At 27.5% G+C, this 57,671-nt stretch carries 58 protein-coding genes (1 of these 58 running past the window's edge); 31 read left to right on the top strand and 27 right to left on the bottom strand.

What is annotated here, in order from left to right:
* The 4 genes in view from AC5LG6_RS08970 to AC5LG6_RS08955 are tightly spaced (at most 18 nt apart) and all read right to left on the bottom strand, a layout consistent with a single transcriptional unit that may run on beyond the window.
* Window positions 1-751: the 5' portion of an ABC transporter permease gene (locus AC5LG6_RS08970; protein WP_066346138.1), read on the bottom strand. 50 nt of this gene lie to the left of the window's left edge; only the first 751 of its 801 coding nucleotides appear in the window; it begins with the start codon at window positions 749-751; its stop codon lies off the left edge, out of view.
* Complete coding sequence (rsmD, locus tag AC5LG6_RS08965; RefSeq protein WP_498586304.1) at window positions 751-1,356, bottom strand: 16S rRNA (guanine(966)-N(2))-methyltransferase RsmD; 606 nt, start codon at window positions 1,354-1,356, stop codon at window positions 751-753. The genes AC5LG6_RS08970 and rsmD overlap by 1 nt, the downstream gene beginning before the upstream one ends.
* An 18-nt stretch (window positions 1,357-1,374) precedes the next feature.
* Complete coding sequence (gene rny / locus AC5LG6_RS08960) at window positions 1,375-2,919, bottom strand: ribonuclease Y (protein ID WP_066218935.1); 1,545 nt, start codon at window positions 2,917-2,919, stop codon at window positions 1,375-1,377.
* Between the two features lie 6 nt (window positions 2,920-2,925).
* The gene (locus AC5LG6_RS08955) at window positions 2,926-3,462 is read right to left on the bottom strand and encodes a 5-formyltetrahydrofolate cyclo-ligase (protein WP_066153366.1); all 537 of its coding nucleotides are present in this window, start codon (window positions 3,460-3,462) and stop codon (window positions 2,926-2,928) included.
* Window positions 3,463-3,521: 59 nt separating this feature from the next.
* Between AC5LG6_RS08955 and AC5LG6_RS08950 the strand changes: the two genes are divergently transcribed.
* The 3 genes from AC5LG6_RS08950 to AC5LG6_RS08940 are packed head-to-tail and all read left to right on the top strand — an operon-like array spanning window position 3,522 to window position 5,958.
* Window positions 3,522-4,067 carry a TlpA family protein disulfide reductase gene (locus AC5LG6_RS08950; protein WP_141054702.1) on the top strand — a complete coding sequence of 182 codons (546 nt, stop codon included), beginning with the start codon at window positions 3,522-3,524 and terminating at the stop codon, window positions 4,065-4,067.
* Window positions 4,068-4,075: 8 nt separating this feature from the next.
* Window positions 4,076-5,014: a signal recognition particle-docking protein FtsY gene (gene ftsY, locus AC5LG6_RS08945; RefSeq protein WP_066218932.1), complete on the top strand. Its 939-nt coding sequence runs from the start codon at window positions 4,076-4,078 to the stop codon at window positions 5,012-5,014.
* Window positions 5,015-5,028: 14 nt separating this feature from the next.
* On the top strand, window positions 5,029-5,958 hold the full coding sequence (locus AC5LG6_RS08940) for a hypothetical protein (RefSeq protein ID WP_498586303.1): 930 nt from the start codon (window positions 5,029-5,031) through the stop codon (window positions 5,956-5,958).
* 19 nt (window positions 5,959-5,977) lie between these two features.
* On the opposite strand, the gene AC5LG6_RS08935 is transcribed toward AC5LG6_RS08940, so the two are convergent.
* Genes AC5LG6_RS08935 through AC5LG6_RS08925 form a run of 3 tightly spaced genes read right to left on the bottom strand, consistent with a single transcriptional unit; the run spans window position 5,978 to window position 8,055 of the window.
* Window positions 5,978-6,718 carry a thioredoxin fold domain-containing protein gene (locus AC5LG6_RS08935; RefSeq protein ID WP_434239052.1) on the bottom strand — a complete coding sequence of 247 codons (741 nt, stop codon included), beginning with the start codon at window positions 6,716-6,718 and terminating at the stop codon, window positions 5,978-5,980.
* A gap of 57 nt (window positions 6,719-6,775) precedes the next feature.
* Complete coding sequence (locus tag AC5LG6_RS08930) at window positions 6,776-7,678, bottom strand: AEC family transporter (RefSeq protein WP_498586302.1); 903 nt, start codon at window positions 7,676-7,678, stop codon at window positions 6,776-6,778.
* A 5-nt stretch (window positions 7,679-7,683) separates the two neighbouring features.
* Window positions 7,684-8,055: a winged helix-turn-helix transcriptional regulator gene (locus AC5LG6_RS08925; protein WP_498586301.1), complete on the bottom strand. Its 372-nt coding sequence runs from the start codon at window positions 8,053-8,055 to the stop codon at window positions 7,684-7,686.
* 137 nt (window positions 8,056-8,192) lie between these two features.
* Here AC5LG6_RS08925 and AC5LG6_RS08920 point away from each other — a divergent pair, with 137 nt between their 5' ends.
* From AC5LG6_RS08920 to abc-f, 5 genes are all read left to right on the top strand, one after another.
* A complete protein-coding gene (locus AC5LG6_RS08920) occupies window positions 8,193-8,774 on the top strand; it encodes an NAD(P)H-dependent oxidoreductase (RefSeq protein WP_498586300.1) in 582 nt (193 codons plus the stop codon).
* A gap of 17 nt (window positions 8,775-8,791) precedes the next feature.
* Window positions 8,792-9,826: an NADH:flavin oxidoreductase/NADH oxidase gene (locus AC5LG6_RS08915; RefSeq protein ID WP_498586299.1), complete on the top strand. Its 1,035-nt coding sequence runs from the start codon at window positions 8,792-8,794 to the stop codon at window positions 9,824-9,826.
* Window positions 9,827-9,852: 26 nt separating this feature from the next.
* Window positions 9,853-10,482, top strand: coding sequence for an NAD(P)H-dependent oxidoreductase (locus AC5LG6_RS08910; RefSeq protein ID WP_498586298.1), 630 nt, complete (start codon window positions 9,853-9,855; stop codon window positions 10,480-10,482).
* A 56-nt stretch (window positions 10,483-10,538) separates the two neighbouring features.
* Window positions 10,539-12,032, top strand: a complete 1,494-nt coding sequence (locus AC5LG6_RS08905) for a hypothetical protein (protein ID WP_066153342.1) — start codon at window positions 10,539-10,541, stop codon at window positions 12,030-12,032.
* Window positions 12,033-12,137: 105 nt separating this feature from the next.
* Window positions 12,138-13,730, top strand: coding sequence for a ribosomal protection-like ABC-F family protein (abc-f, locus tag AC5LG6_RS08900; RefSeq protein ID WP_066218906.1), 1,593 nt, complete (start codon window positions 12,138-12,140; stop codon window positions 13,728-13,730).
* Window positions 13,731-13,757: 27 nt separating this feature from the next.
* On the opposite strand, the gene AC5LG6_RS08895 is transcribed toward abc-f, so the two are convergent.
* The 4 genes from AC5LG6_RS08895 to AC5LG6_RS08880 all read right to left on the bottom strand — a co-directional run bounded on the left by AC5LG6_RS08895 (window position 13,758) and on the right by AC5LG6_RS08880 (window position 17,454).
* Complete coding sequence (locus AC5LG6_RS08895; RefSeq protein WP_066153336.1) at window positions 13,758-14,231, bottom strand: acyl-CoA thioesterase; 474 nt, start codon at window positions 14,229-14,231, stop codon at window positions 13,758-13,760.
* Between the two features lie 151 nt (window positions 14,232-14,382).
* A complete protein-coding gene (locus AC5LG6_RS08890) occupies window positions 14,383-16,377 on the bottom strand; it encodes a methyl-accepting chemotaxis protein (protein ID WP_498586296.1) in 1,995 nt (664 codons plus the stop codon).
* 112 nt (window positions 16,378-16,489) lie between these two features.
* Window positions 16,490-16,987, bottom strand: a complete 498-nt coding sequence (locus AC5LG6_RS08885) for a type II toxin-antitoxin system antitoxin SocA domain-containing protein (RefSeq protein WP_498586295.1) — start codon at window positions 16,985-16,987, stop codon at window positions 16,490-16,492.
* An 8-nt stretch (window positions 16,988-16,995) separates the two neighbouring features.
* Window positions 16,996-17,454: a J domain-containing protein gene (locus AC5LG6_RS08880; RefSeq protein WP_498586294.1), complete on the bottom strand. Its 459-nt coding sequence runs from the start codon at window positions 17,452-17,454 to the stop codon at window positions 16,996-16,998.
* A 93-nt stretch (window positions 17,455-17,547) separates the two neighbouring features.
* On the opposite strand from AC5LG6_RS08880, the gene AC5LG6_RS08875 reads away from it, so the two are divergent.
* The 3 genes from AC5LG6_RS08875 to AC5LG6_RS08865 are packed head-to-tail and all read left to right on the top strand — an operon-like array spanning window position 17,548 to window position 22,058.
* Complete coding sequence (locus AC5LG6_RS08875) at window positions 17,548-17,814, top strand: DnaJ domain-containing protein (protein WP_066218237.1); 267 nt, start codon at window positions 17,548-17,550, stop codon at window positions 17,812-17,814.
* Between the two features lie 8 nt (window positions 17,815-17,822).
* Window positions 17,823-18,908 (top strand): glycoside hydrolase family 3 N-terminal domain-containing protein, encoded by a 1,086-nt coding sequence (locus AC5LG6_RS08870; RefSeq protein WP_434255177.1) that lies wholly within the window; start codon window positions 17,823-17,825, stop codon window positions 18,906-18,908.
* 3 nt (window positions 18,909-18,911) lie between these two features.
* Complete coding sequence (locus tag AC5LG6_RS08865; protein WP_498586293.1) at window positions 18,912-22,058, top strand: type ISP restriction/modification enzyme; 3,147 nt, start codon at window positions 18,912-18,914, stop codon at window positions 22,056-22,058.
* Here AC5LG6_RS08865 and AC5LG6_RS08860 read toward each other — a convergent pair.
* Window positions 22,055-22,831, bottom strand: a complete 777-nt coding sequence (locus AC5LG6_RS08860; RefSeq protein WP_498586292.1) for a TIGR02757 family protein — start codon at window positions 22,829-22,831, stop codon at window positions 22,055-22,057. The genes AC5LG6_RS08865 and AC5LG6_RS08860 overlap by 4 nt on opposite strands.
* A gap of 54 nt (window positions 22,832-22,885) precedes the next feature.
* Here AC5LG6_RS08860 and AC5LG6_RS08855 point away from each other — a divergent pair, with 54 nt between their 5' ends.
* The 5 genes from AC5LG6_RS08855 to lptB are packed head-to-tail and all read left to right on the top strand — an operon-like array spanning window position 22,886 to window position 26,113.
* Complete coding sequence (locus AC5LG6_RS08855) at window positions 22,886-23,707, top strand: SDR family NAD(P)-dependent oxidoreductase (protein ID WP_498586291.1); 822 nt, start codon at window positions 22,886-22,888, stop codon at window positions 23,705-23,707.
* 39 nt (window positions 23,708-23,746) lie between these two features.
* Window positions 23,747-23,995 carry a S4 domain-containing protein gene (locus AC5LG6_RS08850; RefSeq protein WP_066153450.1) on the top strand — a complete coding sequence of 83 codons (249 nt, stop codon included), beginning with the start codon at window positions 23,747-23,749 and terminating at the stop codon, window positions 23,993-23,995.
* On the top strand, window positions 23,996-24,982 hold the full coding sequence (gene trpD / locus AC5LG6_RS08845) for an anthranilate phosphoribosyltransferase (RefSeq protein ID WP_498586290.1): 987 nt from the start codon (window positions 23,996-23,998) through the stop codon (window positions 24,980-24,982).
* Complete coding sequence (gene tsaE / locus AC5LG6_RS08840; protein WP_066357988.1) at window positions 24,982-25,398, top strand: tRNA (adenosine(37)-N6)-threonylcarbamoyltransferase complex ATPase subunit type 1 TsaE; 417 nt, start codon at window positions 24,982-24,984, stop codon at window positions 25,396-25,398. Before trpD ends, tsaE begins: the two co-directional genes overlap by 1 nt.
* Complete coding sequence (lptB, locus tag AC5LG6_RS08835; protein ID WP_498586289.1) at window positions 25,391-26,113, top strand: LPS export ABC transporter ATP-binding protein; 723 nt, start codon at window positions 25,391-25,393, stop codon at window positions 26,111-26,113. Before tsaE ends, lptB begins: the two co-directional genes overlap by 8 nt.
* A 35-nt stretch (window positions 26,114-26,148) precedes the next feature.
* Here the strand turns inward: lptB and AC5LG6_RS08830 are convergent, their stop codons facing one another.
* Both AC5LG6_RS08830 and AC5LG6_RS08825 read right to left on the bottom strand, forming a co-directional pair.
* Window positions 26,149-27,825, bottom strand: a complete 1,677-nt coding sequence (locus AC5LG6_RS08830; protein ID WP_498586288.1) for a ShlB/FhaC/HecB family hemolysin secretion/activation protein — start codon at window positions 27,823-27,825, stop codon at window positions 26,149-26,151.
* Window positions 27,825-30,485 (bottom strand): two-partner secretion domain-containing protein, encoded by a 2,661-nt coding sequence (locus AC5LG6_RS08825; RefSeq protein WP_498586287.1) that lies wholly within the window; start codon window positions 30,483-30,485, stop codon window positions 27,825-27,827. The genes AC5LG6_RS08830 and AC5LG6_RS08825 overlap by 1 nt, the downstream gene beginning before the upstream one ends.
* Before the next feature lie 115 nt (window positions 30,486-30,600).
* Between AC5LG6_RS08825 and AC5LG6_RS08820 the strand changes: the two genes are divergently transcribed.
* Window positions 30,601-32,445, top strand: coding sequence for a 7TM diverse intracellular signaling domain-containing protein (locus AC5LG6_RS08820; protein WP_498586286.1), 1,845 nt, complete (start codon window positions 30,601-30,603; stop codon window positions 32,443-32,445).
* Window positions 32,435-33,145, top strand: a complete 711-nt coding sequence (locus tag AC5LG6_RS08815; protein ID WP_498586285.1) for a response regulator — start codon at window positions 32,435-32,437, stop codon at window positions 33,143-33,145. The genes AC5LG6_RS08820 and AC5LG6_RS08815 overlap by 11 nt, the downstream gene beginning before the upstream one ends.
* Before the next feature lie 75 nt (window positions 33,146-33,220).
* Here the strand turns inward: AC5LG6_RS08815 and kdsB are convergent, their stop codons facing one another.
* Window positions 33,221-33,943 carry a 3-deoxy-manno-octulosonate cytidylyltransferase gene (gene kdsB / locus AC5LG6_RS08810; RefSeq protein WP_498586283.1) on the bottom strand — a complete coding sequence of 241 codons (723 nt, stop codon included), beginning with the start codon at window positions 33,941-33,943 and terminating at the stop codon, window positions 33,221-33,223.
* Between the two features lie 57 nt (window positions 33,944-34,000).
* Window positions 34,001-34,876 (bottom strand): DUF234 domain-containing protein, encoded by an 876-nt coding sequence (locus AC5LG6_RS08805; RefSeq protein WP_498586282.1) that lies wholly within the window; start codon window positions 34,874-34,876, stop codon window positions 34,001-34,003.
* 137 nt (window positions 34,877-35,013) lie between these two features.
* On the opposite strand from AC5LG6_RS08805, the gene AC5LG6_RS08800 reads away from it, so the two are divergent.
* From AC5LG6_RS08800 to AC5LG6_RS08790, 3 genes are all read left to right on the top strand, one after another.
* Window positions 35,014-35,712 (top strand): response regulator transcription factor, encoded by a 699-nt coding sequence (locus tag AC5LG6_RS08800; RefSeq protein ID WP_066222671.1) that lies wholly within the window; start codon window positions 35,014-35,016, stop codon window positions 35,710-35,712.
* An 11-nt stretch (window positions 35,713-35,723) separates the two neighbouring features.
* Window positions 35,724-35,918 (top strand): hypothetical protein, encoded by a 195-nt coding sequence (locus tag AC5LG6_RS08795; protein WP_066166039.1) that lies wholly within the window; start codon window positions 35,724-35,726, stop codon window positions 35,916-35,918.
* Window positions 35,919-36,013: 95 nt separating this feature from the next.
* The gene (locus tag AC5LG6_RS08790; RefSeq protein ID WP_066403498.1) at window positions 36,014-36,517 is read left to right on the top strand and encodes an acyloxyacyl hydrolase; all 504 of its coding nucleotides are present in this window, start codon (window positions 36,014-36,016) and stop codon (window positions 36,515-36,517) included.
* A 22-nt stretch (window positions 36,518-36,539) separates the two neighbouring features.
* On the opposite strand, the gene lgt is transcribed toward AC5LG6_RS08790, so the two are convergent.
* Window positions 36,540-37,355 carry a prolipoprotein diacylglyceryl transferase gene (lgt, locus tag AC5LG6_RS08785; RefSeq protein ID WP_066222676.1) on the bottom strand — a complete coding sequence of 272 codons (816 nt, stop codon included), beginning with the start codon at window positions 37,353-37,355 and terminating at the stop codon, window positions 36,540-36,542.
* 3 nt (window positions 37,356-37,358) lie between these two features.
* Window positions 37,359-38,648 (bottom strand): (Fe-S)-binding protein, encoded by a 1,290-nt coding sequence (locus AC5LG6_RS08780; protein ID WP_260957571.1) that lies wholly within the window; start codon window positions 38,646-38,648, stop codon window positions 37,359-37,361.
* Between the two features lie 135 nt (window positions 38,649-38,783).
* Here AC5LG6_RS08780 and AC5LG6_RS08775 point away from each other — a divergent pair, with 135 nt between their 5' ends.
* The 3 genes from AC5LG6_RS08775 to AC5LG6_RS08765 all read left to right on the top strand — a co-directional run bounded on the left by AC5LG6_RS08775 (window position 38,784) and on the right by AC5LG6_RS08765 (window position 42,867).
* Window positions 38,784-39,347, top strand: coding sequence for a hypothetical protein (locus tag AC5LG6_RS08775; RefSeq protein WP_498586280.1), 564 nt, complete (start codon window positions 38,784-38,786; stop codon window positions 39,345-39,347).
* The gene (locus AC5LG6_RS08770; RefSeq protein WP_498586279.1) at window positions 39,347-41,557 is read left to right on the top strand and encodes a tetratricopeptide repeat protein; all 2,211 of its coding nucleotides are present in this window, start codon (window positions 39,347-39,349) and stop codon (window positions 41,555-41,557) included. Before AC5LG6_RS08775 ends, AC5LG6_RS08770 begins: the two co-directional genes overlap by 1 nt.
* Before the next feature lie 68 nt (window positions 41,558-41,625).
* Window positions 41,626-42,867 (top strand): ComEC/Rec2 family competence protein, encoded by a 1,242-nt coding sequence (locus AC5LG6_RS08765; RefSeq protein ID WP_498586278.1) that lies wholly within the window; start codon window positions 41,626-41,628, stop codon window positions 42,865-42,867.
* A 12-nt stretch (window positions 42,868-42,879) separates the two neighbouring features.
* Here AC5LG6_RS08765 and AC5LG6_RS08760 read toward each other — a convergent pair whose 3' ends face one another.
* The 3 genes from AC5LG6_RS08760 to AC5LG6_RS08750 all read right to left on the bottom strand — a co-directional run bounded on the left by AC5LG6_RS08760 (window position 42,880) and on the right by AC5LG6_RS08750 (window position 45,574).
* Entirely contained in the window at window positions 42,880-43,209 is a 330-nt protein-coding gene (locus tag AC5LG6_RS08760) for a hypothetical protein (protein WP_066166060.1), read from the bottom strand.
* Between the two features lie 12 nt (window positions 43,210-43,221).
* Window positions 43,222-44,502 (bottom strand): sulfite oxidase, encoded by a 1,281-nt coding sequence (locus tag AC5LG6_RS08755; protein WP_081560249.1) that lies wholly within the window; start codon window positions 44,500-44,502, stop codon window positions 43,222-43,224.
* Between the two features lie 190 nt (window positions 44,503-44,692).
* A complete protein-coding gene (locus tag AC5LG6_RS08750) occupies window positions 44,693-45,574 on the bottom strand; it encodes a DMT family transporter (protein WP_498586277.1) in 882 nt (293 codons plus the stop codon).
* 129 nt (window positions 45,575-45,703) lie between these two features.
* On the opposite strand from AC5LG6_RS08750, the gene sugE reads away from it, so the two are divergent.
* Window positions 45,704-46,021: a quaternary ammonium compound efflux SMR transporter SugE gene (sugE, locus tag AC5LG6_RS08745; protein WP_066159382.1), complete on the top strand. Its 318-nt coding sequence runs from the start codon at window positions 45,704-45,706 to the stop codon at window positions 46,019-46,021.
* Here sugE and AC5LG6_RS08740 read toward each other — a convergent pair.
* From AC5LG6_RS08740 to AC5LG6_RS08720, 5 genes are all read right to left on the bottom strand, one after another.
* On the bottom strand, window positions 46,011-47,153 hold the full coding sequence (locus AC5LG6_RS08740) for a sensor histidine kinase (RefSeq protein WP_498586276.1): 1,143 nt from the start codon (window positions 47,151-47,153) through the stop codon (window positions 46,011-46,013). The genes sugE and AC5LG6_RS08740 overlap by 11 nt on opposite strands.
* Window positions 47,143-47,802 carry a response regulator transcription factor gene (locus AC5LG6_RS08735; RefSeq protein WP_066403477.1) on the bottom strand — a complete coding sequence of 220 codons (660 nt, stop codon included), beginning with the start codon at window positions 47,800-47,802 and terminating at the stop codon, window positions 47,143-47,145. The genes AC5LG6_RS08740 and AC5LG6_RS08735 overlap by 11 nt, the downstream gene beginning before the upstream one ends.
* Complete coding sequence (locus AC5LG6_RS08730; protein ID WP_319059282.1) at window positions 47,799-48,617, bottom strand: cache domain-containing protein; 819 nt, start codon at window positions 48,615-48,617, stop codon at window positions 47,799-47,801. Before AC5LG6_RS08730 ends, AC5LG6_RS08735 begins: the two co-directional genes overlap by 4 nt.
* A 141-nt stretch (window positions 48,618-48,758) precedes the next feature.
* Window positions 48,759-49,757 (bottom strand): c-type cytochrome, encoded by a 999-nt coding sequence (locus tag AC5LG6_RS08725; RefSeq protein WP_066222710.1) that lies wholly within the window; start codon window positions 49,755-49,757, stop codon window positions 48,759-48,761.
* A 93-nt stretch (window positions 49,758-49,850) separates the two neighbouring features.
* The gene (locus AC5LG6_RS08720; RefSeq protein WP_260875463.1) at window positions 49,851-50,615 is read right to left on the bottom strand and encodes a M48 family metallopeptidase; all 765 of its coding nucleotides are present in this window, start codon (window positions 50,613-50,615) and stop codon (window positions 49,851-49,853) included.
* 249 nt (window positions 50,616-50,864) lie between these two features.
* Here AC5LG6_RS08720 and AC5LG6_RS08715 point away from each other — a divergent pair, with 249 nt between their 5' ends.
* Entirely contained in the window at window positions 50,865-53,441 is a 2,577-nt protein-coding gene (locus AC5LG6_RS08715) for a bifunctional aconitate hydratase 2/2-methylisocitrate dehydratase (protein ID WP_390870781.1), read from the top strand.
* Between the two features lie 54 nt (window positions 53,442-53,495).
* On the opposite strand, the gene AC5LG6_RS08710 is transcribed toward AC5LG6_RS08715, so the two are convergent.
* Window positions 53,496-53,957, bottom strand: coding sequence for a hypothetical protein (locus AC5LG6_RS08710; protein WP_498586273.1), 462 nt, complete (start codon window positions 53,955-53,957; stop codon window positions 53,496-53,498).
* A 150-nt stretch (window positions 53,958-54,107) separates the two neighbouring features.
* Here AC5LG6_RS08710 and AC5LG6_RS08705 point away from each other — a divergent pair, with 150 nt between their 5' ends.
* The 5 genes from AC5LG6_RS08705 to AC5LG6_RS08685 are packed head-to-tail and all read left to right on the top strand — an operon-like array spanning window position 54,108 to window position 57,564.
* Entirely contained in the window at window positions 54,108-54,968 is an 861-nt protein-coding gene (locus tag AC5LG6_RS08705; protein ID WP_498586272.1) for a decaprenyl-phosphate phosphoribosyltransferase, read from the top strand.
* Complete coding sequence (locus tag AC5LG6_RS08700) at window positions 54,968-55,372, top strand: GtrA family protein (protein WP_434228979.1); 405 nt, start codon at window positions 54,968-54,970, stop codon at window positions 55,370-55,372. Before AC5LG6_RS08705 ends, AC5LG6_RS08700 begins: the two co-directional genes overlap by 1 nt.
* Window positions 55,363-56,655 (top strand): FAD-binding protein, encoded by a 1,293-nt coding sequence (locus AC5LG6_RS08695; RefSeq protein WP_498586271.1) that lies wholly within the window; start codon window positions 55,363-55,365, stop codon window positions 56,653-56,655. Before AC5LG6_RS08700 ends, AC5LG6_RS08695 begins: the two co-directional genes overlap by 10 nt.
* Window position 56,656: 1 nt before the next feature.
* Window positions 56,657-57,388 carry an SDR family oxidoreductase gene (locus AC5LG6_RS08690; RefSeq protein WP_498586269.1) on the top strand — a complete coding sequence of 244 codons (732 nt, stop codon included), beginning with the start codon at window positions 56,657-56,659 and terminating at the stop codon, window positions 57,386-57,388.
* Window positions 57,385-57,564, top strand: a complete 180-nt coding sequence (locus AC5LG6_RS08685; protein ID WP_498586268.1) for a hypothetical protein — start codon at window positions 57,385-57,387, stop codon at window positions 57,562-57,564. The genes AC5LG6_RS08690 and AC5LG6_RS08685 overlap by 4 nt, the downstream gene beginning before the upstream one ends.
* Window positions 57,565-57,671: the final 107 nt, after the last annotated feature.

Genomic DNA, 57,671 nt, shown 5'->3' with positions numbered 1-57,671 from the left:
TTATTTGGATTAGACAAAAAGTTATTATAAATATCATAAGTCCTGGAAAAAAGCTTAAATGCCAAGCAATATCAATTACAGCTTTTCCATCACTTAAAAGGCTTCCCCAACTCATTTGTGGTGGATTTACTCCAAGACCCAAAAATGAAAGACCAGATTCTGCCAATATCGCACCTGCAACTCCAAATGAAAAAGAGATAAGGAAAATAGGAGCTAAAAGTGGAGCAAAATATTTTAAAATAATTTTTGTTTTACTTACATTTGCTATTTTTAATATTTTTATAAATGGCTTATTGCTAAGTGCAAAACTTTCACTTCTTATCATTCTTGACATTCCCATCCAACCAGTTATTGATATTACAAGTATCAAAACAAGACTATTTGCTTCAATATATGAAACTAAAGCTAAAAGAAGAAAAAATGTTGGAAAAGTTAAAAATAGGTCAATTACAATAGTAATAGTTTTATCAATATTTCCTTTAAAATAACCTGCAGTTATTCCAATAATAAGTCCTAAAAAAGATGAAAAAGATGCCGCTAAAAATCCTATTATAAGTGAAGTTTGACCACCTTCCAAAACTCTAGCAAAAACATCTCTTCCTAATCTATCTGTGCCCATGATATGTTCCAAAGATGGAGATAGAAGGATTTTATTTGGATTTAATTCATATGGAGAAACCGTATAAAAAATTGGAGCTATAAACATACCTAAAGCTACAACTATTAATAAAATTAAAGAAAATCTAAACATTAATCTTTATAACTAAAGTAAGATAGTGAACTTTTACCAAACTTTCTAGTTTTTTCTAAATTAAATTTTCCTAAAATTTTTGGAACTTCAAGTTTTGACTCATGTTCAATTATGATTTTGAAAATATTATTATTTTCAATATTTTCAATCATTCTAAAAGATTTATCATAAATATCTTCCATTCCTTCTCTAAAATCAAAAGGAGGGTCAACATATAAGATAACTTCTTCTTTAGAATTCTTTAAAAATTCTAAAATAAGAGGAGTTTGAACAAAAGCATTTCCTTGAATAGTTTGACACTTTTCAATATTTATACTTTTACAATTTTTAACTAAAATAGAGTAAGATTTTTTGTCAAGCTCAATAAAATAAGCTCTTTTTGCACCTCTACTAATAGCTTCAAGTCCAATAGAACCACTACCAGCAAACGATTCTATAAATATTTTATCAATAATATCAAATTGTAAAACATTAAATACAGACTCTTTTAAAACTGCTTTTGAACTTCTTGTTACATCCAAAGATGGTAGGCTTAAAACTTTACCTTTGTATGCACCTGCAATTATTTTTGTTGTTGGTTTTGTTATTGGTTTTATTTCGTTCATTTTTTGCCTTTTTCTAGATTATCTAGCATAACTTTCAGCTCTTAACTCTCTTATTACATTTATTTTTATCTCACCTGGATATTGAACTTTTTCTTCAATCTCTTTTGCTATCTCTGTTGCCAATAAAACTGCTTCATCATCATTTACAAGTTTAGCATTTACTATAACTCTTACTTCTCTTCCAGCATTTATAGCATAAGCATTTGTAACTCCAATTTTACTTGTAGTTATATTTTCAATCTCTTCAACTCGTTTTAAGAAGCTCTCTAAAACTTCCCTTCGTGCACCTGGTCTTGCAGCACTTAAAGCATCTGCTGCACAAACAGCTGCACTTTCAACATTTATTGGTTCTTCATGACCATGATGAGCATAAATTGCATTTATTACAGTTTCGCACTCTCCATATCTTTTACAAATATCAGCTCCTAAATCAACATGGCTTCCAGGTGCTTCATGAGTTAAAGCTTTTCCAATATCATGCATAAGACCAGCACGACGTGCAAGTATTGCATCTCCACCCATTTGAGCAGCAATAAGACCTGCAAGATGAGCAACTTCTAAAGTATGTGCTAAAGCATTTTGTCCATAACTTGCTCTATATCTTAATCTTCCAACAAGTTTAATTAGTTCAGGATGCATAGATTTAATTCCAAGCTCCATAACAACATCTTCACCCTCTTTTTGTATTTTTTTATCAAATTCAGTTTTTACTTTGTTATAAATCTCTTCAATTCTTGCAGGTTGAATTCTTCCATCTTCAAGTAGTTCTTGAATTGTTCTTGTAGCAATGGCACGTCTATATAAATTAAAAGATGAAACAGTGATAGTATTTGGAGTATCATCTATTATAATATCAACTCCTAAAAGCATCTCAAGAGCTTTTATATTACGTCCTTCTTTACCAATAATCTTTCCTTTTGTCTCTTCATCATTTAAAGGAATATTGTTTATAAGTCGCTCCGCTGCAAACTCTCCTGCATATCTTGTAACTGCTTGAGATAAAATATTATTTACCTCTTGTTTTGAATTTTGTTCTGCTAATTTATATTTTTTTCTAAAGATTGAAGCAATTTCAGCTCTTGAATCCTCTTCAACTTTTTTTAGCATTAGCTCTTTTGCTTCACTTTTTGTAAGTCCACTAGCATTTTCCAAGATTTTTATAGCTTCAAGAGTTTTTTGCTCATAAGTTCTTTTTTGCTCTTCAATACCATCTTTTAAGATAGCAATTTTTCTATTATTTTCGCTAATTTCTTCTTTTTGTGCTTTAATAAGTCTTAATTCATTTTCAAGATGCTCATTTAGCTCTTTTTCTTTCTTCTCAATCTTAAAAAGCATATTTTCATACTCTTTTCTAGCATTTTTAAACTCTCTATCACACTCAAATTTAGCTTTTAATTGTGCATCTTTTAATGCAACTTCTGCTTCGTGTTCTATAACTCTTGCTTTTGCCTTTGCTTGTTCTATGAAAACTTCAAACTTAGCTTTATTTATCTTCTTTGAAATAAAAACTGTAACAAGTGAACTAAAAGCCCCAAATGCAACAGATATTAATAAAATCTCCATTTTAACCTATCCCGTAATTATATAATCTGCTTCAATATCGTAATTATCACTTAAAATTTCTTTACTTTTACAAAGTTCAAGTTGTATAAAAACTATTTTTGGTCTGTATTTTAATCTATAAAAAAATCTATCATACATACCTTTACCAAATCCTATTCTTTTATTTAAAGCATCAATTCCAACAATAGGAACTACTGCTAAGTCAATCTTATTTGGTTTTAAAAAAGAGTTTGTAGGCTCTTTAATATTAAACTTTTTTTTATGAAGAGGTAGTCTATACTTTACTATTTTAAAACTATCATCTTCCATAAATGGTACATAAACTATTTTTTTTTCTCTTCTTAACTCATTTATTAAAAGTGTTGTATCTACTTCTATATCAAGTGGAAGATACAATAAAATATTTTTTGCATCACTAATTTGTATAATACTCTTTAATTTTTTAATAACTCTCTTATTTCTTGAGTATTTTGAAAAAAGTGCCACAAATTTTAATCTTTTAATACACGATTGTCGAAAATCACTTTTGTGATTTGTGTTCATTTAAGCCTCACTTAGGTAAAATCTCTACCTAAAAAACAATTTTATCTAAAGGAATTAAAATGAAGTTTAAAACTTTAGCAATTTTAACTATTTTACCAATTTTATTTTTTACTGCTTGTGATTCAAAAAGTGATAAAAATCAAAAACCTACAATAAATAGCGCTGAAAAGCTATTTAATTTAAATACAATTAATAACTCACAAATAAATATATCTTTAAATCAAGATAAGATAATTTTAAAAGATACAAATGATAAAATAGTTTTATTAAACTTCTTTACAACTTGGTGTCCAGCTTGCAAAGTTGAAATTTCAAATTTAGTTCAAATTCAAGAAACTTATAAAAATGATATTGTTGTAGTTGGAATTTTGCTTGAAGAGTTTAAAACAAATGAAGAGATAAATGAGTTGTTAAAATCTTACAATATAAACTATACAGTAACAAACTCAAGTGAAGCTTTTGATTTAGCAAAATCATTGGGTGGAATTAAAGCAATTCCTACTATATTTTTAATAGATAAGCATGGAACATTTTTTCAAAAATATACAGGTTTAGTTCCAAATGAGATGTTAGAAGTTGATATTAAAAAGCTTTTAGAGAGATAGGATAAAAAATGTTTAGTTTTCTTAAAAAAAATAAAGATAAAGATAATCAAGTTGTTGAAAATAGTGAAGTAAGTGAGAACTTTTTTTCAAAAGCTTTTAGTAAAACTTTTGCTTCAATAAAAAGTGTAGTACCTCAAAAAAAAGAGAAAATATCTTTTGAAGAGATTGAAGAGATTTTAATTGAAGCAGATGTTGAATATGAAATTATAGAAAAAGCTATGAATGGTTTACCTTCTATGATTTCAAGAAAAGAGTTAAGACATAGACTTGTAATGCTTTTTGAACATGCTCCAAATGTTGATTTATCAAATATTCCAAAACCTTATGTAAGATTGATAATTGGAGTAAATGGTGCTGGAAAAACTACAACTATAGCAAAGTTAGCAGCTAAATTAAAAAAAGAGGGGCAAAGTGTAATTTTAGGAGCAGGAGATACTTTTAGAGCTGCTGCTATTGAACAACTTACTTCTTGGGCAAATAAACTTGATATTCCAATTATAAAAACAAAACAAGGTCATGATTCAAGTGCTGTTGCATACGATACAATTTGTTCAGCAATTGCTAGAAATATTGATAATGTTATTATTGATACAGCAGGAAGACTTCAAACTCAATCAAACTTAAACAATGAGTTAAAAAAGATAGTAAAGGTTTGTGAGAAGGCTTTAGAAAATAGACCTTATCAAAAACTAATGATTTTAGATGGAACTCAAGGAAATAGTGCAATTGCTCAAGCAAAAGCTTTTAATGAAATTGTAGGAATAGATGGTATTATTGTAACAAAACTAGATGGAACTGCTAAAGGTGGAGCACTATTTTCTATATCAAATCAGCTTGAACTTCCTATTTTTTATATAGGTGTTGGTGAAAAACAAGATGATTTAATAGAATTTAGTCCAGATTATTTTGTAGATAGTCTGCTTGATGAGATTTATATTAAAGATTAACATAAGAGGGAAATATGAAAAGAAGAACTAAAAATTTTGTTGAAGATATATTAATTATTATTGGTGTATTGTTTATTTTATATTTAATCTATTTTTTTGTTTTTTCAAAAGATAATGATTTATCATTTGAAACAGCAACAAAAGAGACTAAAGTAGAAATGGAAACAAAAGATTCAAAAGTATTTGTTTCTGAAAATGGTTTTTTATCTCAAATCTATGAGGATATAAAAAATAAACTCTTTGCAGATAATAATGAACTTTTAACTATAAAAAAAGTTGAAGAGGAAAATAAAGAAGATAATACAAAAAATATCTATCTTTCTCAAAGAGCTGAAATATTATCAAAACAAGAAGAGAGAGTAAAAGAGGATTTAAATACTCAACAAGAACAAACTACTAAAAATGAAGAAAATATCTCTACAGAAAATAGAAATATTGAAGCTTTAAAACAAGAAGATATAAAAGATAAAGTTGTTGAAAATGTAGTTGAGCAAAGAGTTGAAAATAAATTAGCTACAGAGCAAAAAAATGAAGAGCCAGTTCAACAAATTAAAGATAATGATCATAAAAATGAAACTATTTTACTTGAACCAAAAACTACATTAGAAACAAAAACTTTAGAAGATGTAAAAACAGATGAGAACAGTGAAGAAGTTCATCATGAAGTATCAAATATCGATGACTTTTTTGATAGATTTGAGAAAAAAGTTTATAGTAATATAGATAGAAATTTTGATAAAACAACTTTTAAAAGAGGTGAATTTGTAAATATTAGAGTGACTATTTTAAAAGATGGAAGCTATGAACAATTAACTTTTCTAAATGGAAATAGTGATTATTTTAATAAAGTAAAGCCGCAAATAGAAGAAATTTTTCCTCTAAAAATTGAAGAAAATCTAAAAAGTCATTTTCCTAGATATTATAGAATGAAGATAGATTTTTAACTCTATCTTCATTTTTTAATTATTTAAACTCTATTCCATATTTTTCTAAAAGATTAACCCAAACAATACTATTTCCATCTTTATCAAATAGTGCTGGAGTTCCTTGTACATTTAAACTTATTCCTAAATTTATATGCTCTTCAAGCTTTTTCTCTAGTTTTTCTAACTCATTTTTAGAGTATTTTGCATTTTTTACTTTACTTAAATTATCGCCAATATTAAATTCAAACATTGCATTAATTTTTTCATCTCTTGTTTTTTTACTCATAATGTATATACTTAAATCTTTTGCATTTTCATGAAAGTCTAAAGGGAAGAAAAATACTTTTATTTTTACCTTATCTTTTATTTGTGGTAAAAATGATTCAAATTTTTTACAATATGAACACTCTGGGTCTGTAAAAAGAATATATTCATCTTTTCCATTTCCATAAGTAAATGCCTCTTTATCTTTTAATATAGCTAAGTTTACAGGAGCTTTTATTTGCATACCTGTTGTTGTATTTATTACAGCACCTGAGATAAGATAGTTTTTATCTTTTGTTAAGAAAATTTCATCTTTATTTCCTTGAACAACTATTGAAAGAAGATATAAGCTTCCTATATCGTAAGCTTTTTCAACTTTTATACCAGCTTTTTTAAACAGTTCTAAGCTTTCAAACTCTAGCATCTGTTTGTTTGTTAGCTCTTTTTCTTTTGCTTCTAGAGTTAAACCTAGAAATAAAGATAGAAATATTATATTTTTTAATATTCTAAACATTCTTTTCCTTAAAATTTTTTTGCAATTCTTACTAAAATTTGGTTAATAGTTGATGAATTACATTATTAAAATTTTAAATAGATATGTTGTAGCAAAAGAGATTAAAATTCCATAACCAACAATTGCAGAACTAAGTCTTGGAGCAAGTCCAGCCATTGCTGCTATTGCACCTGCTGTTATCATTGGAGCCATAGCAGCTTCTAGTATTGATACAGTTGAAGCAAGATTATTCCATCCAAAAATTTTACAAACAATAATTGCAATAATTGGAGCAAAAATAAGTTTAACAAATAAAGCTACACTAAAAGGTTTTATATCCTCTTTTGGAAGTTTAAGTTGAAGTTGAAGTCCAGCTGCTACAAGTGCAACTGGAACAGTTGTTAGGGCAAAAGCCTCTAATACTTTTGTAATAGTTGGATGAAACTCAACACCTACAAGAAATAGTGCAAAAATAAGAGTTAAAAATGGTGGGAAAGTTAGAACTTTTATAGTGATTAGCTTAAAAGTAACCTTTGTTTTGCTTGTATATATTGATACTATAAATGTTCCATATATTGCAAATGCCAAAAAGGTTCCTAGTTGATCATAAACTAGTAAATATGGCATAAAATTATCATTTGGCAAATAAGTATTTAGTAGTGGAATGCCCAAAAATGAGCTATTTGTCAAAATAGCAACTAGCATTAAACTTCCAGTTACCTCTTTACTAAAATCAAAAATCTTTGATAAAAAAAGAATTAAAAAAGCACTTAAAGTCATAACAAGCCAAGCAACAATTGCTGGAATCATAAGTTCCAAAGAGAAGCTTATTTTTGGTGTTTGTAAAAGTACAATTGCAGGATATGATACATAAAGTACAAATTTATTTAAAGCAATTGAACCATCCCTTTGCATAATATTTAAACGATTTAACATATACCCTAAAAATAGGGCAAATAAAATTAATAATATATTTTCCATCAAGCCTACTTACATATATTTGTTTCACACATATTTTCAGGAGTTATTTTTCCAAACTCATTAACGTAGCCAATTCCCCATTTTGACATATTTTCTAGCACAGGACGAAGTTTTTCACCACTTGAAGTTAAACTATATTCAACTTTAGGAGGAACTTCTGCATATACTTCTCTATGTATTATATTTTTTTCTTCCAGCTCTTTTAATTTTACAGTTAATGTTTTTTGAGTTATCTCACTTATTATCTCATTCAACTCTTTAAATCTTTTTTTACCATCTAATAGATGCCAAATTATTGATAATTTCCATTTATCGTTAAAAATATCAAGTGTAACAGCAACACTACATTTATACTCTTTATCGTTTATATAATACATCATAAAATCCTTAAATCTAAAAAAGAACTTTATTATATCATAAAGAGTATTAAACTCCATTACTTACCTAAAGTAAAGTAAGAGAATTTTAAGTTTAGTGTATATATAATTTGATATATTTAATTTAAGGAGCTATTATGAAAAATATTTTAATTGTAAATGGGCATCAATATTATGATGTTGTAGCTAAGGGTGAATTAACAAATAAAATTATAGAACGTGCAACTGATTTTTTTAAACAAAATGGATTTGATATTAAATATACACATATTGAAAAGGGTTATGATATAAAAGAAGAGTGTGATAAATTTGAGTGGGCTGATGCAGTTTTATTTCAATATCCTACTTATTGGATGGGAGTTCCTTGGATTAGTAAAAAATATTTTGATGAAACTTTTACTCAAGGAAGACACTATACAAGTGATGGAAGAAGTAGAAGTGATGAGAGTAAAACTTATGGAAGTGGAGGACTTTTAAAGGGTAAAAAATATATGTTAAGTATCACATACAACTGTCCAAAGAGTGAATTTAATAATCCAAATGGTTTTTTTGATGGATTATCACTAGATGAAGCAAATGTTGCTACTCATAAGACATTTCAATTTGTTGGATTAGAACCTTTAAAAACTTACTCTGTACATGATATTTTTAAAGGAGATTTGGATTTAAATAAAGAGTTAGCTAAATTTGAAGATACTTTAAGAGAGAATTTTTTATAAAAATAGAGGATTTGACAATGAGTTTATTATTAAACAAAGGTAAAATAGGTAATTTGGAACTAAAAAATAGAGTTGTAATGCCACCTATGTGTATGTATAAAAGTGATAATAGTGGAGAATTAAAAGATTTCCATATGTTTCACTATACTTCAAGAGCAATGGCTGATGTTGGTTTAATTATTGTTGAAGCAACATCAGTTGAGCCAAAAGGAAGAATTTCATCTTTTGATTTAGGACTTTGGGATGATTCTTTAATTGAAAATCATAAAAAAATGAATGAGAAGTTACACTTATTTGGAGCAAAAAGTTCTATACAATTAGCTCATGCAGGAAGAAAATCTGAAGTTGTTGATGATATTTGTGTAGCTCCAAGCTCAATTGCTTTTAGTCAAAAATCACCATATAAAGTTCCAAAAGCGTTAAGTCTTGAAGAGATAACAAAAATAAAAGAGTTGTTTGTAAATGCTGCAATTAGAGCCGAAAAAGCAAATTATGATTCAGTAGAACTTCACGCTGCTCATGGATATTTGTTGTGTGAATTTTTATCACCTTTAACAAATAAAAGAGATGATATTTATGGTGGAAGTTTAGAAAATAGGTGTAGATTAGTAATTGAAACTGCAAAAGAGATAAAAAATAGGGTAAAATTACCCCTTATTGTTAGAATTAGTGCTGATGAATGGATGCAAAATGGATGGAATATAGAAGACTCTATCTATTTATGTAAAGAGTTAGAAAAAGTTGGAGTTGATTGTATTCATGTTTCAAGTGGTGGAAATATAGAAAATCCAGATAAGATACCAAAAATTGAACCATTTTATCAAGCTAATTGGGCAAAAGAGATTAAAAAAAGTGTAGATATTCCTGTTATTGCTGTTGGTTTAATAACAACAGCAAAAGAGGGTGAATATCTTCTTGAAAATAGTTTTTGTGATTTTGTTGCATATGGAAGAGAGTTGCTTAAAAATCCAAATCTTATATTTTATGCTGCAAATGAACTAAACGAAAAAGAGAAAATTAATAGCTCTTATGCAAGAGCATTTTTAAAATAATATTAATAAAAAATAAGGATAAATTTATGGAAAAAACTTTTATGGAAGCAATGGATTTTAGACATGCTTGTAAAATATTTGATGAGACAAAAAAAATAAGTAGTGATGATTTAAAATTTATTTTAGAAGCAGGAAGAAAATCTCCTAGCTCATTTGGACAAGAGCCTTGGAAATTTTTAGTTATTACAAATCCTGAATTAAAAGCAAAAATAAGACCTTTTTGTTGGGATCAACCACAAATTACAACTTGCTCACACTTAGTTGTTCTTTTAGCAGCAATTGAAAGTACAAAACCAACTTCAAGTGAAGTTTTAAGAAAGTTTAATAGAAGAGGATTATCACAAGAGATGGTTGAAGCCTATATTAAAAAATATTCTAGCCATTTAGAAGATACTTTTAGTAGTGATGAAAAAACTCTTGCTTGGACATCAAGACAAACATATATTGCAATGGCAAATATGATGACAGCTGTTGCTGTAAAAGGAATTGACTCTTGTCCAATTGAAGGATTTGAAAAAGAGAATGTTGAAAAAGTTTTAAACTTAAATACAAAAGAGTATCAACTTTCTGTAATTGTTCCTTTTGGATATAGAATAAAAGAGCAAAGCAGACAAATAAGAGAAAGCCTTGAGGATATTGTTGAATTTATAAACTAAGTAATAAAATGTTAATATATATCAAAATTTAAAAAATTATTTAAGGGCTTAAAAAGATGCTAAGTATTAGTGATATTGAAAACTGGCTTAGAGATTATGGTATAAGCAACTATCATATATCAGAAGATTTTTATGTTTCAGTTCAAGGAAATGTAAATCTAAGTGAGAAATTAAAGGGTCAAAAACTCCCTATTAAGTTTGATAGAATAGATGGATATTTTGATATAAGTAATAATGAGTTACCTAGTCTTGAAGGTTGTCCAAAAATTGTAATGAAAGATTTTAACTGTTCATACAATAAATTAACTTCTCTATTTGATTGTCCTGTTGAAGTTGGTGATTTTGATTGTTCTCATAATAATCTAAAAAATTTATCATATGGACCAAAAGAGGTAAAAGGATTTTATGATTGCTCTTTTAATGAACTAATTTCAATAAAAGCAAGTCCTCGTACTGTAAAAGGTCATTTTAAGTGCAACAATAATCGTCTTACTACTTTAGAAGGTGGACCAAAAAGTATTGATACATATTTTGATTGTTCAAATAATATTATTGAAAGATTAATTGGTGGACCAATTTCAGTAAAAGAGGATTATCTTTGTCATACAAATAGATTAACTGATTTAGATGGGGTTGCAGATGAAATAGGAGGAGATTTAGTAACAGATATTAAACTAAATATTACTTCTAAATTTGAAGAAGATGGACAGTTTTATAGATATAAAGGTAGCGAAGCGGTCTCTCATATTTATAGACCAGTAGTTGCATTAACAAATAATGAAGATATTCAAGCATGGCTTGATAAGTTTGATATAAAAGGAACTACAATTTTGCCTGATAACTCTGTTGATGTTCACGGTGATGTAAAGTTATCAAATAGACTTCCAAACCTTTCAAAACTACCAATAAATTTTAACTGTGTAGATGGAGATTTTGATATAAGTGAAAATGAATTAACTTCTTTAGAAGGTAGTCCTACAAGAGTTGGAGGAAGTTTTTTTGCTCATAAAAATGAATTAAACTCTCTTCGTGGAGGTCCAAAAGAGGTTAAAGGAAGTTTTGTAATATTACATAACAATATAACATCTCTTCAAAACTCTCCAACTATTGTAAAAGATGATTATATATGTTCTCATAATCCTTTAAGAACTTTAGAGGGTATAAACTCAGTTCAAGGATATGTTTTTACAGGAGTTTATATTCCAAGACTTAAGTGTCAAAAATATAACTATAAAGGGATTACAACTTATAAATATCCAGGTGATGCTGTTATGAAATATTTAGATGAAGAGTATATTTCATTAACAGATGAAGAAAAAGCATTTGAAAGTACTAAAAAGAATTTAGAAAAAGTTATCAAAAAAATGCTAAATGCAAATACTCTTACAAAAGAGATGATAACAGATAATTTAATTAAAAATCTTACAAAATATCAGCTTGACCAATTAAAAACAAAGGTTTTATGGATTAAAAATCCACCAAACGAAGATAATAGTGATATTATAAGTGAAGATGATATTATGAAATTGGCATTTGAGAAAGAGCTCTAAGCTCTTTTAAGCCATAAAACTTATTTTTTGGATATAATCGCCAAATTAAAATTAAAAAATCACAAAAAAACAGAAATAGTTAAATAAAAATGGAGAAGTTGTAATATGGTTCAAATAGTTAATTTAAAAAAATCTTTCGGAGCAAGAGTTCTTTTTGCTGAGATAAATCTAAAGTTAGATGCAGGGAAAAGATATGGTTTAATTGGTGCAAATGGTGCTGGGAAAACTACATTTCTAAAAATTCTTTCAGGACAAGAAGAGGCTACTGAAGGAGAAGTGCAAATTCAAAATGGTAAAAAAGTAGGTGTTTTATCTCAAAATCAATTTGCTTTTGAAAACTTTACTCTTTTTGATACAGTTTTAATGGGAAATAAAAGACTATATGATGCTATAAAAGAGAAAGAAGAGCTTTATATGAGTCCTGAATTTACAGATGAAGTAAATAATAGATTAGCAGAGCTTGAAATTATTTGTTGTGAAGAAGACCCAACTTATGAGTATGATATTAAAGTTACAAAAATTCTTGAAGATTTAGGATTTCCAGCTTCAACTCAACAAAATTTAATGAGTACTTTAACAGGTGGTGATAAAGTTAAAATACTTTTGGCACAAGTTTTATATCCAAAACCAGATATTTTATTTTTAGATGAGCCTACAAATAACTTAGATATTGATACTATTGGTTGGCTTGAAAATCAACTTCAACACCACGATGGAACAATGGTTGTAATCTCTCATGATAGACACTTTTTAAATGCAGTTTGTACAAATATTTTAGATGTTGATTTCAAAAAAATAAGAGAGTTTAGTGGAACTTATGATGATTGGTATATAGCTTCAACTTTAATTGCAAAACAGCAACAAATAGATGTAAATAAAAAGCAAAAAGAGAAAGAGGAGCTTGAAAAATTTATTGCTAGATTTAGTGCAAATGCATCAAAAGCAAAACAAGCAACTTCAAGACAAAAACAACTTGATAAATTAGATATTCAAGCTATTGAAGTATCAAGTAGAAGGGATCCATCTATTATATTTAGACAAAAAAGAGAGGTTGGAAAAGAGCTTTTAACTGTTAAAAATATCTCAAAATCTTATGGAGATAAAGTAGTATTAAAAGATATTTCATTTACTCTTGAAAAAGGTGATAAAATTGCATTAATTGGACCAAATGGAGTTGGAAAAACAACACTTTGTGAAATCTTAGTAGGTAATTTACAAGCTGATAGTGGAGAGGTTTTATGGGGAGCAACTATTCAAAACTCTTATTTCCCACAAAATACAACTGATATTATAAATGGTGATATGACTTTATATGATTGGTTGAGAGGTTTTGATAGAGATGCAGATATTGGAGAGATTAGAAATTGTCTTGGAAGAATGTTATTTAACGGTCAAGAGCAAGAGAAAAAAGTAGATTCTTGTAGTGGGGGAGAAAAACATAGGATGATGCTATCAAAAATTATGTTAGAACAAGGAAATTTCCTTTTACTAGATGAGCCTACAAACCACCTTGACCTTGAAGCTATTATTGCTTTAGGAGAGGGATTACATCAATATGCTGGTTCAGTTATTTGTGTATCTCATGATAGAGAGTTACTTGATGCTTATGCAAATAGAATTATTGAAATTCAAAATGATGGAACTATTATTGACTTTAAAGGAAGTTATGAAGAGTTTATGGAGTCTAAATCAGCTTAATAAAAAAGGCTTTTTTAGCCTTTTTTATCATTTTGCATGTCTTGATGACATTCTAAAGTCTCTTCTTTTTAAAGCATCGTTATATCTTCTTTTATCATCTTCTGTTATAAGTTCTAATTTTGGAACAGGTACAGGTTTTCCATCTTCATCAACAGCAATCATTGTAAAATAGCAAACATTTGTATTTTTCATAGTGTGATCTTTTATATCTTCTGATATAACTTTTATACCTATTTCCATAGATGTTCGTCCTGTATAGTTTACTGAAGCATGAAAAGTTACCAAAGAGCCAATTTTAACTGGATTTTTAAATAGCACCATATCAACAGAAAGCGTAACAGCATAGTGACCAGAATATCTAGCTGCACAAGCATAAGCTACTTGATCAAGCATTTTTAATATTTCACCACCATGTACATTTTTTCCAGAAAAATTTGCTTTATCTGGAGTCATTAGCATAGTCATTGTAATAGATTTTTCTCTTTTTATCTCTTCATTCATCTTTTATACCTTAAAATATTTTTGATATCGTATTTTATTGAATTAATCTTATTCAACAGTTTTATTTTATTCTATTTTATATTTTTTTCTAAGTAAAGGAAAAAAAGTAACACAAAATTACGCATAACTTTTTGCTATGCGTAATTAAATTTTAAAAACTCTCCCACTCGTCATCATTAGAATTACTTTTTATCTCTTTTGTAGAGTTAATATTTGGTTTTGTAGGTTTGATTATTTTTTTAGGTGTTGAAGCTATTATATGTTCTTTTAGCTCTTTTTTTATCCCTACATCTTTTGCTTTTACTTCATTTTTACCTTCAAACTCTTTTTGGTTTGCATCTTGCACTATTAGTTTTGCTATCTCATCTGTGCTTTGTGCAATATCATGAGATTGAGATGCTACCATTGCATTTTGTTGTGTTTGTTGATCTAGTTGATTTACTGCATCATTTATCTGTTCTATTCCTAGAAGTTGTTCTTTAGATGCATTTTCAATATCAGATATTAGATTCATTGTTGAAGATATATTACTATTTAGGTTTTTATACCCTTCAATCATATTTGTAGCAATCTCTTTACCTTCATTTGCTTTTACAGTTGCTCTTTCTACTATCTCTTTTATCTCTTTTGCAGCTTCTGCGCTTCTTGTTGCTAGATTTCGCACTTCTTGAGCTACAACTGCAAACCCTTTTCCAGCCTCACCAGCAGTTGCAGCTTCAACAGCAGCATTAAGTGAAAGAATATTTGTTTGGAATGCAATATTATCAATTACTCCAATAGCTTCATTTACTAAATTTACTTGAGTATTTATCTCATCCATTGCAGTTGTTGTTTGATTAGCCATAGCTTGACCTTCATTTACTGCTTTTGTTACACCATTTGAAAGTTGTGACATTTTTGCAATACTCTCTGTATTATTTCTAATATTACTTGTTATCTCTTCTAGTGCTGCTGCTGTCTCTTCTAATGATGCTGCTGCTTCATTTGAGCTAATATTTAGTTTGTTTACATTAAAAAGAAGCATTTTTGAACTCTCTTCAAGTGTTAAACCATTTGATTTGTTTTCAACTAACATATGATTTATAATATTTGAAAGATTGTTTATTCCAGTTGCAACTTTTCCATTATCATTATCTATTTTTACTCTAAAATCAAGTTTAGAGAAACTATCTAATACACTTAAAACTTTATTTATATCTGAACAAACATTTGATTTAGTAACTTCAAGCATCTCATTGAAACTACTTTTTAACTCTTCTAGCTCATCATTTATAGTTGATTTTTCTATTTTTATATTTAAATTTCCAGATTTTACCTCATTTACAACTCGTTTTACATCTTTAATTAGGGCATCATCTTGATTTATTAAATCTTGAGTTTTTTCAATATTTTGGTTTATTACTTGTGCCATTTTTCCAAATTCATCTTTTCCATCAAGATTTATTAATTGAACATTTGAACTCTCTTTGTTTGAAAAAGCAAAAAAACTTAAAAGACCATTTTGGAAAATATTAAGACTAGATACAATATTTCTAGTAATTAGCTGAATTGCTACTAATATACTTAAAATAGTTATCAGTAAAATAATTAATATAAAAGTTGTAACACTTGATACTGTTTTATTTAACTCTTCTTTAATCTCTTTATTTCTTTCAATATTTCTCTCTTGCCATTTTAGTAAAGCAGCTTTTAGTGGTCTCCACTCTTTTGTTGAAAGAGTATTGTCCTCTTTTGTCAAAGCTTCATTGTTTTTTATTTTTTCAATTATTTTATTTAATACCTTGCTTTGAGAATCATATAAAGGAGCAATTTCAAATTTTTCAAAATCTTGAAATTTTTTTGTGCTATCTTTTAAAACTAAGATTAAATCATCAAGCTCTTTTACTGCTTGTATAAAGTTCTCTTTTGCTTTTGTATCATCTGGATTTACAATTATTCCTCTTAAAGCATTTGAAACTTGAAGTCCTTGTTCGCTAGTTTTTGTAATAGTAAGAGCTAAATTTGATATAGAGCTACTATTTTCAAAACTATTGTTGATTTTAGACATACCATTGTATAAAACAAAGATTACAATACCAAGTAAAATTATTGTAATTAAAGATATTATATTTATTTTATAGATTACTTTTAAATTTTTCAGACCCATTTTTATCCCCTTTAGAGTATTAAGTAGATAAAAATAGTATCATATAATCTCTGATATTATTATTAGGTTGAATTAATTTCGCTAAATAATAAAAGATTATAATTTTATTTTTTTATAAAACTATTGCTCCATTTTCACTTTTTCTTACTTTTTCTAAGCTAAAACACTCATTAGAAAGGTTTCTTACGCTTGTATCTTTATATAAATTTATAACTTTATGAATAGATTTTAACTCATCAGATGTAAAAATAGTTTCATCAAAATCTTCATCTAGTTTTGAAAATTTAAGCTCTTTAAATCTCTCTTTTTCAACTATTTCAATCTCTAAAAAATCCATTAACTCTTGAATAAAAAATACTCTATCATCCTCTTCATCTTCAAACTCTACTTCATCTAAAATTAGTGTAAAAAGTTCATCTAAAACTTCAGCTTTAACACCTCTAGAAGTTTTTATAAATGTTTCACCCAAAATCTTTTTTCCACAAAAGTTTAAGTGATTTAATTCACAAAAAAATATTAAAAGCTCTATTTTTTTGTGATTTAAAGCTTTAACTTGCTTGTGTAGAAAATATAGGATTATATTTGCTACTTTTGTCATATCTAAATTCATAAAACTCCTTAGTTTCCATATGTTTGCATTAAAATATCTCTATACTCATTTAGTTTTTTCATCTTCTCTTCATCTCCACCATTTAAATCAGGATGATAGATTTTTGCTAGTTCTTTATATCTTCTTTTAATGTCCTCTTTGTTTGGAGTCTCTTTAAAACCAAAAAACTCTTTTGCCTCTTGTAGTTTTGAAGATTGATTATAGAAATTTCCTTGAAAATTTTGGTTATTAAAATTGTTGAAGTTTTTAAAATCAAAATTATTGTAATCTTCTCTTGTAAAACTATTAAATTCAAATTGAAATTGTTGAGCTCTTTTTCTTAAAGCTCTTTTTACAAAATATATAATAATTATAAAAAATAGAACAATTCCACCAATAATTGCTAAAAATAGTCCAAAATTTGTGAAAATCAAATATAAAATACCAATAAATATAGCAATTCTAATAAACGAAGCTAAAAAATTCATATATAAAAATACCTTTTTAAAAAAATTTTGGCATTATACAATAAGTAGATTAATCATAATATTTTTGTACAATATCTTCTTTAAAGGATTTATATGAACTATGATGATTTTATCAAAGCTGTTGAACTGTTTGGGATTATTTCAAATATGAGCAAAAAAGATATAAAAAAAAGATACCTAAAACTATCAAAAAAGTATCATCCAGATATGAGTGGTGGAAGTAATGAAAAGTTTATGGAGCTTAAAAAGTCTTATGAAATATTGCAAGAGTATATGGATAGTTACAGTTTTTCTTTTGAAGAGAGTGAGTTTAAAAAGCAGTTCCCAGCATTTACAAACTATAAGAATTGGGTTAAATAGGAGGATTTATGAGAGGTTTAATAATTGTTTTATTTATGATAGTTTCAAGTTTTGCACAAGATAACTATTCAAAAAAAGATATTGAAAAAATGATAGCAAAAATGGTTGTATTAGGATTTACTGGCACTAGTATAGATAAAAATAGTCAAATTTATAAAGATATTGAGTCTGGTTTAGGTGGAGTTATACTTTTTGATAAAGACCCAAATGATAAGACAAAAGCAAAAAATATAGAGAATAAAGCTCAACTAAAAAAGCTAAATCAACAACTACAAAGTATTAATAAAAGTAAACTTCTTATTTCTATAGACCAAGAGGGTGGAGTTGTTCAAAGATTAAAAAGTGAAGCTGGATTTGTAAACACTTTAAAAGCTAGTGAAATATCACAAAATGGTGAAGTTTTTGCAAAAAAGAGCTATGAAGCAATGGCAAAAGATTTAAGTAGTGTTGGAATAAATCTTGATTTTGCACCATCTGTTGATTTGGCTATAAATAAAGATAATAAAGTAATTGTTACACGAGGGCGAAGTTTTGGGGAAAATCCACAAATTGTTATTAAATATGCTTCTATTTTCGTGGATGAGCTAAAAAAAGAGGGTGTGATTTCAACTTTAAAACATTTTCCAGGACATGGTTCATCTTTGGCTGATTCTCACTTAGGTTTTGTAGATATTACAAAAACTTGGGATAAAAAAGAGCTTGAACCATACAAATATTTTATTAAAAACAATAAAGCAGATATGATTATGACAGCTCATGTTTTTAATGAAAACTTAGATAAAAACTATCCAGCAACACTTTCTTACAGTGTAAATACAAAACTTTTAAGACAAGAGCTAGGATTTAAAGGTGTTTTGATAACTGATGATTTACAAATGAGTGCTATTAGCAAACATTATGATTTAAAACAGACTCTTACTTTGGCTATAAATAGTGGTGTAAATTTACTACTTTTTGCAAATCAACTTGCAAAACCAATTACTTTAAAAGAGATAGTTGATACAGTTTATAGCCAAATATTAAGTGAACAAATTACACTTGAGAAGATAATAGAATCAAATAAAAAAATAGATGAGCTTTTAGAGAAGATTTAAAATATGCAAAAACTACACAACTACATAGAAAATATAAATAGACTTTTTGTTACTGGAAATGCAAGAGAGCATAGTTATAGAGGGGATTTACAAGATTTATTAAATAAAATCATAGATGATAAAGATATAGTTGTAACAAACGAACCAGCAAGAATAGTAAATGTTGGAGCTCCTGATTATAGTATTACAAAAAAAGATATTCCAATAGGATATATTGAAGCAAAAGATATAAACAAACCACTAAATAGCAAGGATTACACCGAGCAGTTTGATAGATATAAAAATGCTCTTGATAATCTTATAATCACAGATTATATGGATTTTTGGTTTTACAAAAGTGGTGAGCTTACAAATAAGATTAAAATAGCAAAAATAGAAGATAATAAAATTGTAGCTGTTGAAGAGAACTTTTTGTTGTTTATAAACAACATAAAAAGCTTTACAACACAAATTTCACAAACAATCACAAGTCCAAGTAAACTAGCAAAAATGATGGCTGGAAAAGCAAGACTTCTTCAAAATGTAATTGAAAGAGCGATAATAAGTGAAGATGAAAGTGATGCAAACAACTCTTTAAGAGAGCAGTTGGAAGTTTTTAAAGCTACTTTAATTCATGATATTACACCTGAGAGTTTTGCAGATATTTATGCTCAAACTATTGCTTATGGAATGTTTGCAGCAAGACTTCATGATGATACAATGAATACATTTACAAGACAAGAGGCTGTTTTTTTAATACCAAAATCAAATCCATTTTTAAGAGGACTTTTTAACTATGTTTCTGGAGCTGAGTGTGATGATAGAATTATTTGGATTATAGACTCTTTAGCAGAGATATTTCTAGCAACAGATGTTAAAAAACTTTTAGATGGTTTTAGCCAAAAAAGTGGAATGAACGACCCAATAATTCACTTTTATGAAACATTTTTAAGTGAATATAATCCAGCTTTGCGAAAAAGTAGGGGAGTTTGGTACACTCCACAAGCTGTTGTAAACTTTATCGTTCGTGCTTGTGATGAAGTTCTTAAAAGTGAATTTGATTTAAGTGATGGTTTAAGCGATGAGACAAAAATCAAAATAAAAGTAGATGATATAAATGCAGGTTACACAAAATCAGGGCAAAAGATAAAAAAAGAACTAGAAGTTCATAAAGTGCAAATTTTAGACCCAGCAACAGGAACTGGAACATTTTTGGCTGAGACTATAAAGTTTATCAAAAAAGATTTTTGGGGTGGAAGTTGGAGCTCTTATGTAGAAGAGCATCTAATTCCAAGGCTAAATGGTTTTGAGCTTCTTATGGCATCTTATGCTATGGCACATTTAAAGCTAGATTTACTTCTTCTTGAAACTGGATATAAACCTTCAAAAGAGCAAAAAAGGTTTAATATCTTTCTTACAAACTCACTTGAAGAGCATCATGAACAATCTGGAAATCTTTTTGCCTCATATTTGGCAAATGAGAGTAAAGAGGCTGATAGAGTAAAAAAAGATGTACCTGTGATGGTTGTGATGGGAAATCCACCTTATGCTGTAAGCTCTTCAAATAAAAATGAGTGGATACAAAATCTAATAGCTGATTATAAAAAAGATATGAATGAGAAGAATATCCAACCACTTTCAGACGACTATATAAAATTTATAAGATATGGGCAACACTATATAGAAAAAAATGGTGAGGGAATTTTGGCATATATCTCAAACAACTCTTTTATAGATGGGATTATTCATAGACAAATGAGAAAATCACTTTTGGAGTGTTTTGATAAAATATATATACTAGATTTACATGGAAATGCAAAGAAAAAAGAAACAGCACCAGATGGAAGTAAAGATGAAAATGTCTTTGATATTATGCAAGGTGTGAGTATAAATATATTTGTAAAGAAAAAACAAAAGAGTAAAAAACTAGCAGATGTTTATCACTATGATTTATATGGGAAAAGAGATTTTAAATATAACTTTTTAGATGATAATAGTTTAAAAACTGTAAAGTGGGAAAAGTTGGATTATAGTGAGCCAAACTACTTTTTTGTTAAAAAAGATTTCTCTGAACAAAGTGAATATGATAAGTATTTTAAAGTTAATGAACTTTTTTTAGTTCAAGGAAGTGGGATTGAAACAGGTAGAGATAAATTATTTATTGATGATGAAATAATTTTATTAAAAGAAAAAATTGAAAAATTATATATTAATGAAATTGATAAAAAATTTATTGATGAGTATAATTTAGTTTCAAATGATAATTTTAGATTATTTGATAATATTAAAAAAACAACTTTTAGAGAAGATAATATTTGTCCTGTGTCTTATCGTATTTTTGATAATAAATATATTTATTATGATAATACTCTTTTAAGAAGAGGTTTTATAAAAGTAATGAAACATTTGAAAGAATATAAAAATATTGCTTTGATAACTACACGAATATTAAGTATGCCTTCATATCAACACAGTTTTATTACAAATACTATTACAGAAAGATGCTATATTTCAAATAAAGGGAAAGAGAATAATTATATATTTCCTTTATATTTATACCCAGATGAAAACTCTTTAACAAATGAAAGAACACCAAATCTAAATCTTGAAATAGTAAAAGAGATTGAAGAAAAATTAGCACTTAAATTTTTAAATGAGAAAATTGAAGATTCTACAACTTTTGCACCAATAGATATTTTAGATTATATCTATGCTGTTTTACATAGTCCTAGTTATAGAGAAAAGTACAAAGAGTTTTTAAAAATAGATTTCCCAAGAGTTCCATATCCAAAGCCTGAAACTTTTTGGCAACTGGTTAGTTTGGGAGGAAAATTAAGAAGCTTACATCTACTAGAAGATACAAGTTTAGATGAGCGAATTATAGATATAAAAGGTGAGGGCGAACTACTTATCAAAAATAGTCTAAACAAAAAAGATTTTAGTATAGAAGATGAAAAAGTAGAGCTTAGATTAAATGATGAGGTGAGTATTGTAAATATTCCTTTGGTTGCGTGGGAGTTTTATATTGGTGGTTATCAACCTGCTCAAAAGTGGCTAAAAGATAGAGTTGGAAGAGTTTTAAACAGAGCCGATATGAAGCACTACAACCGTATCATAAATGCACTTTGTAAAACAGATTTGATAATGAAAAAAATAGATGAGGTTCTTTAAATAATCTTTTCTTGTCCCAGTCTATATATAGCAAAATCATATTTTATAGGGTCGTTTGCATCAAACTCTTTTAGTTTTTGCGATATTTCTAAAGCAGATTTTAGATTGTAAGTTCTGTTTTCTAAAAGTCCTAGCTTTTGTGAAACTTTAAATGTGTGAGTATCAAGTGGTAAGATTAAATCTTTTTTATCTATTTTTTTCCAAAGTCCTAAATCAAGAGTGTCAAATCTTACCATCCATCGCAAAAACATATTCCATCTTTTATATGGTGCATTTGAATCTTTTATTTTCCCATTTTTATCTCTTTTTAGTGGATTGCCAACTAAAAAATCAAAGCCTTGCGAAGAGTAGTTTGCTTTTTCTTTTATTTTTTGTATAACAAAATCTATACCTTCTAAAACACTATTTTCATTTTTATAGCCTTCAAAAAAAAGTTCTTCAAGGCTATGTTCTTTTTTTAATATTCTAAAAGTTTTAAAAACTGCCAAAACATCAGAGCTATTTTGAAATCTATAGTAGTGATTCTTTAATTTTTCTTCAATTTGTTTTTCACTTTTTTCTAGAAGTGAAAAATCTAAACTATCCAAAAACTTAACTATTTGTTTAGCATTTCCATAAGCAAACAAAGCACAAATAAGTATTGCATACTCATATTTTTGTTTTTTTGCAATCATCAAAGGGTCTGGCTTTTCATAACTTAACTCAAAACAATTGTTTCTACTATTTGCTTCAATATCTAATAATTCTTTTAACTCTTTATCTTTTTTTGTCATTTTTTGCTCAAATAATTTTTGGGTATAATAGCCAAAAATTTATTAGGAATGAAGTTGCAAAATATATTAATAACTGGATGTTCAAGTGGAATAGGACTTGAAACGGCACTATTTTTACAAAAAAATGGTATAAAAGTATATGCAAGTGCAAGAGAGCAAAAAGATGTAAAAATGCTAGAAGATTTGGGATTAAAAGCTTTTAAAATTGATGTTAGAAACAAAGATGAGATAAGTTTTGCATTAAATTGTATTTTAAAAGAGGATAAAAAATTAGATTGTGTTTTTAACAATGCTGGTTTTGCAGTTCCAGGTGCTGTTGAAGATATAAATACAGATATTTTAAAAGAGCTATTTGATACAAACTTTTTTGGGCTTCACGAAGTTACAACTCAAGCTATGAGAGTTTTTAGAGGTCAAGGATATGGAAAAATAATTCAGCATAGCTCTGTTTTGGGAATCATATCTTTAAGGTTTCGTGGAGCATATAATGCTAGTAAATATGCTATTGAAGGACTTTGTGATACTTTAAGACTTGAAACTTTAGGTAGTGATATTTTTATAAGTACTATAAACACAGGTCCTGTTACTTCAAAGTTTAGAGAAAATTCTTTAAAAAATTTTAAAAAATATATAAATATAGAAAATAGTTTTTGGAAAAGTTCTTATGAAAAAGAGCTAAAAGCAAGACTTGAAAGTAGTGATGATAAAGGAGTATTTACTCTTCCTCCAAGTAGTGTTGCAAAAGTTGTTTTAGAAATAATAAAAAGTAAAAAACCAAAACCTAGATATTATGTGACAAAGGCTACATATATTTTAGGTTTTGCAAAAAGAGTTTTAAGTCAAAAATGGCTTGATAAATTACTTCAAAAAGTATAAGAAAAATCATTTTAGTTTAAATTTGTTATAATCTTTTTTATGAGAATAGATAAATTTTTAAACGCTGTAAATATAACAAAAAGAAGAGCAGTTGCTGAAGATATGTTGGAACACAAAGTTGTGTTTTTAAACGATGTTTCAGTAAAAAAAGCAAAAGAGGTAAAAGTTGGAGATATTATTGAGATAAAATATCTTGAAAAAAGTGAGAAATTTAAAATTCTTCAAATTCCAACTACAAAATCAACTCCAAAATCAAAAATTGATGAGTATGTACAAAGGTTAAATTAGATGTTTTTAGAGACAAAAGCAAAGTTTGATGAAATTTTTCAAGATAAGTTATCTCACGATGAGATGAGAGAATATTTCTTAGCTCTATATGAAAGAGGCGAAACTGCAAGCGAATTAGCAGGAGCTGCTAGTTCTATGAGAGATTTTGTTATACCTCTTCCTATAAGTGAAAGTTTAAGAGAAAAAGCTATTGATATAGTTGGAACTGGTGGAGATAAAAGCTATAGTTTTAATATATCAAGTACGGTTTCAATTTTACTTGCAAGTGCTGGTTGTTTTGTTGCAAAGCATGGAAATAGAAGTGTTACAAGCAAAAGTGGAAGTGCTGATATGCTAGAAGCTCTTGGAATAAATCTAAATTTAAGTCTAGAAGATACAGCAAAGATGCTTGAAGTTACTGGTTTTGGATTTATGTTTGCTGCAAATCATCATCCTGCAATGAAATATATCACACCTGTAAGAAAAACTATAGACCATAGAACTATTATGAATATTCTTGGACCACTTTGTAATCCAGCTGGTGTTTCTAAGCAAGTTATTGGAGTATTTAGCAAGGATTTTATAAATAAAATTGCAACTGCTTTGGATATGCTTGATTGTAAAAGAGCTATGGTATTATCATCTGCTGATGGTATGGATGAAGTTTCAATCTCTAGTATTACTTATGCAACACTTTTAGAAAATGGAAAACAGAGTGATTTGGAGATAAATCCAGAAAATTATGGTTTAAAATTAGCTTCAAAAAGTGATATAGTAGGTGCTGGTCCAGAAATTAATGCACAAATTACAAGAGATATTTTAACTGGAAAAGAAAAGGGTGCAAAGCTAGATATTGTTTTGATAAATTCAGCTGTTGCATTACTTGTAGATGGGAAAGCAAGAGATATAAAAGAGGGTGTTGAAATAGCAAGAGATGCTATAAATGGAGGAAAAGCAAAAAGAAAACTAGAAGAAATTATCAAATTTTCTCAAAAGTATTCTTGCTAATGAAAAGAGAGTTTTTGCTTGATTTAAGCAATATTTCAATTTTTGTTGATGAGCTTAAAAAGATATTAAAAAATAGAGATTGTATTGTAATTTTAAGGGGAGATCTAGCAAGTGGTAAAACAACACTTGTTAAACATTTTGTAGAGTCTTTAGGAATTGAGGATGTTGTAAATTCTCCAACTTTTTCTTTGCAAGTTTTATATGGTGAAGATATTTTTCACTATGATTTATATAATAAAACTTTAGAAGAGTTTATCTCTTTGGGTATGTTAGAAGAGTTTGAAAAAAGTGGTTTGCATTTTGTTGAGTGGGGTGATAGTAAGCTAGAAAATATCTTAAATGACTATGGTTTTGATGTGGTTGTTGTAAATATTTTAAAAAATGATGATAAAAGGTTGTATAAAATAGATGAATAATTTAAGAATTGTTGATATCAAAAAGAGTATTAAAAAAACTGAAATATTACATGGAATTTCACTTGAAATAAATTCAGGAGAGATAGTTGGTCTTTTAGGACCAAATGGAGCTGGGAAAACTACAACTTTTTACACAGTTTGTGGACTTGTAAAACCAACTAGTGGTAAAGTTTTTTTTGATGATGAAGATATTACAGCAATTCCACTTCATAAAAGAGCTTTAAAAGGAATAGGGTACTTGCCTCAGGAATCATCTATTTTTAAAGATTTAAGTGTAGAAGAGAACCTTCTTTTAGCAGCTGAAATTGTAATAAAAGATAAAGAAGAACAAAATAGACGAGTTGAAGAGCTTTTAGAACTTTTGGATATTGAACCTATTCGTCAAAGAAAAGGAATCTCACTTTCTGGTGGTGAGAGAAGAAGAACTGAAATTGCAAGAGCTTTAGTTTCAAAACCAAAATTTTTACTTCTTGATGAGCCTTTTGCAGGAGTTGATCCAATTGCTGTAAAAGATATTCAAGATTTGATAAATGAGCTTACAAAGATAGGAATAGGGGTTTTAATAACTGACCATAATGTAAGAGAGACTTTGCAAATTTGTCATAGAGCTTATGTTATGAAAAGTGGAAGTTTACTTGCTAGTGGAACATCTGAAGAGATTAAAAATGATATAAATGTTAAAGAGCACTATTTAGGAGAAGATTTTAATTTTTAATAAAATCTTCTTAGATTAATAACTATTTTTAACAATTAAAAAACATACCCAACTTGAAACATAGCTCTACTATTATAATTATCTTGAGAAGTTACTTCATTTCCTATATTGTAAGCTAAATAACTATTTGCAAAGAAATTTTTGTAAGAAACTTTATATCCAAGTCCTATATCTTGAAGTGTTCTTGATTTTTCTTGTGTAATATTTTTACTCATATAAACACGACCTATATCATAAAATATAGATATTTTATTATCAATTCCTGCAATTATTGGCAATGTGTATATAAATTCTGTGTTATAGATATATCCATTTTCAGCACTCTCTTCACCATCTTGATAAAATTTAACTCCATTTATTCCACCAAGACTTAAATCTTGACTTCCATCTAGGTTTTTATTTCCAAGTGCATATTGCATTTGTAAAGTATTACTCCATTTTAAACTATTAAAGATATCTATATCTTTACCTAATTCAAGATTTATTTTTGAAAATTGTCCTTGAGTATTTGCTCCATTTTTATCATCTTCTTTGTCCTTTCTATCATTAAAACTTAGTCTTCCAAATGTAATTGAAACTCCTGCTCTTGTTTGAGAGTTTTTATTAAAAACAAGTGAGTCTTTTGTGTAATCAAGCCCAGTTGTTGCTACATATGAATCTTTTTTAACTTTTGAATCAACAGATTGAATTTCATCTTTCATTTTATTATATGAAACTTCTACATATGAATCTAAATTTTCAACTCTTGTTTTTAAAATAGGATAAGTAACTCTTGCTGTTAAACTATCAGATTTTCCAACAGCATCAAGCTCTTTATATGAACTTCCTAGTTCATAAGTAGTTTTTGAGTAACTAATTTCTCCTCTTGTTCCATTTGCATGAATTGGAAAATCATAAGCTAGCTTTCCACTTAAAAGTCCCTCTTTTTGGGATGTAAATCCAAAAGCAGATATCTTATCTCCAATATTAAAAGGAGAGTTTATATCAACTGCTGTCATAATTCTATGTTTCCCTGTATATTGTGAACCATAGTTATCACCTATTAAATATCCATTTACTCTATTTGTAGCTTCCGTTCCAATTAAAAAATCACTAGTTCCTACTTCTTTTCCAGGTCTTACATCTGCTTTTGTAACAACAGCTCCAGGAGTATCATTTATAATTAACATTGCTCGCTCTAGTGTATTTGTTGAAACAATATCTTTGTCTTTTATATCATCAATATTTGATTGAAGAATTGAGTCTTTAACTAGTGATTTATTTTCTAATTTGAACTCTCCATAATTTCCCTCAATAACATTAATTTTAAGTACTCCATTTTGAGTATAGATATTTTGTTCAGGAATGTAAGCCCTTGCTACAAAGTAACCTTTTTGTCTATATGTTTTTGTAATAAGAGTAGTTATTTCTTGAATTTGATTAAAACTTAAATCTTGTTTTTCATAAGGAGCTACTATTTGTTTTAATTCTTCATTACTCATATGAGTTGCCCCGCTTATAAAAAATCTTTCAATTTTTACTTTTTTATCATCTTCAAACTCTTTTGGAGTTGTTATTTGTTCTTGTTGTATTTTTGGTATTTGCTTTTGTTCACGCTCTATTTTAGGAGGAGTTACCTCTTTTAAAACATCAGAAATTTTTGGTGGTATTGGATTTGCATAAATTGTGCTTGCTAGCAAACTTGATAATAATATACTATTTTTGATTTTCATTATTTTTCCTCTTGTGTATTTGCATTTGCTAAATAAAACTCTTGTTCAACTCCAATTGGAAGATTAACTCCACCATCAATAAGCTGTATAATTGAGCTATTTGATAAAGGAACTACTACTTCATCACCGCTTCCACCACTTTGAATTTGCATTTGTCTAGCTTCGCTTAAACTTACTCTTTTTGTGTCTTGTCCTTCAATTGGTCTTGAAACTAACATTTTATTTTCTCCTTGAGAAAAAGAGATATCTGTATTTCTTCCACTATTATTTGGAGTAGTACTCGTTTCTATATTAGGTAAATTTACAGTTGTAGCTGTTTGATTTGTTATTGAATCAACTATTTTTTTAACTTCTGGCTTTGGAACAACTGGATCTGGCTTTGGAACAACTGGATCTGGTGTAGCTTCTTTAGTTCCTATTACCCATATTTTTGTATAACTATTTCCACTTTTTTGCCATGCTAAAAATGGATTGCCTTTATCTATTGTAGAATCTCCTTGTATATTCCATCCTGCACCAGTAAAGGTTGCTAGACTTTGTAGCTCTGCTGATGTTTTACCACTTACACCTTCAGCATCTGAAATATTACTTATAGCATTGGTTTGTTTTGTAGTCTCTGTATCAAAAAATGAGTTAATAATCTCTGTACCTTGTGCTACATAACCAATTAAGCCGGCATTAGAAGAACCAATAGGAACTTCTCCTGTAGCATAAGAGTTTTCTATTTTTCCATCCGATAATCTTCCTACAAGTCCACCAATATTTGAAGTTCCATCAATGTTTCCAGTTGCATAAGAGTTTTCTATAGTTGAGTTTACACTTTGACCAACTAATCCACCGACATTATAACCGCCGATAATATCACCCGTTGCATAACTTTCTCTTATCGCACTGTAAACTAATTGACCTACAAGTCCACCTATACTTTCACCAGTACCACTTACATCAGCACTTGAGTGACTTTTTAGCAGGGTTACAGGAGATTCAGTCATGTAACCAACCAATCCACCAACACTAGATACACCAACAACCTTTCCACTAGAGCTTACATTTTCTATATGAGTGTTTATCGCAGTTCCTACTAATGCACCAACATTACGCTTACCTGTTATATCTACATTGGTAAGATTAATATTAGCTATTTTAGCAACATTTTCAGTTTGTCTAAATAACCCTATATTATTTATTGAACTATTATTTATATGTAAATTTGAAATAGTATGACCTAAACCATCAAACATACCTGTGAAATGAAATATTGGAGTCCAGTTGTTAGTTGCTGAAACTGTAGATAAATCTATATCAGCACCTAAAACACTATTTCCACTCAGTGAAATATTTTGCATAGAAGCAGCATCAGTTACTACTTTCCAAATAGTTTCTCCTGCACTGCCTTTTTTTGTAAAGAAATTATTCCCTGCACTTAGATTTACTTTTGCCTTGACATAATAATCTCCACTATCTCCATAATGAAGTGCTAGTTGTCCAGCAGTTGCACTGATTGAACTATTGATAAAAATATCATTTTGTGCATTTAAAGTTAGCTTTGTAGCTGCATTCCAAGAGATAGTATCATTTACAAATATATCTCCATTTCCATCTGTTGCACCGTTTACACTTTGAATCTCTATACTAGCATCTTCTAAGTTTGAAGATAGAGTTGCCCCTGTGATATCTCCACCACTTGCTGCTATAGTAAAATCTTTTGGGTCAATAAGCCATTTATCCGCTTTTACTTTAAAACTATCGTCTATTTTTACTTTATCTCCACTAGTTTCCACAAACCCATCAGTAGCATTTATAGTCCCTGCAACATTTGCAGTTCCACCATGAGCAAAAAGCTCTACATGACCAGTTATTCCAGCCAAGCTATTTGCTTCTATAACTCCTGTATTATTAACTACACCTTTTAGAAGCTCATTTACAGCATTTGTTGTAAGATATACTTCTCCACCATTTGCAATAATAGTTCCTGAGTTTTTTACAAGAGCATCTAGTACCCCTTTATTTACTATTAGATTTACAAGTGAGTTTCCATTTAAGTTTACTGTATATTCATCTGCACCTGCTAAATGAATTTTTCCTCTTATGGCTTTTATAGTTCCTTCATTTTTTACTTCATTTGCAGCAAGGATTACAGAACCATTATTTACTACATCTATAGTTCCTAGGTTTATTACTGATTCTTTTGAGTTACCTGTAAACTTATTGTTTACTGCTTGAAAATCTGCATCACTTATATCTTTTGTAGTTGCTAGAAGCCCACTTGTATTTATACTTGCACCCTTACCAAATAAAACACCATTTGAGTTTATAATCCAAACTTGTCCATTTGCATTTAAAGCACCATTAATAATAGACTTTTCATTTCCTACTACTCTATTTAGTGTAATTGAAGAAGAGTTTGGTTGTTTGAAGTTTACTGTTTCATCACTTGCTATATTAAATTTATTCCAGTTTATAGAGGCTTTTTGAGTAGATTGAGTTATATCGGTTACTTTTCCATTTTGAGATATATTTGCACTTCCACTTGTTACAGTTCCACCACTTGGGGCTGCAAAAGTAAGAGTTGTACTTGCTAGAAAAGATGATACTACTAGGCTTATCTTTCCACCTTTTAAGATACGGAAGCTGTTTTTATAGCTAGGTATATGGTTCATTTTTTATCCTTAATAATATTGATAGCATTACTTTATTAAAAAATTATCTTAAATCTGTCGGATTTTATAGTTGTTTTTTATGTTAAAATCTTGTTATTCTAAATTAAGGCAAATCTTGAAATATCTTATATCTATATTTTTATTTATTAATTTTTTATATGCAAACTCTTCAACACTTGTATTAGAAGATGAATTTAGCTTTAATGAGAACTTTGAAATATCTTATTTGAAAGATTCAAGTAATGAATTAAATATCCAAGAAATAGCTAATTCAAATGATTTTCAAAAACATTCAAATAAGTTCTCTTTAGGTTATTTAAAAGATACTATTTGGATAAAAGTTGATTTAAAAAATAAAAGTTCTAAAGAAGATTTTATTTTATCACTAAATGAACACTTTTATGAAAAAGCAAATATGCACTATTTTGATAAATCTGAAAATTTGTGGAAAACATTAAAAAATGGTGTTTTTACACCAATAAAAGAAAGAAATATTGAAACTTCAAAACTAGCTTTTAATTTTAAAATCCAACAAAATAGCTCACAAACAATATTTGTAGAATTAAAAGCCAAGTATCCATATTTTGGAAATATTGCTGTTTATTCAAAAGATTATTTTTTTGCAAGTAGGATTTTAAATATTGACTCTTTTTTCATATTACAATTTGGTATTTTATTAATTATTATTATATTTAATCTATTTTTATGGATTAGTTTAAAAGAAAAAGTATATATTTATTATGTTGGATATGCTTTTTTTGCACTCGTTTATTTAATAAATATTAGTGGACTTTTAATATATTTTGATTTACAACATTATATGTATAAACTGCACTTTTCAGCATCTTTATGTATTATATTTTTATCTTTGTTTTCTATTGAATATTTTGAAGCAAAAAGATATTTTAAAGCAAGTGTTTTTGTTATTAAAATATTAATATTACTTCTTTTTGTGTTTGCTTTTATGATGGTAGCAATTTCATATAGCCCTTGGAATAACTATATTAATCACATAATAACACTAATACTAATTACTTTAATAATCTCATCAATAAAAATTTATAAAAAAGGTCAATATTTTTTAAAGTATTATATTTTTGCAATATCTATTTATTTTACCTCTGTAATTATTTTTATTTTGTTTTTAATGGGAATTATAGAATATAACTATTTTAATAGATATGCATATATATATTGCTTATCTCTTGAAATAATAGTTTTTGCATTAATACTTTCTAATCGTTATAATATTATAAAAAATGAGCAAATAAAAACTCAAAATGAGTTAATTTCTTTGCAAATAAATCAAAATAAACTACTAGAAAATGAAGTTAAAAAAAAGACTTTAGAATTAACAAAATTAGTAAAAGAGAGAGAGCTTTTAGTAAAAGAGGTATTTCATCGTGTTAAAAATAATTTCCATGTTATAACTGCTTTTTTATGGTTTGAAAGTAAAAAAGAGGGTAATAAACATAGATTTACAGAACTAATAAATAGAATAAAATCTATGTCTTTAATTCATGAATATCTTTGTAACTCAAAAGATTTAATAGATATTAATTTAAAAGAGTATATAGATGAGCTTGTAAAAACTATTATACAAACATATAGTATTCCAACTTTAAAAATTAATACTAATATTGAAAATATTAATCTTGAGTTTGAAAATATAATGTCTTTGGGAGTTATTGTAAATGAGATAATAAGCAATAGTATAAAACATCACCCAAAAGAAAAAGCTATTATTTTAGATATTAATTGCTATAAAAAGAGTGATAGTGTAATTTTAATTATCGTTGATAACGGACTTGGATTTGATGAAAATATTCAAAAAACTGGATTAGGACTTGAGCTTATAAAAGATTTTATAAATAAACTTCCAAATGCAAAATACTCTTTTTATAAAGAAAATGGAACAGTATTTGAACTATCATTTAAGGATATAAATAATGAAAATTAAAGATTACTCCATTTTAATTGTAGAAGATGAGTTTATAGCTTCTGAGTATCTATATCAAATACTTGATTCATTTGGTATAGAAACTATTTTCAAAGCAAAAAACTCAAATGAAGCACTTGAAGTTGTAAAAAATAATCATATAGATTTAGTTTTTATGGATATAAATATTCAAGGTGGAATAGATGGAATAAAATGTTCTTTTTTATTAAATCAAGAGTATTTTATACCAGTAATATTTGCAACAGCATATGCAGATACGGCAACGATAGATGAAGCAAAAGATGAAAATATTTTTGGGTATTTAATAAAACCTTTTCAAATATCAGATGTAAAAGCTACTTTAAGCGTTGCAATTTCAAATATAAATCGTATTAGAAAACTTCAAGAACCAAAAAAAGATGAAGAAATAGATATAAAAGAGATTGACTTGAGTGAAAACTATACTTACTGCTTTGATTCAAAAACTCTTATTTTTAAAAACTCTGTTGTAGCTCTTACAAAAAAAGAGTTAGAAGTTTTTCATATTTTGTGTAAAAATATTAACAAAAACATCTCTTATGAGTATTTAAAAGATCTTGTATGGATTAACAAAAATATTTCTGATTCAACAGTACGTGATGTTGTTTCAAGGCTTAAAAAGAAGTTAGATGATATTAATATAGAAAATATATCTAATTTTGGTTATATATTAAAAAACTAGGATTTTATACCTACTAAAAATAAAATATACGAAAAAATGACAAAAATCAAAATTTGATTAGTTGTTTCACTATTGCTACTTATTAAATATTTTTAAAGCTCTTTCTAAATCCTCTTTTGTATCTATTCCAAAAGATTTTGAATTTACTTTTACCATAGCAATTTTAAACCCATTATCAATAGCTCTTAACTGTTCTAGTTTTTCTATATTTTCAAGTTTTGAAGAGTTTAAACTACAAAATTTATTTAGAGATTTTTTTGTAAATCCATATATTCCTAAATGTGCAAAATAAGTAGAATTTTCATCACCATCTCTATGATATGGAATTTTTGCTCTTGAAAAATATATTGCTTCTTCAAGATAATTTATTACAACTTTTACTAAATTTGGATCATCTGCATTTTGACTATTTATCTCTTTGTAGCAAGAAGTAATTAAAGTATTTTGACAATCTTTTACCTCTTTTACTCTATTTATTACAGCTTTTACAACATCAATTTCAATAAAAGGTTCATCTGCTTGAACATTTACAATAATTTCATCATCACTTAGGTTTAGATTATTTACAGCTTCATTTATTCTATCTGTTCCACTGTTATGGTCAATACTTGTCATAACTGCTTCAAAGCCATGCTCTTTTGCTAAATCATAAACTTCTTTTGTATCTGTTGCAATTACTACTTTATCCAAAGAACTAACCTGTTTAGCAGTTCTTATAACCATAGGAAGTCCAAAAATATCTACTAAAATTTTATTTGCAAATCTACTTGAATTTAATCTTGCTGGAATTATTATCATAACAGTTTCTCTTTTATTAATTTTTTATTTATTATATAGTTTTATATCTTTAAAAATTTATATAATTGCTTTTAAACTTTTTGTATTAAATAGTCTTAGTGAATCACTTTTTAGGTTTTTTAGCTCATTTGAACAGCCATTTTTTGAAAATATAACAATAATATCAGCAGATATATCTTCACTTTTTAAATCTTCTAAAAATTTATTAAATTCACTTTTTTTTACTTTATTGTCACTATATTTACAAAATCCTGCAACTATTTTTCCTGAAGTTGTTTTTGCTACTATTGGAATTTGGATTTTTTCACTCCAGTATTGTCCATGTTGTTTTATAGGGTCTTCAATAAAGCTATTTTTTACAAAACTTAAAGCTAACTCTTCAAATATAAAATCACTAAAATCAGACTCTCTTCCTTGAAACTTTGTTTTAAACTCTTCATAGTTTCCATCTTTAATACCTTTATAAATTGGAGATACAAACGCAAACCAAAATCTAAGAAATGGATTTATAAAAATTAATTTTTTTATAGCTTTTGAATCGCCCCTTTTACCTAATAAAAAATGTTCAGAAGAGTCAATATCTATAATAGCTTTTTCATAAAGTGAATCAACACATTTCATACCCTCTTCAAAACTAACATGAGCTCTTTTGAAAGCATTTGTTGTTTTTCTATCTCCTAGTGCAATTCCTGAAAGAATTGCATGCTCTACATGATAACCACCTGTTAGGTGATTTACTTCATTTCTTAAGTAGTTATAGTTGTTTAATATATTTTTTTCAATAAGTTCTAAAATAGGCTTAGTTGTATCAATTTTTATATCAAGTCCACCAAATACAGTGAAATATTGTATTGCAACTTGCATATTTTCTATATTATTTGTTGTACAAAAATCTTTAAAGAGTTCTTTGAATGATTTATCTAATATAATCATAGTTATTTGTATTCCTTTTTTTAAAAATCAATTCTACAATAACAAATATCATATATGGATAAACCATAAATTTCTTTGACATTAAAACTATTTTTTGTTATTATTTCGGCTAATAAATTATTTATAAAGAGTAAAAAATGGAAAACAATATAAAAAATATAAGAAAAAGTAGTAATACTAAAATAATTATAGTAAGTGATGATAAAACAATTTTAGAAAAAGATATTAAAGATCTCTATTCAGATTTTGAAGAGTTAAAAATTATATCAAGTAGTGATAGTATTAATTATAAAAATATATCATTTAATGATTTACTTGTTTTAGATATGGATATGCCTAAAGAGAATTTTGACAAAATAGCTGCAAAGGCAAATAGTTTGCTTGCATTAACTCCAAAAATTGTTATTTCATCGAAAAGTGATGATGAAAATATCTCTAAAGCTGTAAATTTACAAGCTTATTCATTTTTATTAAAACCTTTTAATCCAATGAACTTAAAACTTGCGATTATTATGTGTATAAATCAGACAAAAAGATCAGATAAAGTTGAACTTGGTAATGGAGTTTATTTTGATGAATATAGAGATCAATTCTTTAAAAAAGGTGGAGTTTTAATCGATTTTACTAGACTTGAAAAAGGATTTTTAAAACTTTTAATTGAGAGAAGAGATGAAATTACTGATTATGATACTATAAAAGAATTGGTATGGAAAGGTAAAGATATGTCTATTTATACTATGAGAAATATTGTAAATAAGATTAGACAAAAAACATATTATGAAATAGTTAAAAATCACTCTAGCAGGGGTTATACTATAGATATTTTAAGAAAATAAAAGGATTCTTATTGCAAGAAATTATTGTTTCAAAAGAGGAGTTAATAGAGCTATTTGAAAAAGAGAAAATCATAGATACTGGCAAAGGTTGGTATATGGATGATAGTTTTATTGATATAATAGCTCTACATGAAATTGAACCAAAATTTCTGCAAGACCTTGCAAATGCAAAACTCTATAAAATAATAAAAAAGAAAAATAACTAAAATCTCTTTTTTATTAATTAAAATCTATTTATAAAGAAAAAAATAACTTATTTTTGAATATAATTTACATCTTATTAAACATAAAGGATGTATAAATGAAAAGGGTAGTTTTATTTATAATATTTGCTCAATTTTTATTTGCAAATGGAGTAGGTATTTCTGTAAATGGTGGTAAATATGGCTCAATTGATACATTTAGATTAGGAGTGTCAAAAGCTTTTGATGAACCAATATATAGTGGAGATATTGTAGCCTTAAATGGTTTTCATGAAGTTGGTTTTTCATATTTTAGCAGTGAACACAACAATATAAAAGCAATATCGTATTCTCCTGTTTTTACTTTAGATTTTGTAAGTTTTGATATTGCTTCATTTAAACCATATTTAGAAGGAGCAATTGGAGTTGCTTATTTGTCTGATACGAAAATAGATAATAAAGATTTATCTACTAGATTTCAATTTGAAGATAGGATAGGAATAGGTTTAAAAAATAGGAATTTAAATTTTTATTTAAGATTTATGCACTATTCAAATGCTGGAATTAAAGAGCCAAATGATGGCTTAAATAGTACAATGGTTGGTTTTTCTTATAGATTCTAAAAAAAAGATAACAGCCTTAAAATTAGGCAGTTATCTTTTTGCTTTTTATTGCAAAAATAGTTAAACAAATTAATAATATTGCACCTGATTGTAATATTCCCATTGTTAGCCAATTTCCAGCTATAAATCCAATTTGAGGATCTGGCTCTCTATAAAACTCTGCAATTATTCTTGCAATTGTATAAAAAATACCGTACATTAAAGCTAATTGTCCATCGAATTTTTTTCTATTTCTAAAGTAAACAAGTATTAAAAATACTACAATTCCCTCTAAAAACGCCTCGTATAGTTGAGAAGGGTGTCTTAAAATTCCATCAACATAAATTCCCCAGCTAACATCTGTAACTCTTCCTACAAGCTCTTGATTAAAGAAGTTTCCAATTCTTCCAAAAACATAAGCCGCACTAACACCTAAAACTGCAATATCAGTTATAAACCAAAAATTAATATTTTTTCTTTTGCAAAATAGAATTGAAGCAATAATAAATCCAATAAAAGCTCCATGATAACTCATTCCAGCTATTCCAACATAAGTTCCATTTACATAAGGATTAAAGATTTGCCAAGGATTTGTTAAATAGTAAGTTGTATTTGAATCATAAAAAAGAATATATCCTAGCCTTGCTCCTAAAATAACTCCAATTTCAGCCCACCAGATATATGAGTCAAAAATATCTTGATTTATATTGATATTGTCATATTTGATAAACCATTTTGCAATAAAAATAGCACTTAAAAGTGCCAATGCGTACATAATTCCATACCAATGAACTGCAATATCACCAATACTAAAAGCTACTGGATTAAAATGAGAGTATATATTTTGCCAAAATTCCATTTTTTAATCCTCTAAAGCTTCAGCTATTAATTCTATAGGGTTTTTAAATACAACATCAACATCAGCTAGATAAAGAGAATTTGTTATTTGCATTCTACAAGCACTACATTCAGCACTTACAATTTGAGCTTTGCTATCTCTTATCATAGCAGCTTTTGGAGCTCCAGCAGCTTTTGAAAACTCATATTTTTCTGTTTGCATAGTAACACCACCAAAACCACAACATCTATTTGAATCACTCATCTCTTTTAAAACATAGTTTTGTTTTAGAAGTTCTCTTGGCTCTTTCCAAACATTTTGCATCTTTTTTGCATGGCAAGGGTCATGATAAGTTACCATTTGATCAAATTTTTTACCGCTTTTTGCTAATAATTCTTTTAATTTTGTGTTGTTTTCAAGCCATTTTGTTGCTAAAAATATCTTATTTGATAGTTTAACAGCTCTTTCTTTCCATTCTGGTTGGTCATGTAAGTAGTGCTCCCAGTCTTTATTTATCATTGCACTACAAGTAGCTTCTGGAATAATAACAGCATCAACGCTATCTATCCAAGATTCAAAATACTCAATATTTTTTTTAGTTAGATAATCAACTGTATCAAAAGCTCCTGTAAAATAGGCAGGTGCCCCACAACATAACTGTTTTTTTGGAATAAAAATATCAAGCTCTAATTTTTTTAATATTTTTACTAAACTATCTCCTGTATTTGTGTATGTGTAGTTACTCATACATCCAATAAATATAGCAACTCTATTTTTCTTAATATCATCAATATTTTTTGAAAACTTCATATTTTCAGGATATTTGTTTAAAAAACTAATACTATCTGCATATGGTAAAGCACGATTCTTTTTAACTATTGGAAGAGAAAATCTAGGAGTTGCACTCTGTTTTTCTTCATTTATCTTGATTCCACATGTTTGAAACATATATCCTAGTTTTGACATAAAGTCCATAATTTTTCTATGTCTTAAAAGGAAGAAAAATAGTCTTTTATACCAAGCTATTCCAAACTTTTTCGCAATATCACTTCTAACTTGCTCAATAATCATATCTGTTGGTAAATCATTTGGACAGACTTCAACACAGTTTGTACATAAAAAACATGATTCAAATATATTTTTTGCATTCTCATCAAGTTCTAATTCATCTCTTTTGTAAGCGCCTAAAAGGTCTATAAATCCTCTAGGACTTGTAGCTTCATCTTGATTTATATTAAATATTGTACAAACAGGTTTGCACTTTCCACACTTCACACAATCGTCAGAAATCTTTGTATAATCAAATTTATTCATTTTAAAAAAGCCTTAAAAATTTTATAATAAAGGCTTAATATACTTAAAAATTGGTTAAAAGTTGTTAAATAGGCAATATATAAGCTCTTAAATTAAAAAACGATACTATTTATGAATTTATATGAAAGGTTTTATATGTACTTGTTTGGATTTGGTTCGTTAGTAAATATAAAAAGTGCTCAAAATTCATTTAAAAATAGAGAGCTTAAAAAAGAAGATTTAATTCCAGTAAAAATAAGAGGATATAAAAGAGTTTGGAACTCTATAGAGTCTATTTGTTTTGAAAAAGAGATTGTAAATGGTATCTTTTTAAATATACAAAAAGATGAAAATTCTTATATTTTTGGGGTTATGATAAAAATAAGTGAAGAAGAGTTTGAAGTTTTGAAATTAAGAGAGAAAAATTATAGTTGTGTAACTATAAAAAAAGAGTCCGTTATAAATCAAAAATTAGATGATGACCTAATTGCTTTTATGACAACAAAAGAAGATAAAATAGCAAAAATTGGACAAGAAAACTGTTTTATTCCTTCACGATATATCGAAATTGTAAAAGAGGGAGTTGAAAATTTCTCAAAAGAGTTTCAAGATAACTTTGAAGATATATTTTCTAATTTTCCATTTGAAATAAAAGAGGGTATTTATACTTTTAGTGATCCAATTCAAAATCAAGCTGCAAAAAATAGCGAGAGATTATAATGAATAAAAATATAAATTGTTTTATTGTCACATCAAAATTATCACAAAACAGAAGAGAAAAAAAAGAAGATAGTTCAATTTCTAAAGAAAAAAATAGTTTAAATATAACATATTGTGAAAATGACTCTTTGGATAAATTTGAAGAAGATATAAATAGTTTGATTGGAAAAAATAGAACTTTTTCCTATTTTGTAAATAAAAGATTTATTCCTTTAGCTATCTCATTTATCTCAGTATTTATAATTTTAATTGCATTTTTAACAATCTCAATTTATGAAGATTTTTTAAAAAAAATAGTTCTTGAAACCCCAAGTAGTTTTGAATTAAAAGATTATATATCTTTAGGATTTGTGATTTTTTTATTTTTATCTCTTCTATTTATGCCAAAAATTTTAGATTCAGAAGGAAATGAACTAAAAAACTTGATTAATTCATGGTTTAATAAAGATATTAGAAAAGCAAAGCGATTAAAATTAGCTTATTCAAATTTTGATATAAAATCAGAAATTCATCTATATAACTTTGATTTAGAAGAGCAAAATCACTGGCTTTGGACTATTTTTGTAAATATGATTTTAAATAGATTTGAAAATATATATTTTTATGTAAGGTCTGATAAAGTTCAAGCTATTCAAAGAAATCTTGAAAATATAGCTGTAAAAAATATAAAAATAGTTAAAAATGATAAGATAGAAAAAAAATCAAATATTGATGTTTTATTATCACAAAAAGAGCAAATTTTTTACTCTTTGCTACAACTTTGCTCTACAAAAATTGTTAAAAGTAAAGATAAAAAGATATTTACATCTTTAGAACTTTTTGAATATTGTGGAAAAAATTTTATTAAATCTGAAGATGAAAATCATTTAAGTTTTGGTTTCCAAAGTTTTATAAATAGAAGTTTTGATGATTTTAATTTTTTATCTCAAGAAAAATCTTTACAAATATTTTTTACAAATAGTGTAAAATTTAAGGATTTAAAATCACAAAAAAAAGAGTTATCTCAATATTTGAGAAATCATCTTGAAGATTGTGTTTTCAAATTTGAAAATCCAATCTCTCTTTTAATTTTATATTACTATGTTAAAGATTTAGTTTTAGATGAAAAAAGAGTTATTAAGATATTAGAAAAGTTTATAGTCTCAATCAAAGATAAACAACAATATGAATTAATAAATGATTATTGGTTTGAAATAGCTGGATTTATGTTTGATTCAAGCGATATTAATAGTTTTGAAAACTCTTCAAAATCTTATTATAGAAAATTATCAATAAGTACATTAAATGATTTGGCATTTTTATTTGAAAGAAGTGGATATTTTGAACAAGCGATACTTTTAAATAACTATTTATATGAGATTAATCCAAATAAATATATATTAAATATATGCTCTTTATATGAAAGAATGGGGCATTTTGAACAAGCATATAATAGTTTACCAAAAGAGTTAAATATTGGTAAAAATGAAAAACCATCAGATATTGAAGTAAGATATTATCAAAGAAAAGCCGCTTGGATTATAATTTCTCAAAGAAATGCTGCTTTAAAACATGAGGCAATAGAATCTTTAGAAACACTAGAAAAACTACTTTTTTCTCACAATGAAGACAATGTTCCTTTATGGTTGTGGCATTTTTATAATATCAAAGCAAATCTTTGCGAATGGGAAGAGAACTATGATGAAGCTATAAATTTTTATAAAAAATGTTTAGCAATACCAGCTTTGGGACCTTTTGAATATGGAGCAACTTTTGTAAATATGGCAATATCTTATAGATTTAAGTATATTTTAGATGTAAATAAAAACGATGAAACCATAAATAAAGCTATAAATTTAGGAAAAATTGGATTGAATTTAAAAGAGTCTGTTGGAGATAGAGATGAGATGCCAGTTGTTTTACATAATTATGCATTAAATATTTTATATAAAATCTCAAATATTTTTGATGAAGAACTTTGTAATATTGTTTTAAAAGAGACAAATGAGGCTCTTGAAATTTTAGAATATACAAAATCTATAAAAAGATTAGGAATGGTTTTAATAGAAAATTATATTGCAAAAAGTTTATTGCAAATTGATACAAAAGATGTTGTAGATAAACTTAAAAAAAATATCTCTATATTTAAAGAGAGTGAATTAAAACAGATGATGCATATTTATAATCAATTTATAAAAAATAATAAAATAGAAAAATTAGATTTTTTATAAAATGTTACTTTTTAAATATATATAAAAAAATTAGTAATAATCTTTTAAAATCTTGTATAATTTAACTTATGCAAGATTTACAAATATCAAAAAATAGTCTATTTTTTACTCTTTTTCTACTTTTTGTTTTTATGATAAATATTTTATTTAACTATTTGTCATATAAAGAGTTAAAAAAAGAGTATATTTTTGAAACAAAAGCCGAAGTCTTAAATATCTACCCAAAAGAAAAATTTGATGTTATAAAGCTAAAAGGCGATGGTTTTGAATTTTTTGCCTCTTTTTCAAAAGATGAAAATATTAAAAAACTAGATTTTCTAAATGTAGTTTTTGATACTAGAAATATCACATTTTATACCTATCTAAAAGGTTTTTTTACAAAAATCTTATATTTTGAAAGAGGTGAAAAAAATAATAGCGTAAAAGAAAAAATTATTAAAAATATTGAAGAAAATCATGATGATTTTATGATAAGAGAGCTTTTTAATGCTCTATTTCTTGCAATTCCAGTATCAAGTCAATTAAGAGATATTATAACAGCTTATGGAATTGCACATGTTGTTGCCTTATCTGGATTTCATATAGTAGTTTTATCTTTTGTAATTTATTGGATTTTATATTTTCCTTATAGTTTTCTACAAAACAGATATTTTCCATACAGAAATAGAAGATTTGATATTCTACTAATAACTATGGCAATACTCTTTTATTATTTACTTTTAACAGATATTGTTCCATCGCTTTTAAGAGCATTTGTACTTTTTAGTCTAGGGCTTTATCTTTTAAGAAGTAATATAAAAGTAATCTCATATCTAACACTTTTTTATACTTTTTTGATAGTTATTGCACTTTTCCCTCAATATATTTTTAATATTGGATTTTGGTTCTCTATTTTTGCAGTTTTTTATATCTATTTGTTTATTCAATATTTTAAGAATGGAAATAAAATTTTACTTTATATATTTTTTAATATTTGGATGTTTTTAATTTTTAACCCAATAGTTCACTTCTTTTTTACTCAAACAGCTATTGAGCAGTTTTACTCAATTCCTATTACTATATTTTTTACAATATTTTATCCACTTGAAATAGTTGCACATATTTTTAATATATCTTCCTATTTTGATAATTATTTAAAAATATTTTTAGAAAATAAAATCTATGTTTATGAAGTTTTTACACCTTTATATTTTTTTATTTTATATATTTTGTTTTCATTTTTTTCAATTTGGAGTAAAAAATCTTTTTTTATATTAAATATTTTGATGATAGGATTTAACTTTTATTTATATATAAGTGGGTATATTTAAACCCACTTATTGCTAATTTGGCATATCTTTTATTTTTAAGTTTGCTCTTCGATAAACATTTCCAGGAGGGTAGTTTGTCTCAAGATAAGTTAAAATTTCATCCTCTATTTCTGGAGTGAATTGCCATAAACCTTGAGTTCTTTGCATCCAAACAATCATAGCTTTCCAAGTATCTCTATCACCTTTTTGAGTAGTAATAAATTTTGCACTATGACAAACAGTACAGTTTGCTTTTACAGTTTCAAACCCTTTTGCAATAATCAATCCAGATTCGCTATCAATTTTTTGTGCTTGAAGGAAAATAGATGATGATGCTAAAAGTATTAGTAATACTTTTTTCATATACAACTCCTTTTATACAACTTGAACAGCGATTCTGTGACAAGCGTTGTTTAGATAACCTCTTGGATTCCATCCTGGTAAAATTATTGGTTGCATCTTACCATTGCTATCAGTTGCTCTTGCCCAAACTTCATAGTATCCTTTTTGTGGGAATTTAACACTTGCTTCCCAAGTTTGCCATGCAGTTTTATTTAGTGGTTTATTAACATTTGCTTTTTCCCAAGTTGCACCAAAATCTATAGAAACATACATCTCTTTAACTTTTAAATCTCCAGCCCATGCTTTTCCATTTAGCTTTAATTTATCATTTAAAGAGTGAGTAAGACCTGATTTTGGGAATGTAATTAGTGATTTTACAGGCATAGATTCTATTATACACATATTTTCATTTGGTACAGTAGAACCAGGAGCAACAGGTTCACAAGGCATTCTATATGATTGTCCCATCATTTTTTCACCATCATGAACTTTATTTCTAACTACAATTTTACTTAGCCATTTTCCAGAAACAGAAGCAGGCCATCCACCAATTACTAATCTTAAGGGATAACCATTTTGGTATGGAATATTTTGACCTTCATAAGCCCAAGCTATTAAAACTTCATCCTCTAAAGCTTTTTTAATAGGAACTCCTCTACTAATAACTACTTTAGTAGGGTCTCCACTTAAGTGTGTATCTTTCCCGTAATATCCAATATAAACGGCATCTTTTTTAATACCACAAGACTCTAAAACATCTTTTAATCTAACTCCTGTCCATCGTCCACAACCAACTGCTCCAAGTTCCCATTGATTTCCTTTTGTTGGTGGATTAAACTCAGCTCTTCCATTTCCACCACACTCTAGTGTTAATGCATAAGTGTGATGTTTAAATTTACTTTTTAAATCATCAATAGAAAAAGTTGTAGGATTTTTACAACTCTCACCTGATATTTCCAAAGTCCAGTTTTTAACATCTATATCTTCTAGTGCAGGAGGTGTTCCATTATTTCTAACAAAGAAATGTTTATCTGGAGTAAACTCATCATTTAACAAATGAGGAGGGGTCTCTGCATTTATAGGTCTATCATTTAAGTAGATTAATCCCTCTTTCCCTGGAAGTGAAAAAGGGATATCAGAGTTTGCAAGTGCTGCTGGTATTAAACCACCTGGCATATTTTGTGCAAATGGTATGTTTGAGCCAACAATAGCTGCCATTGCCAATAAAGAACTTTTTTTTAGAAATCCCCTTCTAGAAGTTGGTTCAACCTCTCTATCAAATATATCCAAATCAGCTTTTATAGGATCTTTCATATAAGCTTCATGAATTCCAATAGTTTTAATTTTTTTATTTTTCAAAACTCTCTCCTTAGAATTAAATATTAAGATAAATCTTAATGCTTAATTGTAGTATGAAATAAGAAATATAAGATAAATTTTGATTTTATAAGTTTAGTTTAATCTTTAAAAGTAAAAATATGTAACATTTTTACTTTTTTAGACTCTATTTTTGCCTTAAAATTATAATTGTAGCAATTGTTGAAAGCAAAATACCTATAAAAACTCCTAAAGAGATTCTCTGTTTTTCAAAAATAAACATTATTAAAGCAACTAAAGATGGACTTATATAAATATATGCCATAACTTTTTTTGGTCCTAAAATAAGTGTTGCTTTTTGATATAAAAATAGCGTTAAAATTGTTGTTGCAACTACTAAATATAACATTGAAAATAGTAAATTACCCTCAATTTTTCCCCATTCATAAGGGATATTTAAAATCCACATTGTAAAGCTCATCCAGATTATTCCAGCCATTAAAGTAGAAAAAACAAGCACAATAATATCATCATCTTTTTTATATAAAACCTTTAAAAATATTGAATAAAGTGCCATAGATAAAGAGGCTATTAAAAATATAATATCTCCTTGATTTAGAGAAAATTTTAATAAAAGTTCTAAATTGGCTTTAAAAACAACTATTAAAGTAGAGATTATTCCTATAATATAAACAATCAACTGAGCTAGAGGAATCTTCTCTTTAAAGAAAAAGATACATAAAATTGCAGTCATTAAAGGAACTAAAGTATAAATAGAGCCTGTATTTAAAACTGTTGTATACTCCAAAGCTTTGAACATTCCAATAAAATATAAAGAGTAAAAAAGGCTTATAACCATAGCTTTTGGTAAGAATTTTGGTACAGCTTTTACTCTATTTTTATTAAAAATTACAAGTGGTGATAAAAAAATAAGTGCTAAAACAAATCTATAAAGAGTTAATGATATTGCATCTATTGTGCTTGAAAGTTTATATGATGCAAGAAATGATCCTGCTATAAAAATTGTTGCTATTACTACATAAATATGAGCTTTTGTTGATTGTTGCAAAACTTTACCTTAATTGATTTTTATTTATATTTTATCTAATATTTACTAAAATAGGCTTCTACAAAAGCTAGGACGACCTAGCCTCTTTACTCATTCAAGGACGGCCTTAAATTTTTCAAAAGGATTTTTATGAGTTGGACAATACTATTTTTAGCAGGTATTTTTGAGATATTTTGGGCAGTTGGTTTAAAATATAGTGATGGGTTTACAAAACTATTTCCAACTATTTTTACTATTGTTACTATGATTATTAGTTTTTATCTTCTTAGCCTTGCTTTAAAAGCTCTTCCTATTGGTACAGCTTATGCTGTTTGGGTAGGTATTGGAACTGTTGGAACTGTAATTGCTGGAATTATGCTTTTTGGTGAATCTATGACTTTAATTAGAGTTATAAGTATTTTATTTATTCTTATAGGAATAGTTGGTCTTAAATTTACTACAAACTAAAAATATATGTAAAAGTTGAGCCTTGACTCTCTTTTGAGTCTAGCTCAATTTTTATACCATTTTTATCACAAATATTTTTTACAATACTAAGTCCTATTCCAAATCCACCTGTTATATTATCGCCTCTATAATATCTTTTAAAAACAGTTGATGTATCTTTTATACCAACTCCTTCATCTTTAAAAACAAGCCTTATATTTTTATCATCTTTTATTAAACTAACATAAATATTTGAATCATTTTTTGAATATTTTATTGCATTTGATAGATTATTATCAATTATTCTATAAGCTTCAATCTCATTAAAAACTATTTCAATATTTGCTTCTATATTTTTATGAAAAACTATATTTCTAGCAACTGCTAAGTCATTGAAAAACTCAACTCTTTTTTCTAAAAATGAAGATAAATTAATATCTGTTTTTAACTCTTTTACCTCATGTTGTTGCATGTAATACTCTAAATCTTCATAAATAATTGTCATATTTTTCAAAGCAGATTTTACTCTTAAAATATTTTTATCATTTCTTAATCTCATTGATAACATATCAATATTTATTCTAGCAACTCCTATTGGAGTTTTAAGTTCATGCATAGCATCTTTTAAAAACTCATCTAAATAGATATTTAATTTTTTATATGGCTCAATGCTCTGTTTTATTACAAAAAATGAGAGTAAAAATATAAAAAAAGTAACTATTGAGATAAGTATTAAGGCATTATAAATAACCTCACTATAATCAACCTTTTTGCAAACAATTAAAAATGAAGCATCTAAAATATTTTGATTTAACTCTTTTTGATAACAAAATCTATCTTTAAATTTTTTAAAATCTTCATAAAAAAACTCTAAAGATTCATTTGAAGAGAATATTTCATTTTTATTTTTATCAAAAATTGAAGAGAAATATATGTTTGATCTTGGATAATAAAATATATTGTTGTTCTGTCTTTCAAAATAATCTATTTTAAAAACAATTTGATTTGCATAATTTTGTAAATCTATCTTATCTTTTATATCTTGATTATTTTTTGTTGCATCTATATAAAAATATATTGGAATAAGAGCAATTAAAAGTGTAATTGTTACTTGAATTACAATATATTTTAGTTCTGATTTACTATTTATCAATTTTATAACCTAAAAATCTCTTTGTTTTAATAAAATCTTTGTCTGTTTTTTCTCTAACTCTTTTTATACACATTCTAATATCTGCATAAGATATATCTTTATTCTCCCAAACATTTTCATGTAAAGACTCAATAGATACAAAAAAGCCTCTATTTTGTACCAAAAAAGATAGAAGTTCAAGCTCTTTTGCTGATAAATCAACCATCTCTTCATCTCTATAAAGAAGAGATTTTTTTATGTTGTATTTAAATCCCAACTCAAGTTCAATACAATCATCGCTTGAGTTAAAATGATTTTTTATAAGTGCCTCTATTCTAAATTTTAGCTCAATCATATCAAAAGGTTTTCTAATATAATCATTGCAACCAAGAGTGTATCCACGGCTTAAATCTTTTATATCTGTAAGTGAAGTTAAAATTATAATTGGAGTATCAATAGAGGCTTCTCTTACATGCTTTACAAGCTCAAATCCATCCATTTTTGGAACTCTTATATCAAGTAACAGCAGATCATACCTTTTTTCAAAAATTGAGTTTAAAGCATCCTCTCCATTATCAAAATCATCAACTACAAAATCAAGCTCTTCTAAAAACTCCTTAATTGAAATTTTATATAAATAGTCATCCTCTAGCAACAATATTTTTATCATCTAATTATTATCTCTTTTTTTAAAATATCTTTATTATCATTTTTTTCATCTTTTATTTCAACATCTATAAAGTAATCATATTTTGGTAAATATCTAAAGTTGTTTATATTTTTATCAAAACTAATAAACAAAACTCCAACACTACTATTTTCAAACTCTCCTAAAGGAATTTGAGTAAAAATTCTACTATCTAGTTCATAATAAAACTTATCTTTTTTTAAAAATTGTGGATTTTTTTCTAAAATATCTAATAATCCTTTTGTAAAACTACTCTCCAAAATAGCATAATCTTTAAACTTTTGATTATTTTGATGATAAGTTGCAATTTTTAAATAATCTTTCTCTAGCATAACTATAGAGTCTATACCTAAAGTTTTAAGCCTATTTACAAGAGATTTAAAATCAACTATTACTTCAAGAGAACCTATAAATATATTTTTATCATTATAAATTGGTACAATTGCTTTTATGTTAAATCGTTTTCCTAATTCACTTGAAACATAAGGTTCCTTTTGGTTTTTAACCTTTACAAGACCCTCTCTAAAACTATCAAGTTTTAATCCAAAATCTTTATCTTCCCAACTTCTTGTAAATACCTCTAAATCTTTTGTATGAATTTGAACATCTATACTATTTTTCGTATATGTTTCTATAATATTTAAAAGTTTTAAAAGCTCTTTTTTTAACTCTATATTATTTTTATTTTCTAAATTTTTAACAATCTCTTGATTTCGTGAAAACATTAAAGCTAAAGACAAAGCTTGATTTTTTTGGTTTTCTAACTCATTTTCAATAATTTGGATTTGATTTGACACAAATATGTCAAGATTTTTTTTATCTAAAATATTATTGTATTTATTTAAAAAGTATATAAAAAAAAGAACCAAAATAATAAAAAGTATAACTATCTTTTTGTAGGTTTTTATAAAAGGAAGTATCATAAAGATACTCCTTTTTTATTTATTAGTTTTGATAAATTGTCCAAATGGTCCAAATCTTCTATCATCTGAATCTTTTCCTTGTATATAAGCATCAGGAGCTTTTACAGCAGCATCTGGGAAATCTTTTTCTCTATTTGCCTTTTCTGGTCTTTCGTGTTCGTTTAAATTCATATAAACAGCAACATTATAAGCCTCTTCATCAGTTAAAATTGGATTTTGATGAGTTGCTCCTAAAGGCATATTTGCTTTTATAAAATCCATAGCTTTTAAAGTTCTGTACATTCCAGCACCTTTATTGTAGCTATCTTTCCCCCAAAGTGGTGGATATAAATAACCATTTGCAAGACCTTCGTTTTTAATACCTTCTCCATTTTCTCCATGACAAGAAGCACAATGAACATCATATACAGCTTTTCCTTTAACAGGATCTGCTTTTGTTGTTTGTATCATTTTTCTATTTACTTCAGCCAAACCAATTCCTTGAACTTTTGCACCAACAGGTACTCCTTGACTTAACCAATAAATATAAGCTTCCATAGCCTTCATCTCTTTGCTTGAATTTGGCAGTGGTTTTCCATTCATACTTCTTTCCATACAACCATTTATTCTATCAGATAAAGAACCTATTACATTCTCTCTAGGTCTATACTGTGGAAAGTTTCCGTAAATTCCTACAAATGGTGCAGAATACTCTTTTGTACCTGCGTCTAAGTGACAACTTTGACATGAAAGATTATTTCCAGCATATCTCATATTTTTGTCTTTAACTTCAGGACCTATATGTTTATAAGTATGAACTACTAGCTCTTTTCCATATTTAATTAAATCTCCAAATTGGTTATTTGGGATTGTACTTTCATCTGGAATTTTATACTCAAGTTTTTCACCTTCATATTTGTAACCAATATTGTTTCTTTCTTGTATAAGTTTTTTATCAAACTTCACAACTTCAGAAGCAAACAGCGAACTAATGCTTAATGCACTACAAACTGCAACCGTTAAAATCTTTTTCATAAATAACTCCTCCTACTATTTAATGATATAAAGAATGATAGCTTATTAATATAACTTGAATGTAACAAAAAATAGATAGATGTGAGAATCTATCTATTTTGCTTCATTTCCAATCTTATTTATTACAGTTTGAATATCTTTTGTTCTATTTTGTGAACTTGGATGTGTAGAGAAAAAGTCATTTCCTCCACTTTTACCCTCGCTCATATTTTCCCAAAATTTAGTAGCTTCATTTACATTGTATCCAGCCTTATGCATTAGATAAATACCTATTTCATCAGCTTCACTCTCTTGCATTCTTCCATAAGGAAGCATAACTCCCAAATTTGAACCTAAACCATAGGCTTGATTAAATGCATTTTGATATTGTGGAGCAGTTGCTGCAACTGCTACACTTCCAATTAATCCAACACCTTGTTGTATCATTCCTTGTGTTACTCTTTCAGCTCCGTGACGTGCTAGTGCATGAGCTACTTCGTGTGATATTACAGTTGCTAATTGGTCATCATTTTTTGCATATTTTAAAATTCCTGTATATACAACAACTTTTCCTCCAGGAAGACAAAAAGCATTTGCTTGGTTATCTTCAACTAAATTAAATTCCCACTTATAATTTGGTTGATTTGCAGCAACTGCAATTTTTTGACCAATTGTTTGAACTTTTAAAGCATCTTTTGTGCCTGTTATAACTTTTAGTTCACTTAAAGACTCTTTATATGATTTTTCACCCAAAGCTAACTCTTCTTGTGATGACATAAGAATTAGTTGTGAACGGTTTGTATATGGAGTTTTGTGTGTACAAGCTGAAAATAAAATAGCCACAAATGTAGCAAATATAACAATTTTAAAATATCTCATTTTTTTCCTCTTTGAAATAAAATTTTACTATTTAATCAAAAAAAAGTATAAAAATAGTTTAATTTAATATTGTACATAAATTGTACAATATTTAAGATACTAAAATCTATAAAGTGTTTATATAAACTACAAGTGTAACTTTTATTTACAAAATATAAATTTGTACAACTATAAACAATAATTGTACAAAGATATTTAGAACTTTGTGATATAATTCACCCAAATTCTTAAAATTTAATAGGAGAAAAAATGAGTTTATTACAAGAGTATAAAGCACACGAAGCACAAAGACAAAGCGAAGGTGGATTACCAGGTCTTGCTCTTACAGCTGCTCAAACTGCTGATTTAGTGGAGATTTTAAAAGCTAGTAAAGTTGAAGATGCACAATATGCATTAAATCTATTTAAAAATAAAATTAACCCAGGTGTTGATGATGCTGCTTATGTTAAAGCTGCTTTTTTAAATGATATAGTTCAAGGTAAAGTTGCATGTTCTGTTATTTCAAAAGTTGAAGCTGTTGAAATTTTAGGAACAATGATGGGAGGATACAATGTACCACCACTTGTTGAAGCACTAAAAGTTGCTGAAGTTGCAGATGCAGCTGCTAAAGAGTTAAAAAATACAATTCTTGTTTACAACTCATTTAATGATGTAAAATCATTAATGGATTCTGGAAATGCAAAAGCTAAAGAAGTTATTGAATCATGGGCAAATGCTGAGTGGTTTACAAATAAACCAGCTTTAGAAGAAGAGATTACATTAACAGTTTATAAAATTCCAGGTGAAACAAATACAGATGATTTATCTCCAGCAACTGTTGCATTTACAAGAGCAGATATTCCATTACACGCAACTGCAATGTTACAATCAAGAATGGAAAAACCTTTAGAAAAAATGGAAGAATTAAAAGCAAAAGGTCATCCTTTAGCATATGTTGGTGATGTTGTTGGAACTGGATCTTCAAGAAAATCAGGAATCAACTCTGTTCAATGGCATATGGGAAGAGATATTCCAGGTGTTCCAAATAAAAGAACAGGTGGAGTTGTAATTGGATCTATCATTGCTCCAATTTTCTTTAACACAGCAGAAGATTCAGGATGTTTACCAATCGAAGCAAATGTTGACAATCTAGAAACTGGTGATGTTATCACAGTTAAACCATATGCTGGTGAAATCTTAAAAGATGGAAAAGTTGTTTCTACATTTAAATTAAGTCCAAACACTTTAACAGATGAGATGAGAGCAGGTGGAAGAATTCCTTTAATTATTGGAAAAGGATTAACTGCAAAAGCTAGAGAAGCTTTAAAATTATCAGCTTCAACTGCGTTTATTGCTCCTGAGCAACCTGCAAACAATGGTAAAGGTTATACTCAAGCACAAAAAATGGTTGGACGTGCTTGTGGTGTTGAAGGTGTTAAACCAGGAATGTATGTTGAACCAATTGCAACTACTGTAGGAAGCCAAGATACAACTGGACCAATGACTAGAGATGAGATTAAAGAACTTGCTGCATTATCTTTTGGTGCTGACATGGTTATGCAATCATTCTGTCATACAGCTGCTTATCCAAAACCAGCAGATATTAAATTAAGACATACTTTACCAGATTTCATCAACTCAAGAGGTGGAGTTACACTTAAGCCAGGTGACGGTGTTATTCACTCATGGTTAAATAGATTATGTTTACCTGATACTGTAGGTACTGGTGGAGATTCACATACAAGATTCCCAATTGGTATATCTTTCCCAGCTGGTTCAGGACTTATTGCATTCGCAGGTGTTACAGGTATGATGCCTTTAACTATGCCAGAGTCTGTATTAGTTAAATTTAGTGGAAAAATGCAACCAGGTATTACTCTAAGAGATTTAGTAAATGCTATTCCATATTATGCAATTAAACAAGGATTATTAACAGTTCCTAAGAAAAATAAAAAGAACATTTTTGCTGGAACAATTATTGAAATTCAAGGTTTACCAGACCTAAAAGTTGAGCAAGCGTTTGAATTATCAGATGCATCTGCTGAAAGATCTGCAGCTGCTTGTTCTGTTCAATTAAACAAAGAGCCAATTATTGAGTACCTATCTTCAAATATAGCTTTAATTGAGAAAATGATAGAAGAGGGTTATGAAGATTCTAAAACTCTTCAAAGAAGAGCTGATAAGATGAAAGAGTGGATTAAAAATCCTCAATTATTAGAGCCAGATTCTGATGCTGAGTATTTAGCTACAATTAATATCAACCTAGATGATATTAAAGAGCCAATTTTAGCTTGTCCAAACGATCCAGATGATGTTGCAACATTATCAGAAATTTTAGCTGATGACTCAAGACCTAAAAATATTGATGAAGTATTCGTTGGTTCTTGTATGACAAATATCGGATTATTCAGAGCTTTAGGAGAAGTATTAAAAGGTGAGGGTGTTGCTAAAGCAAAACTATGGGTTGCACCTCCTACAAAAATGGATGAAGCTCAATTAACTGAAGAGGGATATTATGCAGCATTTGCAGCAGCAGGTGCTAGAATTGAGATTCCTGGATGTTCACTATGTATGGGTAACCAAGCACAAGTAAGTGAAGGTTCAACAGTATTCTCTACATCTACAAGAAACTTTGATAACAGACTTGGTAAAAACTCTAAAGTTTATTTAGGTTCTGCTGAAGTTGCTGCTGTTGCTGCACTTTTAGGAAGATTACCATCTGTTCAAGAGTATTTAGATATCGTTGCTAAAAAAATCAATGAAAGCAACAAAGATGGAGTTTACAAATACTTAAACTTCCACCAAGTTACATCTGAACACTTAACTACACTTTTAACTTCAAGATAATTTTATCTTAAAATAAAAAAGTCTAAAGCCTCTAGATTTTATCTAGAGGCTTTTTTATTTATTATTAAAATCTAGATTTTTAATATCTTCTTGAGCTCTTTTTGTTGAGTCTTTGTAGCTTTCAAGTAAATCTATAAGTGTATATAAAAACTTTTCAGAAGCATATGGAAGCATCTGTAATATGTAGTTGTATAGATGATAGTTTGTGTCATTTTGTAGTTTTTGATTGTTTAGTTTTTCTTCAAATTTGAAGTAGTTTTCTAAAAGTTTTTGCTCTTCTTGACTTGGATTTTCTAAAATATTTTGTAAAATTTTCACTCTATCTTTTTTGTTATCTTCAAATAACTCCGAAATACCAACATCTAAAACTTTTGCGATATATGGTAATAGCTCAGCTTTTATCTCCCTGCTACCATTTAAGTATCCATAAATTGTAGATGCACTAGGAACTTCTCTTGTTGATTTTAAAATAGGCTCTAAAGCTATTAACTTCTCTGCAAAAAATTTTTTACTCATTCCTTTTTCTTTTAAAAAAAGATTAATTTTATACGATAAGTCCAAATTGTACTCCAATATTATTCAAAATGAATAATATTAATTTGTTTATAAACTCTTTTTGGGCAAAATTCAACCCATTTTGAGTAAATGTCTTTAGGGGAATATTTTTTGCAATCTATTTTAAAACTACTTCGACCGCATCAATATATTAAAAATCTATTTGTATTTGCACCACTATTTTTTACATTTTCATTTAATTTTGAGCAAATTGTAGATTGTATTGTAGTATTTGTACTATTTTCATTTTTGGCTAGTAGTATCTATATTTTAAATGATTATATGGATATTGAAGAAGACAGACAACATCCAAAAAAGAAGTTTAGACCAATTGCAAGTGGAGAAGTTAGCAAAAATAGTGCAAAAATACTATTTTTTGTCTTATCAATTCCATCTTTAGTTGCTTCATATTTTATAAATATTGATTTATTTGTAGTTCTTACAATCTATTTTGTTTTGAATATTGCTTATTCTTTGGGATTAAAGCATATAACTATTGTTGATATTTTTATTATAGCTTCTGGATTTGTTTTAAGACTTTTTGCAGGTGCAAGTGTGATTGATAATCAACTTTCAATGTGGATTATAATTATGACTTTTTTACTAGCACTATTTTTGGCAGTTGCAAAAAGAAGAGATGATGTGCTTCTTGCATTTGAAGGCAAAGAGACAAGAAAAAATATAGATGGCTACAACTTAGAGTTTGTAAATGCTGTTATGGTTTTCATGGCTGGAGTTATTGTAGTGGCTTATGTGCTTTATACAGTTTCAGATGATGTAATAGATAGATTAAATAGTAGCAATCTATATATTACAGCATTTTTTGTGATACTTGGAGTTATGAGATATATGCAGATAACTTTTGTAGAGGGAAATAGCGGAAACCCTACAAAAGTAGTTTTAAAAGATAGATTTTTGCAAATAACTATTCTGTTTTGGTTGGCTAGTTTTTTTGTGATAGTGAGAATATAATGCTTTTAGTTTTAAAATACTCTTTCTTTGCACTAATTGCAACTATTATAAATTTATTTACTCAATTTATAAGTTTGGCTATATATTCACAAAACTTTAGTTTGTATATTGCTATGTTTTTTGGAACACTCACAGGACTTATTGCAAAGTATATCTTAGATAAAAAATATATTTTTTATTATGTGGTAAAAGATAAAAAAGAAAATAGCCAAAAGTTTATTTTATACTCAATAATGGGAGTTTTTACAACTCTTATTTTTTGGGGATTTGAAATTGGGTTTGATTATATATTTGATAGTGAGATTGCCAAATATATTGGTGCAATTATAGGTCTTAGCATTGGTTACATCACAAAATATTTTCTAGATAAGAAGTTTGTATTTAAAGGAAATCTATGCAACTAAATAGCTGGGGAATGTATCCACAAATAAAAAGTAAAAAATTTACTTTTAAAACAAAAGAGAATTTAAAAAATATTTTAAAAGAAAACAGCACTTTTATTCCTTTTGGAAATGGTAGAAGCTACGGAGATAGTGCTTTAGCTGAAAATATAATCTACTCTAAACCATACAACTATTTTTTTAATTTTGATAAAGAGCTTGGTATTTTACACTGTCAAAGTGGAGTAATGCTAAGTGAAATCATAGAAGTATTTGTACCTCGTGGTTGGTTTTTAAAAGTAACTCCTGGAACAAAACTAATAACTATTGGTGGAGCAATAGCAAGTGATGTTCACGGTAAAAATCATCATGTAGAGGGTTGTTTTAGCTCTTGTGTTGAAGAGTTTACTTTAATTCTTCCAAATGGAGAGATAAAAAATGTGAAAAAAGATGATGAGCTTTTTCTTGCTACTTGTGGTGGTATGGGATTAACAGGAGTTATTTTGGATGCAAAAATATCTCTAAAAAAGATTAACTCAAAATATATAAACCAAACTACTATAAAAACAAAAAATCTAAAAGATACTTTTGAAGCTTTTGAGAAATATTCTCATATGCCTTACTCTGTTGCTTGGATAGATTGCCTTGCAAGTGGTAAAGATATTGGAAAATGTTTGCTTATGGTGGGAGATTTTGCAGATGATGGCAAACTTGATTTTAAAGAGAAAAAGAAAATAAATATACCTTTTAATTTTCCATCATTTGCTTTAAATAGCTTAAGTGTAAAAGCATTTAACTGGCTATATTATAAAAAAACACCTATGGGTGAGAGTAAACAAGTAGTAGATATTGATACTTTTTTTTATCCACTTGATGCTATAAACAACTGGAATAGAATCTATGGTAAAGGTGGCTTTACTCAGTATCAATTTATTTTGCCAAAAGAGAAAAGCTATGATGGATTAAAAGAGATTTTAGAAAAAATATCAAATAGCAAAAAAGGCTCATTTTTGGCAGTTTTAAAACTCTATGGAGAAGAAAATAAAAATTATCTCTCTTTTCCAATGAAAGGATATAGCCTAGCACTTGATTTTAAAATTGAAAAAGGGATATTTGAACTTTTAAATAGTCTTGATGAGATAGTTTTAAAATATGGTGGAAGAATATACCTTACAAAAGATGTAAGAGTTTCAAAAGAGAGTTTTGAAAAAGGTTATCCAAATATTGAAAAATTTAGAGAACTTAGAAAAAAATATGCTATGAGTGAAAAATTTGTTTCACTTCAAAGTAAAAGAGTAGGAATATAAAATGAGTTATGTATTAATAATAGGTGCTAAAAGCGATATAGCAAAAGAGGTTGCAAGAGTTTATGCAAAAAATGGTTACAACCTATATTTAGCTTCAAGACAGAGTGAAGATTTAAAAGATTTGGCAAATGATATAAAAATAAGGTCAAATGTTGAAGTGGTTTTAAAAGAGTTTGATATAGCAAAGTTTGAGACACATAGTGATTTTTATAATTCACTAGAACCAAAACCTTTTGGTGTGATAGTAGCTGCTGGTTATATGGCTGAACAAAAAGAGTGTGAAAATGATTTTATAAAAACATTAAATACTATAAATGTAAATTTTACAGGAGCGGTTAGTATTTTAAATATCATTGCAAACGATATGGAGAAAAGTAAAAATGGCTTTATAGTAGGAGTTAGTTCAGTTGCAGGTGATAGAGGAAGAAAAGCTAATTATATTTATGGTTCATCAAAAGCCGCTTTTAGTGCATATTTAAGTGGTCTTAGAAATAGACTATTTGAAAGTAAAGTTCAAGTTCTGACTGTAAAACCTGGATTTGTAGCTACAAAAATGACAGCTGGACTTGATTTGCCAGTCAAACTTACAGCACAACCAGAAGAGGTGGCAAAAGATATTTTTGTAGCTCAACAAAAAGGTAAAGATGTACTTTATACAAAATCAATATGGAGAGTGATAATGATGATAATAAAATTAATTCCAGAATGGAAGTTTAAGGGGATGAGTTTATGAGATTTGTAATTAGTAACTATTTTATAGCATTATGGACAATTCTGAGTGGAATTGTATTTGTTTTTTATGGTTATATTCAACCAATTACAATAATAAATGGAGGAGTTGGATGGGATGGAACACAATATACAACTATGTTTAATTATTTTAAAAGTGGTACATTTACATTTGATTGAGACCGTTAAATATTTCGTGTCAAAGTAATTCTGATAGGAGAAATCCTATCACACCAGAACTTAAATTTTAAGTTCACTATCTAATCTTCCTTCAAAAAATATTGCCA

Source organism: Arcobacter thermotolerans (genome assembly GCF_983172305.1).
This window is presented reverse-complemented; position numbering and strand designations above follow the sequence as displayed.

Excerpts from the sequence above, each read along its gene's own strand:
- lptB (WP_498586289.1), top strand. The coding sequence starts at position 25,391 with ATGAATAATTTAAGAATTGTTGATATCAAAAAGAGTATTAAAAAAACT.
- AC5LG6_RS08755 (WP_081560249.1), bottom strand. The coding sequence starts at position 44,502 with ATGAAAGATCCTATAAAAGCTGATTTGGATATATTTGATAGAGAGGTT.
- AC5LG6_RS08890 (WP_498586296.1), bottom strand. The coding sequence starts at position 16,377 with ATGGGTCTGAAAAATTTAAAAGTAATCTATAAAATAAATATAATATCT.
- AC5LG6_RS08880 (WP_498586294.1), bottom strand. The coding sequence starts at position 17,454 with ATGAATTTTTTAGCTTCGTTTATTAGAATTGCTATATTTATTGGTATT.
- AC5LG6_RS08720 (WP_260875463.1), bottom strand. The coding sequence starts at position 50,615 with ATGAGATATTTTAAAATTGTTATATTTGCTACATTTGTGGCTATTTTA.
- AC5LG6_RS08780 (WP_260957571.1), bottom strand. The coding sequence starts at position 38,648 with ATGAATAAATTTGATTATACAAAGATTTCTGACGATTGTGTGAAGTGT.
- AC5LG6_RS08710 (WP_498586273.1), bottom strand. The coding sequence starts at position 53,957 with ATGAGTAAAAAATTTTTTGCAGAGAAGTTAATAGCTTTAGAGCCTATT.
- rny (WP_066218935.1), bottom strand. The coding sequence starts at position 2,919 with ATGGAGATTTTATTAATATCTGTTGCATTTGGGGCTTTTAGTTCACTT.
- AC5LG6_RS08815 (WP_498586285.1), top strand. The coding sequence starts at position 32,435 with ATGAAAATTAAAGATTACTCCATTTTAATTGTAGAAGATGAGTTTATA.
- tsaE (WP_066357988.1), top strand. The coding sequence starts at position 24,982 with ATGAAAAGAGAGTTTTTGCTTGATTTAAGCAATATTTCAATTTTTGTT.
- AC5LG6_RS08920 (WP_498586300.1), top strand. The coding sequence starts at position 8,193 with ATGAAAAATATTTTAATTGTAAATGGGCATCAATATTATGATGTTGTA.
- AC5LG6_RS08925 (WP_498586301.1), bottom strand. The coding sequence starts at position 8,055 with ATGTATTATATAAACGATAAAGAGTATAAATGTAGTGTTGCTGTTACA.
- trpD (WP_498586290.1), top strand. The coding sequence starts at position 23,996 with ATGTTTTTAGAGACAAAAGCAAAGTTTGATGAAATTTTTCAAGATAAG.
- AC5LG6_RS08915 (WP_498586299.1), top strand. The coding sequence starts at position 8,792 with ATGAGTTTATTATTAAACAAAGGTAAAATAGGTAATTTGGAACTAAAA.
- AC5LG6_RS08870 (WP_434255177.1), top strand. The coding sequence starts at position 17,823 with ATGAGAGGTTTAATAATTGTTTTATTTATGATAGTTTCAAGTTTTGCA.
- lgt (WP_066222676.1), bottom strand. The coding sequence starts at position 37,355 with ATGGAATTTTGGCAAAATATATACTCTCATTTTAATCCAGTAGCTTTT.
- AC5LG6_RS08830 (WP_498586288.1), bottom strand. The coding sequence starts at position 27,825 with ATGAAAATCAAAAATAGTATATTATTATCAAGTTTGCTAGCAAGCACA.
- AC5LG6_RS08940 (WP_498586303.1), top strand. The coding sequence starts at position 5,029 with ATGAAAAGAAGAACTAAAAATTTTGTTGAAGATATATTAATTATTATT.
- AC5LG6_RS08865 (WP_498586293.1), top strand. The coding sequence starts at position 18,912 with ATGCAAAAACTACACAACTACATAGAAAATATAAATAGACTTTTTGTT.
- AC5LG6_RS08695 (WP_498586271.1), top strand. The coding sequence starts at position 55,363 with ATGCAACTAAATAGCTGGGGAATGTATCCACAAATAAAAAGTAAAAAA.
- sugE (WP_066159382.1), top strand. The coding sequence starts at position 45,704 with ATGAGTTGGACAATACTATTTTTAGCAGGTATTTTTGAGATATTTTGG.
- AC5LG6_RS08765 (WP_498586278.1), top strand. The coding sequence starts at position 41,626 with ATGCAAGATTTACAAATATCAAAAAATAGTCTATTTTTTACTCTTTTT.
- AC5LG6_RS08685 (WP_498586268.1), top strand. The coding sequence starts at position 57,385 with ATGAGATTTGTAATTAGTAACTATTTTATAGCATTATGGACAATTCTG.
- AC5LG6_RS08885 (WP_498586295.1), bottom strand. The coding sequence starts at position 16,987 with ATGAATTTAGATATGACAAAAGTAGCAAATATAATCCTATATTTTCTA.
- AC5LG6_RS08805 (WP_498586282.1), bottom strand. The coding sequence starts at position 34,876 with ATGATTATATTAGATAAATCATTCAAAGAACTCTTTAAAGATTTTTGT.
- AC5LG6_RS08800 (WP_066222671.1), top strand. The coding sequence starts at position 35,014 with ATGGAAAACAATATAAAAAATATAAGAAAAAGTAGTAATACTAAAATA.
- AC5LG6_RS08895 (WP_066153336.1), bottom strand. The coding sequence starts at position 14,231 with ATGAATGAAGAGATAAAAAGAGAAAAATCTATTACAATGACTATGCTA.
- AC5LG6_RS08715 (WP_390870781.1), top strand. The coding sequence starts at position 50,865 with ATGAGTTTATTACAAGAGTATAAAGCACACGAAGCACAAAGACAAAGC.
- AC5LG6_RS08875 (WP_066218237.1), top strand. The coding sequence starts at position 17,548 with ATGAACTATGATGATTTTATCAAAGCTGTTGAACTGTTTGGGATTATT.
- AC5LG6_RS08700 (WP_434228979.1), top strand. The coding sequence starts at position 54,968 with ATGCTTTTAGTTTTAAAATACTCTTTCTTTGCACTAATTGCAACTATT.
- ftsY (WP_066218932.1), top strand. The coding sequence starts at position 4,076 with ATGTTTAGTTTTCTTAAAAAAAATAAAGATAAAGATAATCAAGTTGTT.
- AC5LG6_RS08910 (WP_498586298.1), top strand. The coding sequence starts at position 9,853 with ATGGAAAAAACTTTTATGGAAGCAATGGATTTTAGACATGCTTGTAAA.
- rsmD (WP_498586304.1), bottom strand. The coding sequence starts at position 1,356 with ATGAACGAAATAAAACCAATAACAAAACCAACAACAAAAATAATTGCA.
- AC5LG6_RS08955 (WP_066153366.1), bottom strand. The coding sequence starts at position 3,462 with ATGAACACAAATCACAAAAGTGATTTTCGACAATCGTGTATTAAAAGA.
- AC5LG6_RS08690 (WP_498586269.1), top strand. The coding sequence starts at position 56,657 with ATGAGTTATGTATTAATAATAGGTGCTAAAAGCGATATAGCAAAAGAG.
- AC5LG6_RS08950 (WP_141054702.1), top strand. The coding sequence starts at position 3,522 with ATGAAGTTTAAAACTTTAGCAATTTTAACTATTTTACCAATTTTATTT.
- AC5LG6_RS08760 (WP_066166060.1), bottom strand. The coding sequence starts at position 43,209 with ATGAAAAAAGTATTACTAATACTTTTAGCATCATCATCTATTTTCCTT.
- AC5LG6_RS08735 (WP_066403477.1), bottom strand. The coding sequence starts at position 47,802 with ATGATAAAAATATTGTTGCTAGAGGATGACTATTTATATAAAATTTCA.
- AC5LG6_RS08905 (WP_066153342.1), top strand. The coding sequence starts at position 10,539 with ATGCTAAGTATTAGTGATATTGAAAACTGGCTTAGAGATTATGGTATA.
- abc-f (WP_066218906.1), top strand. The coding sequence starts at position 12,138 with ATGGTTCAAATAGTTAATTTAAAAAAATCTTTCGGAGCAAGAGTTCTT.
- kdsB (WP_498586283.1), bottom strand. The coding sequence starts at position 33,943 with ATGATAATAATTCCAGCAAGATTAAATTCAAGTAGATTTGCAAATAAA.
- AC5LG6_RS08935 (WP_434239052.1), bottom strand. The coding sequence starts at position 6,718 with ATGTTTAGAATATTAAAAAATATAATATTTCTATCTTTATTTCTAGGT.
- AC5LG6_RS08775 (WP_498586280.1), top strand. The coding sequence starts at position 38,784 with ATGTACTTGTTTGGATTTGGTTCGTTAGTAAATATAAAAAGTGCTCAA.
- AC5LG6_RS08825 (WP_498586287.1), bottom strand. The coding sequence starts at position 30,485 with ATGAACCATATACCTAGCTATAAAAACAGCTTCCGTATCTTAAAAGGT.
- AC5LG6_RS08790 (WP_066403498.1), top strand. The coding sequence starts at position 36,014 with ATGAAAAGGGTAGTTTTATTTATAATATTTGCTCAATTTTTATTTGCA.
- AC5LG6_RS08860 (WP_498586292.1), bottom strand. The coding sequence starts at position 22,831 with ATGACAAAAAAAGATAAAGAGTTAAAAGAATTATTAGATATTGAAGCA.
- AC5LG6_RS08850 (WP_066153450.1), top strand. The coding sequence starts at position 23,747 with ATGAGAATAGATAAATTTTTAAACGCTGTAAATATAACAAAAAGAAGA.
- AC5LG6_RS08770 (WP_498586279.1), top strand. The coding sequence starts at position 39,347 with ATGAATAAAAATATAAATTGTTTTATTGTCACATCAAAATTATCACAA.
- AC5LG6_RS08930 (WP_498586302.1), bottom strand. The coding sequence starts at position 7,678 with ATGGAAAATATATTATTAATTTTATTTGCCCTATTTTTAGGGTATATG.
- AC5LG6_RS08725 (WP_066222710.1), bottom strand. The coding sequence starts at position 49,757 with ATGAAAAAGATTTTAACGGTTGCAGTTTGTAGTGCATTAAGCATTAGT.